The 55,221-nt window shown below is 67.1% G+C and carries 57 protein-coding genes (1 of these 57 only partly in view); 35 read left to right on the top strand and 22 right to left on the bottom strand.

All coding sequences use genetic code 11. The annotated features are described in order from the left end of the window. The 4 genes in view from E0H45_RS39330 to E0H45_RS39315 are tightly spaced (each overlapping or abutting the next) and all read left to right on the top strand, a layout consistent with a single transcriptional unit that may run on beyond the window. On the top strand, nt 1-322 hold the final stretch of the coding sequence (locus E0H45_RS39330; RefSeq protein ID WP_131347423.1) for an amino acid ABC transporter permease. 545 nt of this gene lie to the left of the window's left edge; 322 of the gene's 867 nt are visible here — the last part of the coding sequence; its start codon lies beyond the left edge, outside the window; the stop codon is at nt 320-322. Next, nucleotides 319-1,098 (top strand): amino acid ABC transporter ATP-binding protein, encoded by a 780-nt coding sequence (locus E0H45_RS39325; protein WP_131347421.1) that lies wholly within the window; start codon nt 319-321, stop codon nt 1,096-1,098. Before E0H45_RS39330 ends, E0H45_RS39325 begins: the two co-directional genes overlap by 4 nt. Further along, nucleotides 1,095-2,240, top strand: coding sequence for an N-methyl-L-tryptophan oxidase (gene solA / locus E0H45_RS39320; protein ID WP_131347419.1), 1,146 nt, complete (start codon nt 1,095-1,097; stop codon nt 2,238-2,240). Before E0H45_RS39325 ends, solA begins: the two co-directional genes overlap by 4 nt. Beyond that, entirely contained in the window at nt 2,237-3,229 is a 993-nt protein-coding gene (locus E0H45_RS39315; protein ID WP_131347416.1) for an aldo/keto reductase, read from the top strand. The genes solA and E0H45_RS39315 overlap by 4 nt, the downstream gene beginning before the upstream one ends. Here E0H45_RS39315 and E0H45_RS39310 read toward each other — a convergent pair. Together E0H45_RS39310 and E0H45_RS39305 are read right to left on the bottom strand one after the other, a co-directional pair. Then, complete coding sequence (locus E0H45_RS39310) at nt 3,217-4,332, bottom strand: aminotransferase class I/II-fold pyridoxal phosphate-dependent enzyme (RefSeq protein ID WP_131347414.1); 1,116 nt, start codon at nt 4,330-4,332, stop codon at nt 3,217-3,219. The two genes, E0H45_RS39315 and E0H45_RS39310, sit on opposite strands and share 13 nt — an antisense overlap. 10 nt (nt 4,333-4,342) lie before the next feature. Beyond that, nucleotides 4,343-5,236 (bottom strand): ornithine cyclodeaminase family protein, encoded by an 894-nt coding sequence (locus tag E0H45_RS39305; protein WP_202872741.1) that lies wholly within the window; start codon nt 5,234-5,236, stop codon nt 4,343-4,345. 33 nt (nt 5,237-5,269) lie between these two features. Between E0H45_RS39305 and E0H45_RS39300 the strand changes: the two genes are divergently transcribed. After that, nucleotides 5,270-5,836 (top strand): helix-turn-helix domain-containing protein, encoded by a 567-nt coding sequence (locus tag E0H45_RS39300; protein ID WP_131347410.1) that lies wholly within the window; start codon nt 5,270-5,272, stop codon nt 5,834-5,836. Nucleotides 5,837-5,844: 8 nt separating this feature from the next. On the opposite strand, the gene E0H45_RS39295 is transcribed toward E0H45_RS39300, so the two are convergent. From E0H45_RS39295 to E0H45_RS39285, 3 genes are read right to left on the bottom strand one after another with little or no spacing between them, the layout of a single operon-like run. Then, nucleotides 5,845-6,786, bottom strand: coding sequence for a hypothetical protein (locus tag E0H45_RS39295; RefSeq protein WP_238155656.1), 942 nt, complete (start codon nt 6,784-6,786; stop codon nt 5,845-5,847). 4 nt (nt 6,787-6,790) lie between these two features. Then, a complete protein-coding gene (locus E0H45_RS39290) occupies nt 6,791-7,732 on the bottom strand; it encodes a hypothetical protein (RefSeq protein WP_238155655.1) in 942 nt (313 codons plus the stop codon). Nucleotides 7,733-7,740: 8 nt separating this feature from the next. Continuing rightward, complete coding sequence (locus E0H45_RS39285) at nt 7,741-8,550, bottom strand: hypothetical protein (protein WP_238155654.1); 810 nt, start codon at nt 8,548-8,550, stop codon at nt 7,741-7,743. 261 nt (nt 8,551-8,811) lie between these two features. Here E0H45_RS39285 and E0H45_RS39280 point away from each other — a divergent pair, with 261 nt between their 5' ends. Beyond that, a complete protein-coding gene (locus tag E0H45_RS39280; RefSeq protein ID WP_131347408.1) occupies nt 8,812-9,951 on the top strand; it encodes a glycoside hydrolase family 99-like domain-containing protein in 1,140 nt (379 codons plus the stop codon). Here the strand turns inward: E0H45_RS39280 and E0H45_RS39275 are convergent. Next, entirely contained in the window at nt 9,948-10,718 is a 771-nt protein-coding gene (locus tag E0H45_RS39275; RefSeq protein WP_131347406.1) for a maleylpyruvate isomerase family mycothiol-dependent enzyme, read from the bottom strand. The genes E0H45_RS39280 and E0H45_RS39275 overlap by 4 nt on opposite strands. Before the next feature lie 54 nt (nt 10,719-10,772). Further along, nucleotides 10,773-11,369, bottom strand: a complete 597-nt coding sequence (locus tag E0H45_RS39270) for a TetR/AcrR family transcriptional regulator (protein ID WP_420323363.1) — start codon at nt 11,367-11,369, stop codon at nt 10,773-10,775. Nucleotides 11,370-11,531: 162 nt separating this feature from the next. On the opposite strand from E0H45_RS39270, the gene E0H45_RS39265 reads away from it, so the two are divergent. Further along, on the top strand, nt 11,532-12,338 hold the full coding sequence (locus E0H45_RS39265; RefSeq protein ID WP_131347401.1) for a class I SAM-dependent methyltransferase: 807 nt from the start codon (nt 11,532-11,534) through the stop codon (nt 12,336-12,338). A gap of 14 nt (nt 12,339-12,352) precedes the next feature. Here E0H45_RS39265 and E0H45_RS39260 read toward each other — a convergent pair whose 3' ends face one another. Genes E0H45_RS39260 through E0H45_RS39250 form a run of 3 tightly spaced genes read right to left on the bottom strand, consistent with a single transcriptional unit; the run spans nt 12,353 to nt 16,464 of the window. Beyond that, complete coding sequence (locus E0H45_RS39260; RefSeq protein ID WP_131347399.1) at nt 12,353-14,392, bottom strand: glycoside hydrolase family 36 protein; 2,040 nt, start codon at nt 14,390-14,392, stop codon at nt 12,353-12,355. A gap of 6 nt (nt 14,393-14,398) precedes the next feature. Further along, nucleotides 14,399-15,148: a FadR/GntR family transcriptional regulator gene (locus E0H45_RS39255; protein ID WP_131347397.1), complete on the bottom strand. Its 750-nt coding sequence runs from the start codon at nt 15,146-15,148 to the stop codon at nt 14,399-14,401. Continuing rightward, complete coding sequence (locus E0H45_RS39250; RefSeq protein WP_131347395.1) at nt 15,145-16,464, bottom strand: L-fuconate dehydratase; 1,320 nt, start codon at nt 16,462-16,464, stop codon at nt 15,145-15,147. The genes E0H45_RS39255 and E0H45_RS39250 overlap by 4 nt, the downstream gene beginning before the upstream one ends. Nucleotides 16,465-16,637: 173 nt before the next feature. Between E0H45_RS39250 and E0H45_RS39245 the strand changes: the two genes are divergently transcribed. The 4 genes from E0H45_RS39245 (at nt 16,638) to E0H45_RS39230 (ending at nt 21,811) form a co-directional block, all read left to right on the top strand. Continuing rightward, nucleotides 16,638-17,627 (top strand): ABC transporter permease, encoded by a 990-nt coding sequence (locus E0H45_RS39245; RefSeq protein WP_131347393.1) that lies wholly within the window; start codon nt 16,638-16,640, stop codon nt 17,625-17,627. Further along, nucleotides 17,624-18,574 carry a carbohydrate ABC transporter permease gene (locus E0H45_RS39240; RefSeq protein ID WP_131347391.1) on the top strand — a complete coding sequence of 317 codons (951 nt, stop codon included), beginning with the start codon at nt 17,624-17,626 and terminating at the stop codon, nt 18,572-18,574. Before E0H45_RS39245 ends, E0H45_RS39240 begins: the two co-directional genes overlap by 4 nt. A 44-nt stretch (nt 18,575-18,618) precedes the next feature. Beyond that, the gene (locus E0H45_RS39235; RefSeq protein ID WP_131347389.1) at nt 18,619-20,310 is read left to right on the top strand and encodes a type 2 periplasmic-binding domain-containing protein; all 1,692 of its coding nucleotides are present in this window, start codon (nt 18,619-18,621) and stop codon (nt 20,308-20,310) included. A gap of 64 nt (nt 20,311-20,374) precedes the next feature. Further along, on the top strand, nt 20,375-21,811 hold the full coding sequence (locus tag E0H45_RS39230; protein ID WP_202872740.1) for an alpha-L-fucosidase: 1,437 nt from the start codon (nt 20,375-20,377) through the stop codon (nt 21,809-21,811). Nucleotides 21,812-21,827: 16 nt separating this feature from the next. Here the strand turns inward: E0H45_RS39230 and E0H45_RS39225 are convergent, their stop codons facing one another. From E0H45_RS39225 to E0H45_RS39215, 3 genes are read right to left on the bottom strand one after another with little or no spacing between them, the layout of a single operon-like run. Further along, nucleotides 21,828-22,268, bottom strand: a complete 441-nt coding sequence (locus E0H45_RS39225; RefSeq protein WP_131347387.1) for an SRPBCC family protein — start codon at nt 22,266-22,268, stop codon at nt 21,828-21,830. Further along, the gene (locus tag E0H45_RS39220; protein ID WP_131347385.1) at nt 22,261-23,238 is read right to left on the bottom strand and encodes a TIGR03557 family F420-dependent LLM class oxidoreductase; all 978 of its coding nucleotides are present in this window, start codon (nt 23,236-23,238) and stop codon (nt 22,261-22,263) included. Before E0H45_RS39220 ends, E0H45_RS39225 begins: the two co-directional genes overlap by 8 nt. After that, complete coding sequence (locus tag E0H45_RS39215; protein ID WP_238155653.1) at nt 23,235-23,657, bottom strand: SRPBCC family protein; 423 nt, start codon at nt 23,655-23,657, stop codon at nt 23,235-23,237. Before E0H45_RS39215 ends, E0H45_RS39220 begins: the two co-directional genes overlap by 4 nt. A 514-nt stretch (nt 23,658-24,171) precedes the next feature. Here E0H45_RS39215 and E0H45_RS39205 point away from each other — a divergent pair. Together E0H45_RS39205 and E0H45_RS39200 are read left to right on the top strand one after the other, a co-directional pair. Then, on the top strand, nt 24,172-24,870 hold the full coding sequence (locus tag E0H45_RS39205; RefSeq protein ID WP_131348243.1) for a GAF and ANTAR domain-containing protein: 699 nt from the start codon (nt 24,172-24,174) through the stop codon (nt 24,868-24,870). A 192-nt stretch (nt 24,871-25,062) separates the two neighbouring features. Next, nucleotides 25,063-25,608 carry a hypothetical protein gene (locus E0H45_RS39200; protein ID WP_131347379.1) on the top strand — a complete coding sequence of 182 codons (546 nt, stop codon included), beginning with the start codon at nt 25,063-25,065 and terminating at the stop codon, nt 25,606-25,608. Between the two features lie 20 nt (nt 25,609-25,628). Here the strand turns inward: E0H45_RS39200 and E0H45_RS39195 are convergent, their stop codons facing one another. Beyond that, entirely contained in the window at nt 25,629-26,342 is a 714-nt protein-coding gene (locus tag E0H45_RS39195) for a GAF and ANTAR domain-containing protein (RefSeq protein WP_131347377.1), read from the bottom strand. A gap of 58 nt (nt 26,343-26,400) precedes the next feature. After that, nucleotides 26,401-27,396 (bottom strand): SDR family oxidoreductase, encoded by a 996-nt coding sequence (locus E0H45_RS39190; protein ID WP_131347375.1) that lies wholly within the window; start codon nt 27,394-27,396, stop codon nt 26,401-26,403. Between the two features lie 131 nt (nt 27,397-27,527). Between E0H45_RS39190 and E0H45_RS39185 the strand changes: the two genes are divergently transcribed. Beyond that, a complete protein-coding gene (locus tag E0H45_RS39185; RefSeq protein ID WP_131347373.1) occupies nt 27,528-29,315 on the top strand; it encodes a thiamine pyrophosphate-requiring protein in 1,788 nt (595 codons plus the stop codon). A gap of 8 nt (nt 29,316-29,323) precedes the next feature. Here E0H45_RS39185 and E0H45_RS39180 read toward each other — a convergent pair whose 3' ends face one another. Next, nucleotides 29,324-30,637 carry a cytochrome P450 gene (locus tag E0H45_RS39180; protein WP_131347371.1) on the bottom strand — a complete coding sequence of 438 codons (1,314 nt, stop codon included), beginning with the start codon at nt 30,635-30,637 and terminating at the stop codon, nt 29,324-29,326. 130 nt (nt 30,638-30,767) lie between these two features. Between E0H45_RS39180 and E0H45_RS42730 the strand changes: the two genes are divergently transcribed. The 3 genes from E0H45_RS42730 to E0H45_RS39170 all read left to right on the top strand — a co-directional run bounded on the left by E0H45_RS42730 (nt 30,768) and on the right by E0H45_RS39170 (nt 32,964). Next, nucleotides 30,768-30,911: a GPGG-motif small membrane protein gene (locus E0H45_RS42730; protein WP_165546769.1), complete on the top strand. Its 144-nt coding sequence runs from the start codon at nt 30,768-30,770 to the stop codon at nt 30,909-30,911. 87 nt (nt 30,912-30,998) lie between these two features. Continuing rightward, on the top strand, nt 30,999-32,591 hold the full coding sequence (locus tag E0H45_RS39175; protein WP_131347368.1) for an alpha-amylase family protein: 1,593 nt from the start codon (nt 30,999-31,001) through the stop codon (nt 32,589-32,591). Then, a complete protein-coding gene (locus E0H45_RS39170) occupies nt 32,575-32,964 on the top strand; it encodes a hypothetical protein (protein WP_238155652.1) in 390 nt (129 codons plus the stop codon). Before E0H45_RS39175 ends, E0H45_RS39170 begins: the two co-directional genes overlap by 17 nt. A 71-nt stretch (nt 32,965-33,035) precedes the next feature. Here E0H45_RS39170 and E0H45_RS42725 read toward each other — a convergent pair whose 3' ends face one another. Next, a complete protein-coding gene (locus tag E0H45_RS42725) occupies nt 33,036-33,203 on the bottom strand; it encodes a hypothetical protein (RefSeq protein ID WP_165546768.1) in 168 nt (55 codons plus the stop codon). 165 nt (nt 33,204-33,368) lie between these two features. Here E0H45_RS42725 and E0H45_RS39165 point away from each other — a divergent pair, with 165 nt between their 5' ends. After that, complete coding sequence (locus E0H45_RS39165; protein ID WP_238155707.1) at nt 33,369-34,097, top strand: endonuclease/exonuclease/phosphatase family protein; 729 nt, start codon at nt 33,369-33,371, stop codon at nt 34,095-34,097. A 32-nt stretch (nt 34,098-34,129) separates the two neighbouring features. Here E0H45_RS39165 and E0H45_RS39160 read toward each other — a convergent pair whose 3' ends face one another. Beyond that, nucleotides 34,130-34,819, bottom strand: a complete 690-nt coding sequence (locus tag E0H45_RS39160) for a GAF and ANTAR domain-containing protein (RefSeq protein ID WP_337590433.1) — start codon at nt 34,817-34,819, stop codon at nt 34,130-34,132. Nucleotides 34,820-34,982: 163 nt separating this feature from the next. Between E0H45_RS39160 and E0H45_RS39155 the strand changes: the two genes are divergently transcribed. After that, nucleotides 34,983-35,726 carry a hypothetical protein gene (locus tag E0H45_RS39155; RefSeq protein WP_131347364.1) on the top strand — a complete coding sequence of 248 codons (744 nt, stop codon included), beginning with the start codon at nt 34,983-34,985 and terminating at the stop codon, nt 35,724-35,726. On the opposite strand, the gene E0H45_RS39150 is transcribed toward E0H45_RS39155, so the two are convergent. Next, complete coding sequence (locus E0H45_RS39150; RefSeq protein WP_131347358.1) at nt 35,719-36,231, bottom strand: MarR family winged helix-turn-helix transcriptional regulator; 513 nt, start codon at nt 36,229-36,231, stop codon at nt 35,719-35,721. The two genes, E0H45_RS39155 and E0H45_RS39150, sit on opposite strands and share 8 nt — an antisense overlap. Nucleotides 36,232-36,345: 114 nt before the next feature. Between E0H45_RS39150 and E0H45_RS39145 the strand changes: the two genes are divergently transcribed. From E0H45_RS39145 to E0H45_RS39125, 5 genes are all read left to right on the top strand, one after another. Next, entirely contained in the window at nt 36,346-37,290 is a 945-nt protein-coding gene (locus tag E0H45_RS39145; protein WP_131347356.1) for an NADP-dependent oxidoreductase, read from the top strand. Between the two features lie 77 nt (nt 37,291-37,367). Next, a complete protein-coding gene (locus E0H45_RS39140; RefSeq protein ID WP_337590436.1) occupies nt 37,368-39,323 on the top strand; it encodes a beta-L-arabinofuranosidase domain-containing protein in 1,956 nt (651 codons plus the stop codon). Nucleotides 39,324-39,362: 39 nt separating this feature from the next. Then, entirely contained in the window at nt 39,363-40,004 is a 642-nt protein-coding gene (locus E0H45_RS39135; protein WP_202872738.1) for a TetR/AcrR family transcriptional regulator, read from the top strand. Between the two features lie 9 nt (nt 40,005-40,013). Further along, nucleotides 40,014-40,586 (top strand): GNAT family N-acetyltransferase, encoded by a 573-nt coding sequence (locus E0H45_RS39130; protein WP_131347352.1) that lies wholly within the window; start codon nt 40,014-40,016, stop codon nt 40,584-40,586. Nucleotides 40,587-40,628: 42 nt separating this feature from the next. Continuing rightward, nucleotides 40,629-41,360: a nucleotidyltransferase domain-containing protein gene (locus tag E0H45_RS39125; protein ID WP_131347350.1), complete on the top strand. Its 732-nt coding sequence runs from the start codon at nt 40,629-40,631 to the stop codon at nt 41,358-41,360. Between the two features lie 385 nt (nt 41,361-41,745). Here the strand turns inward: E0H45_RS39125 and E0H45_RS39120 are convergent, their stop codons facing one another. Continuing rightward, complete coding sequence (locus tag E0H45_RS39120) at nt 41,746-42,864, bottom strand: endonuclease/exonuclease/phosphatase family protein (RefSeq protein ID WP_131347348.1); 1,119 nt, start codon at nt 42,862-42,864, stop codon at nt 41,746-41,748. Nucleotides 42,865-43,037: 173 nt separating this feature from the next. Next, the gene (locus tag E0H45_RS39115; protein WP_131347346.1) at nt 43,038-43,580 is read right to left on the bottom strand and encodes a TetR/AcrR family transcriptional regulator; all 543 of its coding nucleotides are present in this window, start codon (nt 43,578-43,580) and stop codon (nt 43,038-43,040) included. A gap of 79 nt (nt 43,581-43,659) precedes the next feature. Between E0H45_RS39115 and E0H45_RS39110 the strand changes: the two genes are divergently transcribed. The 11 genes from E0H45_RS39110 (at nt 43,660) to E0H45_RS39060 (ending at nt 54,925) form a co-directional block, all read left to right on the top strand. Next, nucleotides 43,660-44,709 carry an aldo/keto reductase gene (locus E0H45_RS39110; protein WP_131347344.1) on the top strand — a complete coding sequence of 350 codons (1,050 nt, stop codon included), beginning with the start codon at nt 43,660-43,662 and terminating at the stop codon, nt 44,707-44,709. 215 nt (nt 44,710-44,924) lie between these two features. After that, the gene (gene dnaK, locus E0H45_RS39105) at nt 44,925-46,808 is read left to right on the top strand and encodes a molecular chaperone DnaK (RefSeq protein ID WP_131347342.1); all 1,884 of its coding nucleotides are present in this window, start codon (nt 44,925-44,927) and stop codon (nt 46,806-46,808) included. Continuing rightward, on the top strand, nt 46,808-47,311 hold the full coding sequence (locus E0H45_RS39100; RefSeq protein ID WP_131347340.1) for a nucleotide exchange factor GrpE: 504 nt from the start codon (nt 46,808-46,810) through the stop codon (nt 47,309-47,311). The genes dnaK and E0H45_RS39100 overlap by 1 nt, the downstream gene beginning before the upstream one ends. A gap of 4 nt (nt 47,312-47,315) precedes the next feature. Further along, nucleotides 47,316-48,293 (top strand): DnaJ C-terminal domain-containing protein, encoded by a 978-nt coding sequence (locus E0H45_RS43735; protein ID WP_131347338.1) that lies wholly within the window; start codon nt 47,316-47,318, stop codon nt 48,291-48,293. Then, a complete protein-coding gene (locus E0H45_RS39090) occupies nt 48,290-48,595 on the top strand; it encodes a chaperone modulator CbpM (RefSeq protein ID WP_131347336.1) in 306 nt (101 codons plus the stop codon). The genes E0H45_RS43735 and E0H45_RS39090 overlap by 4 nt, the downstream gene beginning before the upstream one ends. Further along, nucleotides 48,586-51,219: an ATP-dependent chaperone ClpB gene (gene clpB, locus E0H45_RS39085; RefSeq protein WP_131347334.1), complete on the top strand. Its 2,634-nt coding sequence runs from the start codon at nt 48,586-48,588 to the stop codon at nt 51,217-51,219. The genes E0H45_RS39090 and clpB overlap by 10 nt, the downstream gene beginning before the upstream one ends. Before the next feature lie 64 nt (nt 51,220-51,283). Further along, nucleotides 51,284-51,718, top strand: a complete 435-nt coding sequence (gene trxC / locus E0H45_RS39080; protein WP_131347332.1) for a thioredoxin TrxC — start codon at nt 51,284-51,286, stop codon at nt 51,716-51,718. A 56-nt stretch (nt 51,719-51,774) separates the two neighbouring features. Then, nucleotides 51,775-52,452: a manganese catalase family protein gene (locus E0H45_RS39075; RefSeq protein ID WP_131347330.1), complete on the top strand. Its 678-nt coding sequence runs from the start codon at nt 51,775-51,777 to the stop codon at nt 52,450-52,452. Between the two features lie 59 nt (nt 52,453-52,511). Beyond that, on the top strand, nt 52,512-53,147 hold the full coding sequence (locus E0H45_RS39070; RefSeq protein WP_131347328.1) for a DUF1345 domain-containing protein: 636 nt from the start codon (nt 52,512-52,514) through the stop codon (nt 53,145-53,147). 21 nt (nt 53,148-53,168) lie between these two features. Further along, nucleotides 53,169-54,284, top strand: coding sequence for an LLM class flavin-dependent oxidoreductase (locus E0H45_RS39065; protein WP_131347326.1), 1,116 nt, complete (start codon nt 53,169-53,171; stop codon nt 54,282-54,284). Beyond that, on the top strand, nt 54,281-54,925 hold the full coding sequence (locus E0H45_RS39060) for an FMN reductase (protein ID WP_131347324.1): 645 nt from the start codon (nt 54,281-54,283) through the stop codon (nt 54,923-54,925). Before E0H45_RS39065 ends, E0H45_RS39060 begins: the two co-directional genes overlap by 4 nt. A 34-nt stretch (nt 54,926-54,959) precedes the next feature. Here E0H45_RS39060 and E0H45_RS39055 read toward each other — a convergent pair. Beyond that, nucleotides 54,960-55,221 (bottom strand): elongation factor 1-alpha C-terminal domain-related protein (locus tag E0H45_RS39055; RefSeq protein WP_420323362.1); only part of this gene is annotated, 262 nt, incomplete at its 5' end.

Raw genomic sequence — 55,221 nt, 5'->3', positions numbered from 1 at the left:
GCCGGCCGGTCAGCTCCAGGCGGCCAGTGCGCTCGGCTTCACCAGGATGACGACGATGCGCAGGATCGTGCTGCCGCAGGCGATGCGGGTGATCATCCCGCCGACCGGGAACCAGACCATCTCGATGCTGAAGACCAGTTCGCTGGTCAGCGTGCTGGCGATCCCGGAGTTGCTCTACAGCGCGCAGATCGTCTACGCGCGGACGTTCCAGACCATCCCGCTGCTGATCGTGGTCAGCATCTGGTACCTGGCGCTGACCTCGGTCCTGACCGTTGCCCAGGGCAAGATCGAACGCCGGTTCTCGGCAGGAGAAGAAACATGACCCAGCACATGACCAGGCCGTTGCTGCAGGCCCAGCGGGTCTACAAGAACTATGGTGCGAACGAAGTACTGAAAGGCGTCGACCTCGATGTCATGCCGGGCACGGTGGTCTGCATCCTCGGGCCGTCCGGTTCCGGGAAGAGCACGTTCCTGCGATGCATCAACCATCTCGAGCGGATCCGGTCCGGCCGGATCTCGATCGACGGCGACCTGATCGGCTACCGGCAGGACGGCGACAAGCTGCACGAGCTGGACGAGAAGGCGATCAGCAGGCAGCGGGCCGAGGTCGGGATGGTGTTCCAGGACTTCAACCTGTTCGCGCACTACACAGCGGCCGAGAACGTGATGGCCGGTCCGGTGCTGGTCCGGGGCGAGGACCGTACGTCGGCGCGGGCCCGGGCCATCGAGCTACTGACCCGGGTCGGTCTTGCCGACAAGGTCGACGCCTATCCCCGCCAACTGTCCGGTGGCCAGCAGCAACGAGTGGCCATCGCGCGAGCGCTGGCGATGCGCCCGAAGCTGATGTTGTTCGACGAACCGACGTCGGCACTCGATCCGGAGCTCGTCGGCGAGGTGCTCGACGTGATGCGGGCGCTTGCCGCCGAAGGGCAGACGATGATCGTGGTCACCCACGAGGTCGGGTTCGCCCGCGAGGTCGCGGATGTCGTCGTGTTCATGGATCAGGGCGTGATCCTCGAGCAGGGGCCGCCGACCGCCGTACTGAACAATCCTTCCAACCCACGCACACAGTCTTTTCTCTCGAAGGTGCTGACATGACTTCGTACGACGTGGCCGTTCTCGGACTCGGAGCGATGGGGGCGGCCGCGGCGTGGCGCGCCGCCGCGCGCGGGGCCTCGGTGATCGGCCTCGAGCAGTTCACGCCGGCGCACGCGCGCGGATCGTCGCACGGTGGGTCGCGGATCTTCCGCAAGACGGTGTTCGAAGGCATCGACTACGTGCCTGTCGTCAACCGCGCGGAGCGGCTCTGGGCGCAGCTCGAGCGTGACAGCGGCGCCACGGTGTTCTACCGCTCGGGTGGCCTGTGCGTCGGCGCCGCGGAGGGTGAGTTGGTGCGTGACGCGGTGCGGTGCGCGGGGGAAGGTGACGTCGAGATCGAGTTGCTCGATGCCGATGCGCTGGCTGACCGGCATCCGCAGTTCGCGGTCGCGCCGGGCGATGTAGGTGTATTCGAGCCGGGCGCCGGCGTACTCGATCCGGAAGGGTGTATCCGCGCGGCGTTGGGCCTGGCGAAGGCCGCCGGCGCCGAGTTGCGGTTCGAGACTCTGGTCACCGGGCTGGAGTACGACGATGCCGGCGTACGGATCGCTGTCGGGGCGGAGACGATCTCCGCGCGGCGGGCGATCGTTGCTACCGGCGCCTGGTTCACCGATCTGGTGCCGGAGCTGGGGCTGCCGTTGCAGATCCAGCGGTCGCCGCTGGTGTGGTTCACCGGAGCGGATCGGGCGGCGTACGGTCCGGAGCGGTTCCCGACGTTCATCTGGGAGAGCGGAGACCTCGACGGGTGGGGGATACCGGACGTGGACGGGCGCGGGGTGAAGGTGGGTGTGGGGTCGGCGTCGGCGTTCAAGCCGTTGCTGGAGCATGCCTCGGGCAACGACTATCCGATCGGCCCGGTCGACACGGACCCCGTCGAGGCGTTCGTACGGCGTGCCTTTCCCGGGCTCGACCCGGTCGCGGCGGCGGCGACGCCGTGCATGAACTCGAAGTCACCGGACCGGGACTTCGTGATCGGGATACCCGCTGCGGCACCGTCACTGGTGCTGGCGGGCGGGTTCTCGGGGCACGGGTTCAAGCACGCGGCCGCCGTCGGTGACATCACCGTCGACCTCGCCGTAGAAGGTGCCTCGGACATCGCGCTGGGTCGCTTCTCGCCGGACCGGTTCGGAGCGACGGCATGAGGACGCTGGGGCGCTCCGGCGTACGGGTGAGCCCGATCGCACTGGGGACGATGAACTTCGGCCCGGTGACACCTGAGGACGAGGCGCACACGATTCTCGACGCCGCGACCGACGCCGGCGTCAACCTGATCGACACCGCCGACGTGTACGGCGCGGACGCGAACCGGACCATCGCCGACGACTCCGCGGAGAAGGGGCTGACCGAGCGGATCATCGGCAACTGGCTGGCGAAACACCCGGGACGACGGGATCAGATCGTCCTTGTTTCCAAGGCTTATGGGCGCATGGGGCCCGGTGTGAACGACCTGCACCTGTCGTCGGTCCACCTCCGGCGGGCCTGCGACGCGTCGTTGCGCCGGCTCCGGACCGACCATCTCGACGTCTTCATGCTGCATCACGTCGACCGCTCGACCAGCTGGGACGAGATCTGGGAGACCCTGAGCGATCTCCGGCAGGCCGGGAAGATTCGCTACGCGGGAACGAGTAACTTCGCGGCCTGGCAGTTGGTCCAGGGCCAGGAGGCCGCCGCTCGCCGCGATCTGCTCGGCATCGTCGTCGAGGAGAGCATCTACAACTTGATGGAACGCGCCGTCGAACTCGAGGTGCTTCCCGCGTGTACGTCGTACGGCATCGGAGTCATGCCGTACTCACCTCTGAACTCGGGACTGTTGGCCGGCATCCTGTCGAAGTCCGACAAGGCTGCCCGCAGCGAAAGCTCCCGCGCGACCAGCAACTTGATCACCCACCGGGAGAAGCTCGAACGCTACGAGAAACTCTGCCGCGACTTCGGCCACTCGCCCGCAGTCGTAGCCCAGGCGTGGCTCTGCCACCAGCCCGCCGTTGTCGCGCCGGTCGTTGGCGCTCGCACCGTGCAGCATCTCCAGGACGGCATCGCCGCCGCCGAGCTGACCCTGCCCCGGGACGTTCTCGCCGCCCTCGACGAGATCTTCCCGGGACCGGGCACCGCACCCGAGGCCTACGCCTGGTAGGTCCGCAGGACCTTCGTGATGCTGCTGAGCGCTGCGTCCAGGTAGCCGGGTTCCAGCCCGTGGGTGATGCGCAGGTGCGACTCGATGCCGAAGTGTTCGCCTGCTCCGACCAGAACACTGCCTTCAGTACGAAGGGCGTCGGCGACCTCGGCGCTGGTCATCGGAAGGTCGTAACGGACGAAGGCCAGCGCCGTGGACTGCGGTGCGACGACGGACAGCAGACCGTTGCTGTCGGCAACCCACTTCGACAGACGGTCGTAGCCGTCGCGGATCAGCGCGCGGTTGCGCGTGAGAAGCCGGTCGCGGGACCGCAGGGCGACCTCTGCAAGGTGCATGGACAGCATGCTGGTGGCGATCGTGGCGTACTCGTGGCGGCGCCAGGTCGCCTCGACCATCGCAGGCGGTGCGACCAGCCACCCCAGCCGCAACCCGGGCAGACCGAACGCCTTGGACAGACTTCCGACGCAGACGAGCTTGTCGTAACCGCCCCACAAGCTCGGCGTGATTTCGTCCGTGAGCCGCTCGGTGCCGCGGTAGACCTCGTCGGCCAGTACCCAGGCGCCGACTCGCTCGGCGACCGCGACGACGGCCGCGAGTTCGGACGGCGTCAGGATCGTGCCGACCGGGTTGTTCGGGTTGGTGATCGCGATCAGCTTCGTGTCCGGACGTACGACGCTTTCGAGCGCTGCGAGATCCGGGCGCCACCCGTTGTCGGGATCCAGTGGGAACGCGTCGACCTCGGCGCCCGCGTTCAGCGCGAGGCCCCGCACCTGCCGGTACCCAGGCTCCATCACCACCACGTGATCGCCGGGGGACACCAAACTGGAGACGGTGATCGCGTTGGCCTCGGCTGCGCCGACGGTGACCAGGACGTTCGCGGGGTCGGCGCCGTGCCACTCGGCGATCAACGCGCGCAGTCGATCCGTCCCGCCGACCGGCGGGTAGTGCAGGTCGATCGCGAGCAACCGCCGTACCGCCTCGGGATCGTCGCCGAGCAGTTCGCCCAGCGCGACCGGGTGGCATCCGCTGTCGGCGAGGTTGTAGGCGACCGAGTGCTCGTACCGCGACTGCCACTCTTCCAGTGCGAACGGAGTGAAGGACATCGAGGACCTCTCAGCTGGACGGAACGAGCAGACGGGCAATGGCGAGGTCCTCGATCCCGAGGCCGATCGAACGGAAGAACACCGGACGCTCGCCAGTCGGGCGCTCGCACGCGCCGGTCAGCAACTCGGGCAGATCACCACGCAGTTGCTTCGGCGCCCAGACGCCTTGCTCGGCGGCGATCACCATCTCCCCGGCGGAGGCCGTGACCGTCGGCCGATAGTCGCCGTACACCTCGAGGTCCGGCAACGCGGCCGGCGCGATCTCGTGGGCCCGCGGAACGTTGGTGCTGATCGAGGTCACGAGGGTGCCGGCCGGGAGTGCGCCGACGTCGATGACCGCCTCGCCCGCCGAGGTGCAGAGCAGTACGACGTCTGCTCCGGCAGCGGCCTCGTCCGCACTGGCGGCGATCGTCCCGTCCTGAGCCGCGCGCAGCGACCGGCTGTAGATCCGTACGTCGGCGAACGACCGGACTGCGCGGGCATAGCGCAGGTGGGCGTGCGCCTGAGCGCCGGCGCCGATGATGGCCAAGGTGGATGCGTCGCGCCTCGCCAGCAGGTCGATGGCAAGTGCGGTCGTCGCCGCGGTCCGTTCGACGGTGAGCGCTTTGGAATCGCACAGCACGACCGGGCGACCAGTGTGAGTGCTCAGGACCAGGGTCCACGCGGTGACGATCGCGGAACCGTCAGTCTGAGGGAGGTACGGCGACACCTTCGCGGCGTACGCGTCACTCGTCGCGGCCTGGTACGCGATCACGTCGCCACCGCCCGGCAGTAACGTGACGGTCTGCGGCGGCTGGACCGCGGTCCCGGCCGCCAGTTCGGTGAACGCCGCCCGCACCGCGGACAGGACGTCCTTGGGCGGCAACGAAGGCAACTGCTCCACAATGGGTATGCTGATGCTCATAGTGGGAAATATAGTGCGCATCTCGGAGGGTGGATGTCAACGGACGAGAACCGGAGTACGGCGTTCATCGAGCGGCTGGGCCGTGAGGTACGACGGCGCCGCCAGGCCGGCGGCATGACCGTGCAGACCCTCGCGGACCGGGCCGGCCTGAGCCGGCGGATGCTCACCCAGATCGAGCAGGGGACGGCGAATCCGAGTCTGGTCACCGTCGACAAGATCGCCCACGCGCTCGGTGTCGACTTCGCCGCCCTCTCGGCACCGTCGTCCACCGAGCCGCTGCAGGTGTCCGAACCGACGGAGGTCTGGCGCAACGACGCCGGGAGCCGGGCCGTCCTGCATGCGGCCGGCTCCCGCCGAGGCGGTCCGGAACTCTGGGAATGGACCCTGCAACCAGGCGATCGCTACAACGCCGAACCCGACCCGTCCGGCACCGAGGAACTCATCCTCGTGACCGCCGGCATCCTCGTGCTGACCGCTGACCAGCAGGCAGTCACCCTCACCCCCGGAATGTCTGCCCGCCTGGCCAGCGATCGCACCTACTCCTATGCCGCCCCCACCAACAGAACCACGTTCATCCGCGTGGTCCACCCCACCACCTGAGTCCAGAACTACTCCCCGAACAGCAGCGGTTCTATGCCGGGCTCGAGGATGTGGCGGAAGTAGACGGGGTCGGTGAAGGTTGCCGGGACCTTGCCGAGGCCCTGGATGACGGTCGAGGTGCCGTTGGCGTGGCCAACGGCGTACAGATAGCCGGACTGGGTGTCCTTGTCGATGCCGAGCAGCAGCGATCCGTACACGCCGCACTTCGTGAGCACCAGCGCCTCGAAGCCTTGCCAGGTCGAACTGCGGACCTGCTTGACGATCGGCTTCATCGGCGAGGTCAGCGGGAGCCGGATCGTGTAGAGAGCGCCGCCCCGCGTGGTCGCCAGGAAGGTGTCGTACGTCGACGTCTGGCTGAGCAGCGCCATCGTCTTCACTGCCGCGAACCCGCCCGCGGACTGTGGGTTGGTCCAACCGAACCCGCCTTTGGAGTCCCACCGGGTGAGCGTGCCGTTGCTGCGCAGCGAGTAGTGGTTGACCAAGGCCCAGGGGTCCGTATCGTTCGGGTAGCTCGACTCGAGGAAGGTGGCGTCCCCCCAGCCGCCGCCGACCCGGAAGTTGTGGTGCTGCTCCGGGTCGATCTCGCCGTTCTCCTTGACGATGTAGTAGCCGCTGTAGAGGCCCGAGCCGATCACCACGTGGCCGGAGTACATGCGGCCGGGACTGGGGAGGACGAGTCCGTTGGTGATCGCACTGCTCATCCGAGGCAGGCCCTCGGGGTAGATGTCGGGATAGCTCGGCTTCTCCTGCACCGTTGCCGGCGAGCCGGCGGTGATCACTCTGTCCGTGTGACCGCGAGCGGCGGTCACCGACCCGACCTCGATCTTGCACGCCGCGGTGGCGGTGGTGTCAGCGGCCAGGGCCTCGCCCGGAGCCACTGCCAGCATCCCCGTCACCAGCGCGGCAGCAGCAGCCACACGCCCCGCAGTACTGCGTCGTTTCGACATCATGACCTCACTCCCCGAACAGCATCTGATTGTCGCCCGGGCGGAGGACGTGGCGGAAGTAGACGGGGTCGGCGAACTTCGCCGGGACCTTGCCGAGTCCCTTGATGACGGTGGCGGTGCCGTTGGCGTGGCCAACGGCGTACAGGTAGCCCGCACCGGTGTCCTTGTCGATGCCGAGCAGCACCGTTCCGTAGATGCCGCACTTCTCGATCACCAGGGCCTCGAAGCCCTGCCAGGTCGAGGCGCGAACCAGCTTCACGATCGGCTTCATCGGCGAGGTCCGGGGGATCCGGATCGTGTAGAGCGCGCCGCCCCTGGTGTTCGCCAGGAACGTGTCGTACGTCGTGGTCTGGCTGATCAGCGCCATCGTCTTGACCGCGGCGAATCCGGTCGCGGTCTGCTTGTTTCCCCAGACCGACCCGGAGCGGTCGTCCCAGCGGGTGATGGTGCCGTTGCTGCGGAGCGAGTACTTCGTGGTGAACATCGGGGGATCCGGATACTTCCAGTACGTGGTCGAGTCGAAGAAGGTCGCGTCACCCCAGCCGCCGCCCACCCGGCTGAGGCCGACCGTCGGCCGGTCGACCGAGCCGTCCTCCTTGAGCAGATAGCCGCTGCCGTACATCGTCGAGCCCATCACCACGTAGCCGGAGAACCGCCCGCCGGTCCCGGTGACGTCCGGATCATTCTCGAGGGACCCGCTCAGCCGAACCTGGCCGTCAGGGTAGATGTCGGTGTAAACAGGGGTCTGCTGCACCGTCGGCGGCGACGTGGCCGTCACGATAGTGCGCGTGTGGTCGCCGCCGGCCGTCACGGATCCCGGGGCAAGGCGGCAGGCTGCGGAGGCGGCCGTACCGGCCGTCGTTCTTGCGGTTGCGACGCCAGTACCGGCCCCCGTCAAGAGGATCGCGGTGGCGGCTGCAGTGAAGGCAGTGGTCAGTCGAACGGACATGATGGTCCTCATTCTCCGAACAGCATCTGGGCGTCGCCCTGACGGATCTGGCGCCGGAAGTACACCGGATCTGCGAACGTGGCCGGCACCTTGCCGAGCCCCTGGATCACGGTGGCCGTGCCGTTCGCGTGCCCGACGGCGTACGCGTAGGCGGACTGGGTGTCCTTGTCGATGCCGACCAGCATCGTTCCGTACTGCCCGCACTTCTCGGCCACCAGCGCGTCGAACGCCTGCCAGGTCGAGGTACGGACCTTCTTCACGATCGGCTTCATCGGTGAGGTGCGGGGAACCCTGATCGTGTAGAGCGCTCCGCCGCGGGTGTTCGCCAGGAAAGTGTCGTACGTCAGCGTCTGGCTGATCATGGCCATCGTCTTCACCGCGGAGAACCCGGGCGCGGACTGCTTGTTCGCCCACTTCACCGTGGCGTTGGCGTTGTTGTACTGCATGTCCCAACGGCTCAGCGTCCCGTCGGCCCGCAGCTGGTACTGCCTGATCAGGTTCGGCAGTTTGGGGTAGTCCCAGAAGCGGGTGGTCTCGAAGTACGTCGTGTCACCCCAGCCACCACCGACCAGATAGGTGGTCGGCCTGGTCCGGTCGACGTCCCCGTCCAGGGTGAGGTAGTAGGAGGTGGCGTACATGGACGAGCCCAGCACGGTGTATCCGCCGATCCACCCGCCGTACCCGGTCACGTCCGGATCGGCTTCCATCGACCCGCTGACCCGGACCGCCCCGGCCGGGTAGACGCCGGTGTCCGGCTCGTCGGTCGACGCAGCGCCGACGGTGACCAGCTTGCCGCCGTGGTCGCCCCCGGCGGTCACGGATCCGACATGGACATAACAACCAGCTGACGCCTGCTCTGTCGCAGACCTTCCCGCACCCACCGCTTGCGCGGCCCCAGGGGTGACTCCTATTACCAGGAACGCGGCAACCGCCGCCTTGCTCAGTCGACCGGACATTGCCAGCCCCTCGGGTTCACCGTACGTAGTAACGCTTCTGCTTACTCGATACCGCGCGGGACCGGAAAGTTGCGCCCGGACACCCGCCAACCCACCCCCGCCGAACAATGAAATGATTGATTGATGGATCGACCACAGGTACTCGCGTACTACTTCCCCGATTGGCACCGCGATCCTCGGAACGCCCAGTGGTTCGGCCAGGACTGGGACGAATGGAAGCTTCTCGAAGCGGCGCGGCCACGGTTCGAAGGGCACCGGCAACCGCGCATCCCTGTCGACGGCCGCTTCGACGAGTCCACCCCGGCCGCTGCGGAACACCAGATCCGGCTTGCCAAGCAGTACGGCGTCGACGGGTTTCTCGTCGACTACTACTGGTACGACGACGGCCCGTATCTCCAGGCGGCCCTCGACAATGGCCTGCTCGCCGCCCGGAACAGCAACGACGTCAAGTTCGCGTTGATGTGGGCGAACCACGAACTCGTCGACATCTTCCCGCACGACGACCCCTCGAACGACTCACCCCAGCGGCTCAAGAACGGGGCGATCGATCGTGCCGCCTTCGAGAAGCTGGCCAGGCACGTCATCGACACGTACTTCGCGCGCCCGAACTACCTCACCGTCGACGGTCGGCCCTGGTTGTCGATCTACGAACTCGGCAACCTCATCATCGGTCTCGGCGGCGTCGAGGAGACAGCGGACGCGTTGCAGTGGTTCGACGAGCAGACCCGGCAGGCGGGCTTCGTGGGGCTCCACCTCGATGCGGTGATCTGGGGCGTCGGCGTACTGCCCACGGCGATCACGGTCGACGAGCCGGCCGACCTGGTGCGGAAGCTCGGCTTCCGGTCGGCGACGTCGTACGTCTGGGTGCACCACGCCGACCTGGGCGGGTTCGAGTTTCCGCGCGCCGAGATCGGCCCGCTGCGCGATGCCGCGTTCGCCGAGTACGAGCGGTACGCCGCGGAGCTCGACGTACCGTTCTACCCGAATGTGACCGTCGGGTGGGACGCTTCGCCGCGCACCGACCAGAGCCGCGCGTTCGAGCGCGGCCGCTATCCGTGGACGACGACGTTCGATCCATCGCCCGAGGAGTTCAAGGAAGGGTTGCTGCTGGCCAAGTCGTTCCTCGAACGCCACGGTCAACCGCATCCGATCATCACCGTCAACGCATGGAACGAGTGGACCGAGGGCTCGGCGCTACTCCCCGACATTCACAACGGCTATGGCTTCCTCGAGACGATCCGGGACGTATTCGGCCAAGGCTAGTAGCCGGGGAAGACCTTCCGGAGTTCGTCCAGCGTGACGTTGCCGGTCACGCTCACACCTGCGGCGTGCCCGGCGCCGAGCCGTCCGTTCAGCAGCCGCACTACGGCCTCTGCCGGACCCTCGAAAGTGGCCGTCGGGTCGTCGACCGCGTCGGCCACGGTGACCGCGTCGGTGATCTCGATGCCGCCGCCCGGGATCGCCAGGCGGACCTCTTGCTCGAGCTGGTCGGGCTTGCCGGAGAAACCCAGCAGGAAAGCCAGCGGCCCGCCGAAGAGCTCGATGAGCAGCTCCGCCGAGTCCGGCTCCACGGTCGCCGACGCGTCGGCACCGACGCGGACGTCCCAGGCGTGGTTGGCGACCTCGTTGAGCCGCAGGCCGAGCGCGACCGCCAGCGGCACCGGCTGGGGCAGGATGCCCGTGTCGATCTGGCGATCACGCTGCTCGGCGCTGAGCCCGGCGACCGTGTCGAGGTACGCCGCGTTGTGTTTGACGAACCCGGCCGCTTGGTCGGCCGGCGACGAGGCGTTCCAGCGGGCCCAGATCGACTGGTTGTCCTCGGCATCGACGTGCTCACCTGCGGCGACCGCGATCGGCTTGCGGGAGATCTCGGCACCGCTTCCGAGGTGCGAGAGCGCCTGCGCGACGGTCCACTCCGCCGCTCCGCTGCGGCCCTTCAGCTGTTCGTCGGACAAGGTCGGCACCAGTGCGGCGAGGGTGTCGTGGTTGGCACGTAGCGCCGCGAGGATGCGGTCGACAAGTGTGGTCATACGAGGCCCAACCTCAGAGCCCACGGCTTTCTTCCGCCGGCCGCCTGGTTCGGGCTACGTGAGGCTGTTGCTGATGAAGGTCAGGGTCAGGGCCTCGATCCGGCGGAGCTCGGCGTCCGGGGCGTCACGGAGCGGTCCTTGGCCGGTGAGTTCGGCAGTCCCGTGGACGGCGGACCAGATGGGGTACTCGATGCCGTCACGTCGTTGTGGATCGAGGACGCCGGCTTCCACGAGTTCGTCCAAGGCGGCGCGCAGGAGTCCCAGCGGGGTGCTGCGAATCGATCCGTCTGTCGCGCCGTCGCGGTCGGCGTACGAGTGCCGCCGCGGCACGGCGAAAGCGGTGGCGAACAGGCCGGGTTCTTCCTGAGCGAACCTCAGGTAGGCCGACCCGATCGCACCCAGCCGGCGTCGCGCCGCGTCCGGATTGCCGCGTTTGCCGCGGATCCGGGTGAGGTCGGCCGTCATCCGGTCGGCCAGTTCGTTCATCGCGGCGGTGCAGACCTCGGCGAGGAGTTCGTCGCGGTCGGCGAAGTGCCGGTAGGCGGCGTTGGGTACGACGCCGACGATCCGGGTGGCTTCGCGAAGCACCACCGCTTCGGGCCCACCGCTGCGGGCCAGTTCGACTCCGGCCGCGATCAGGCCGGCGCGCACGTCGCCGCGCGGTCGCCGTCGCGATCGTGGTGCCTGGTCCGGTGCCGCTTCGCCGTTGTCCACCGGGCCACGATAACAATGTGGACGCTGTCCACTATGTCGAGCTAATGTGGACAGTGTCCACTAAGGGTGAAGTGAGGGACCTCTGATGGAGGAGAAGGTATGAGCGACAGCAGGCTGTCCACCCAGTACGTGACCGGGACGTCCCGGGCCGACATCGAGCAGGCCTTGATTGCCGCGGGCAAAGATGTGCACGCGCTGCAGGCCGCCGACCTCGCGATGCTGGAGGATTACCATACCGGCGGGCGGATTGCGACGGCACAGCTCGCCGATCTGGTCGACATCACGCCCGTGAGCTCAGTGCTGGATGCCGGTACGGGCGTCGGAGGAACGGCACGTTATCTCGCATCCCGGTTCGGATGCGCCGTGGCAGCTGTTGACCTCTCCGACGAGTACTGCGAGACCGCTCGGTGGCTCAATCGCCTGGTGGGCCTCGACGATCGGATCATGGTGCGGCAGGGGGACGTGACTGCGCTGCCTTTCGACGACGCGTCGTTCGATGTCGTGTTCAGCCAGCATGTCCAGATGAACGTGGCAGCCAAGGACGAGCTCTACCAGGAGGCAAGGCGTGTCCTGAAGGCCGACGGTCGCCTCGCGCTGTGGGACATCACGGCCGGTAACGGACGCGAACTCGACTACCCACTACCGTGGGCAGAGATACCCTCCCACAGTCATCTGAGCACGCCGGCAGCCCTGCGTGCCGGCATCGAGGCAGCCGGATTCACCATCGACCACTGGGCGGATCCGACCGAGGAGGTCGCGAAGCTGATGCAAGCGGTTCGAGCATTGCCGCCCAGCCCGCTCGGCCTCCACGCGTTTGTCCCCGACTTCCGTGAGCGCCTGCAGAACCTCACCACTGCCCTGTCCGATGGCCGTCTCCAAGCCATCCGAGCGACAGCCCGGGCATGAGCCGGGGCGCCGGATCAGGTTCGCTCCCTGGTGTGGGTCAGGCGCACGACGCGGGCGGAGGGCTCGGGGGTGTGGGCGGTGACGGTGAGGACGTCGTCGTCGGCCCAGGTGTAGGTCCAGTCGGTGTCGTCGGCGGGGAAGTGTGGGGTGATCGTCGCTCGAGGGATGGGGAGACTGATGGTGGCGGGGCCGGCCGCGCGGTGCCACAGGGTCAGGTAGGTGGTTTCCGGGCCGTTGAGGCTGAGGGCGATCCAGTCGTCTGTCCATCCGGGCAGGCCCAGGGGCCAGGCGGGGACGAGCGAATCGAGATCCTCGAGGATTTCCCGATGGGCGGCGAGTGCCGAGCGGACCAGTTCTAGCTCGGCCGGTGTGATGCGGTTGAGATGACCGGAGAGGTACAGGCGACCGGGGATGCCGTTGACGAGAGCGAAGGTGAACTGTTCGCGGGTGGTCCCGGTGATCGGGTAGGCCCAGTGGCCGGCCTGTTCGGGGAGTACGGCGGCCGGCGCGGCCGCGGTGATCGGTGCGTAGAGCAACGGGTCTTCCTGGTCGGAGGTCGACTGCAGGTGGAGGCGGGACAGCATCGCGTAGTCCATCCGCATCGCGCCGGAACCGCAGTTCTCGATCAGCAGGTCCGGGTGGCGGGTATGGATACCGTCGAGCCAGTCGAGGATCGCCCGGTTGTGTTCCAGCAGTCCGTGACCCAGCGACGTACCGCCCTTGTCGGTGCCAGGACCGGTGACGGTGTTGTTGTCGAACTTGAAGAAGCCGACACCGAACTCCTCGATCAGCCGATCGACGGTGTCGTCGAGATGCTTGCGGGCGGCAGCGCTGCGGAGGTCGAGCAGGTAGCGACCGCCTTCGGCGATCCGGATGCCTCGGCGGGTGAGGAACGCGTCGTCGGGCAGTTCGCCGGCGATCGGCGACCGCACGCCGATGACTTCCGGTTCGAGCCACAGCCCAGGCACCATGTCGCGATCGTGGATACGTTTGATCGCCTCGGCGAGCCCGTTCGGGAAACGGGTGGTCGAGGGTTGCCAGGCCCCGACGGTGTTCCACCAGTCGCCTTCGGCGTACCAGCCGGCGTCGATGCAGAAGTAGTCCGCGCCGGCTTCGGCGGCCGCGTCGATCAGCGGCAGGAGCTTCTCCGTGGTCGGATCGCCCAGCAGGGTGTTCATGTAGTCGTTGAAGATCACTGGCATCCGGTCGTCGATCGGCCGCCGCTGACGGATCGCTCGGCGTTGACGGGTGAGTGCGGCGAACACGCTGTCGCGATCAGTCCCGGCGACGAGCGACACCGGCACGGACGTGAACGGCTTGTCCTCGGTGAGTTCCACGGTCCACTGGTGTTCCAGGTCGGTCGGGCCGCTCAGCAGCAGGTAGCCTCCGCGCCGGCTCTCTCCGAGCTCGTAGTGCCACGGTCCGTTGTGCTCGATCTGCCAGCCGTGCGCGTACGCCGTACTTCGATCGACCAGGACGCCGATCGGCAGCCGTTCGCCGCAGGACCACGAGTTGGTGCTGGTCACCGCATGCCGCGTGTTGGCGACGTGATGATGCCCCTCGCTGACGATGTCTGCGAGCGCCCCCGCGCGCAGTTCCTGTGCTGACCACCTGCTCTCAGCCATCCAGCTGTTGGCGGCGGAGTACAGCTCGGCGTCGACGGACTCGAGACCGACGACCAGGGAGGAAAGGAAGGTCAGCTCGAGCGTCCCGGGCTGGGTCATCGATGCTTCCGACCAGGCGCGGACGCCGGCCCGCGCCTCGAACACGCTGGTGACCAGCAGTCCGGACTCGGGGTCCTCCTGCAGGATCCGCAACGTGGTCTCGCTGTCCTCGTGACGGACATAGCGCAGTCGCTGACCGAGCACGGTGTTCGCGTGCCGGTTGCTGCTGTGCCCGTATCCGATGGCCGAGACCTCGACCAGCGGCTGGCTCGGATCCGGCAGGGGACCGTCGGGCTGAGTGGTTTCGCGTACGGCGACCAACCGCACCGGCCCGTCGGCGAGCGTGAAGGTGAGGGTCAGGTCAGGGGTGCTCCAGTGCAGCAGGCTCACGCGCTCTCATTCAGTGCTCGGGTTCACGACGCTTCGTTCGAGGAGGTAGTCCTCGACCGTGAACAGATGGGCGGACATCCGGGTGCGTGCCCGGTCGGGATCGTGGGCAGTCAGTGCGGCGAGGATCGAGAGGTGTTCCCGGTGGGCGGTCTCGTCGGCGCCGGGCTGCGCGATGGAACGGCGTAGCCGGTCCCGCATCGTGCGTCCGCCGAGGGCGTCGATCAGCGCGGTCAGCACCGGGTTGCCGGCTGCCTCCGCGATGATGCGATGGAACGCGATGTCGTTCTCGATGACCGTCTCGTGGTTCGGTTCGTCGAGCGCCAGTTCGGCCTCGTTGTGCCGGAGCAGTTCGGCGGCGGCCTCAAGTTCCTCGACGCCTACCCGCTGCGCCGCCCACGCGGCGGCCTCCGTCTCGAGGATCCGGCGTACCGAGTGCAGGTGGGTTGTTCCGGTCCCGTCGTGCAGGTCGACCACGAAGCCCATCGGCGCCAGCAGCATCGAAGGGTCCAGCTTGGTGACGTATGTGCCGTCGCCCTGGCGCGTCTCGAGAACTCCCATCATCGACAGCGCGCGAACCCCTTCGCGCAAAGGGTTCCTCGACACGCCGAGGGCCGCTGCGAGGTCCTTTTCGATGGGAAGCCGGTCGCCCGGCCGGAGCAGGCCGTCGATGATCATCTGCCGGATGCCCTGGACCACGACGTCGGTCTGTGAGACGCCGGGAGTACGAGGCTGCTCAGCCAGCTTGCCCGAGGTCATGGCTGCGGTTCCTCGGCTGCGCGTGACGTCCAGTAGGCGCCGTCCGGGAACCGGTAGGTCTCAACTGACTCCGTGTACATCTCGGCACTGTAACCGGGCGCGACCGGAAGCACGTACGAACCGTTCCGGACCACGCAAGGCTCGACGAAGTGCTCGTGCAGGTGGTCGACGTACTCCGTGACGCGACCGTCAAGACTGCCCGAGACGGCGACGTAGTCGAAGATCGCGAGGTGCTGAACGAGCTCGCACAGACCGACACCGCCCGCGTGCGGGCAGACCGGTACGTCGAAGCAGGCGGCGAGCAGGTAGACCGCGAGTACTTCGTTCACGCTGCCGAGGCGGGCCGCGTCGAGCTGGCAGTAGTCGATGGCGCCGGCCTGGAACATCTGCTTGAACAGCACCCGGTTCATGCCGTGCTCGCCGGTCGCGACGCCGATGGGCGCCACGGCCTTGCGGATCGCTGCGTGACCGAGGATGTCGTCGGGACTGGTCGGCTCCTCGATCCACAGCGGATCGAACTGGGCGAGTGCCTTGACCCATTCGATCGCCTCGGGGACGTCCCACACCTGGTTGGCGTCGATCATCAGGTGGCCGTCCGGCCCGAGGACCTCACGGGCGATGCCGCAGCGCCGGATGTCGTCGGCGAGATTCGCACCCACCTTGAGTTTCACGTGTTTGTATCCGGAGGCAACAGCCTCTTCGCAGAGCCTGCGCAGCTTGGCGTCGGAGTACCCGAGCCAGCCGGCGGAGGTCGTGTAGCACGGGTAGCCGGTCGTCTCGAGTTCCTCGATGCGTTCCTTCCGGCCTGCTTCTTGCCGGGTCAGCAGAGCGACGGCCTGGTCCGGAGTCAGGACGTCGGACAGGTAGCGCAGATCCGCGGCCGCCACCAGTTGCTCGGGTGACATCTCGGAGAGCAACCGCCACAGCGGTACGCCGGACCGGCGGGCGGCGAGGTCCCACACCGCGTTCATCACCGCGGCCAGCGCGAGGTGGACGACGCCCTTGTCCGGGCCCAGCCACCGCAACTGGCTGTCCGACTGCAGTTCTCGATAGATCCCGCCGAGATCCTCGCAGAGCTCGTCGACGCTTCGCCCCGGCAGCGCCGCGGCGCGTTGGGCCGCCGCGGCGACGCACAGGTCGTTGCCGCGCCCGATCGTGAAGGTGAAGCCGTACCCGGACAGCGCCGGATCGTCGGTGTGCAGGACGACGTACGCCGCCGAGTAGTCGCCGTCCTTGTTCATTGCGTCCGACCCGTCCTGGGTCAGTGACGTCGGGAAGCGGACGTCGACAACCTCTACCGAGGTGATGCGCGGCATGGCGGCCCTCACTGTCACAGATAGATGGGATCTTTCTTCAGTCGAGATGGCGTTCAGTATGGACCACCGCGACCAGTAGCGCTACGATCCCGGAAATTCGTGGGATTAATAGCTGATCTTCTGACTCGGGTTTATCGATCATCTTGCCGACGCAGCGTGGACGAGGAGAGCTGATGGCAACTCTGACAAGTGTCCGGCCACCGGCCGGTGAGGCACCTCGTCAGCGCCGGAAACGTCGCCGGGAGCGCCCCGGCATCGTGGGGTTCCGTCGCAGCCTTCGCCGGCACTGGACGCTCTACCTGCTGATGGTCGTGCCGCTGATCTGGTTCGCCGTCTTCAAGTACATCCCGATGTCGAACGCGGTCCTGGCGTTCAAGAGCTTCAACGTCACCAAGGGCATCTGGGGCAGCCCGTGGGTGGGTTGGCAGAACTTCGAGCTGTTCTTCCACAACCCGGTGTTCTGGAACCTGGTGAAGAACACCTTCCTACTGTCGGTCTACACCGTCGCGGCCAGCTTCCCGATCGCGATCATCCTCGCCCTGGCGCTGAACGAGATCCGCACCGGCCTGTTCAAGCGGACCGTTCAGCTCGTGACGTACGCGCCGTACTTCATCTCGACGGTGGTGGTCGTGTCGATGACGATCCTGGTGCTGTCACCGCGGCTCGGCATCGTCAACGAAGGGCTGGGGTTCTTCGGCGTACCGGGGATCGACTTCCTCGGGAACCCGGACTACTTCCGGCACATCTACGTCTGGTCCGACGTGTGGCAGACCACCGGGTACTCCGCGGTGATCTACCTGGCCGCGCTGTCCGGCATCGACCCGGCGCTGCACGAGTCGGCGCGGATCGACGGCGCCACCCGGCTGCAACGGATCCGGCACGTCGACCTGCCCGGCATCATGCCGACCGCGGTGATCATCCTCGTTCTTGCCGTCGGCAACATCATGGCGATCGGGTTCGAGAAGGCCTTCCTGCTGCAGAACCCGCTGAACCTGAGCGAGTCGGAGATCATCGCCACCTACGTCTACAAGACCGGCTTGCTGAACGCCGACTTCAGTGGGGCGACCGCGGTCGGCCTGTTCAACTCGGTGATCAACCTGGCGTTGCTGCTGGGGGTCAACGCGGTGGCCAAGCGGATCACCGGGAACGGATTGTGGTCATGAGCGTGCAGACTGAAGTGAGAACGTTGCCGGGCAAGCGGTCCGAGCGACGCGCGGCGCGGGCCCGCAGGATCCGCGAGCCGCGCAGCGACCGGATGTTCCTGATCTGCGTGTACCTGCTGCTGTCCGTTTTCTTCCTGGTCGTGCTGCTGCCTCTGCTCTACATCGTGGCCAGCTCGTTCAGCAGCCCCGCGGCGGTGTCGTCGGGCCGAGTGCTGTTCTGGCCGGTGGAGTTCTCACTACGCGGGTACAACGCCGTGTTCGACAATCCGCAGATCGTCCAGGGGTACCTGAACTCGTTGTTCTACACGGTGGTCGGCACGATCGTCAGCGTCACGATGACGGTCGCGATCGCGTACCCGCTCTCGCGTCGTTCCCTCGTCGGGCGCAACGTCGTGATGACCCTGATTCTGTTCACGATGCTGTTCACCGGCGGGCTGATCCCGACGTACCTGGTGGTGCAGTCGGCCGGACTGCTGGACACCCGGTGGGCGCTGATCCTCCCGCAGGCGATCGGGGTTTGGCAGGTGATCATCGCCCGGACCTATTTCCGTACGGCGATACCGGACGAGCTGGTCGAGGCCGCGCAGCTCGACGGTTGCGGCGACCTGCGGTTCCTGTGGTCGGTGGTGATCCCGTTGGCCAAGCCAATGATCGCGGTGGTCGCGTTGATGTACGCGATCATGCAGTGGAACTCGTACTTCGACGCCCTGATCTATCTGAAGAACCCGGATCTGTTCCCGCTGCAACTCGTGCTGCGCAACATCCTGATCCTGAACACGACCGGCGGTGGGGCGGTCGACGCCTCCGTCGTGATCCAGCGCCAGGAACTCGCCGATCTGCTCAAGTACTCGCTGATCGTGGTCGCCAGCGTGCCGGTGCTGCTCATCTACCCGTTCGTCGCCCGCTACTTCACCAAGGGAATCCTGATCGGCGCCGTCAAGGGCTGATCCCGGCACCACCTCCGTATCACCTCAACCCCTGTGAGGGACGTATGTCTGGAAAAATCAGTACGCGGAGGCGTGCCGCGGTCGTCGGCACCAGCCTCCTGGCACTTGCCCTCGTGGCCTGCTCCGGCAGCGGATCGAACGACGACCCGGCGAGCAAGCCGTTGCCGACGATCACCGGGAATCCCGCGACCACGCTCAGCGTCTTCGCCCCGCAGGCGGCCGACTGGAACCTGGCCACGAACGACTTCACCAAGCTGGTGAAGGACAAGCTCAACCTGACCATCAAGTGGCAGACCACGACGTTCGACGGCGGGCCGGCCAAGGAGAAGCGGCAGATCTCGCTCGCCAGCGGTGACTATCCCGCGCTGTACCTGCTGATCCCGTGGGTCGACCAGTTCAGCACGGTCGAGCTGCTCAAGCTCGGCAATCAGGGTGTCGTCCTGCCGCTGAACCAATTGATCGACCAGTACGCGCCGAACATCAAGAAGGCCCTGGACGCCACCCCGGAGTGGAAGGCGATGGCAACGGCGCCGGACGGCAAGATCTACGGTATGCCGCAATGGGTGGACTGCTTCCACTGCTCGTACCAGGACAAGCTCTGGATGAACTCGGCGTGGCTGAAGAAGCTCGGGCTGCAGCAGCCGAAGACGACCGAGGACATGCGCAAGGTGCTGGAGGCGTTCAAGACCCAGGACCCCAACGGGAACGGCAAGGCCGACGAGATCCCGCTCAGCTCGTCTGCCGGCAACTCCCTCATCCCGTACTTCATGAACGCCTTCATCTACGACCCGCAAGCCGGCGACTCCAACAACAACGCCTCGACGCTGGTGCTGAAGGACGGCAAGGTCGACCTCCAGGCGAACAAGGACGGCTGGCGCGAAGGGCTGCGGTACATCAACTCGCTCTACAAGGAAGGCCTGATCGACAAGGGCGCGTTCACCCAGAACGGGGATGCGCTCTTGCAGCAGGGCAACCACGCCGGCTCGGTCATCCTCGGTTCCTCGACCGTGCTGCACTCGGGTCAGTTCGTCAACATCGGATCGGCAGACGGCCGGGACCAGCAGTACGACGCCGTACCGCCACTGACCGGGCCTCAGGGCGCGAACTACACGGGCTACAACTTCCCGAGCGTGCCGGGCGGCACCTTCGTGCTGACGAACAAGGCGACGCCCGAGCAGCAGATCGCGGCGATCAAGCTGCTGGACTACATCTTCACCGACGCGGGCCAGATCAACGGCCAGTTCGGGCTGGAAGGCAAGGGCTGGACCAAGCCAGGCCCCGGCGACGTCGCGCTCGACAAGTCGCTGAAGCCGGTGTTCAAGCAGATCCCGCAGAAGCCCGGCACGCCACCCCGGAACACAGCCTGGCAGGCGCTCGCGCAGTACAACAACACCGCCTACTTCCGGAACTCCGAGGCCATCGGCACCGACACCCACACCCAGGCAGGCTACGAGCGCAAGCTGTTCGAGGCGACCAAGCTGTACGCCGGCCATGAGGACAAGGCCCAGATCTACCCGTTCTGGAAGGTGTGGATCGAGCCGGCCCAGGCCACCGAGGTCGCGACGCTGCAGACCAACATCGACAACTACCTGCAGCAGAACGCCCTGCAGTTCATCACCGGGTCCAAGAACCTCGACTCGGACTGGGACAGCTACGTCAAGGGTCTCGACGGCCTCGGCCTCAAACGGTATCTGGAGATCCAGCAAACGGCGTACGACAAGGTCCCCAACAAGTAGCCCGGCCCCTGGACCGGCCGGAGCACGCCGGCCGGTCCACCACCCTCTGACCAAGGAGCGACCTGTGCCGTTCGATGCCACCTTCGAGTCTCTTGCCACGTTCGAGTGCCCCGACTGGTTCCGCGACGCCAAGCTCGGCATCTGGTCGCACTGGGGAGCGCAGTCGGTTCCTCGGTACGGCGATTGGTACGCGCGCAACATGTACCGGGAGGGCACCGACCAGTACCGCTACCACTTGCGGACCTACGGGCACCCGTCGCAGTTCGGCTACAAGGACGTCGTCCAGTTGTGGAAGGCGGAGCGGTTCGATCCGGACGAGCTGATGGATCGTTTCGCGGCCGCGGGTGCCCGGTACTTCGTGGCCCAGGCCGTGCACCACGACAACTTCTTCAACTACGAGTCGGCCGTCAATCGCTGGAACTCGGTGAAGTTCGGGCCGGGCAAGGACATCGTGGGTCTGTGGAAGACCGCCGCGGACCGTCACGGGCTGCCGTTCGGGATCACCGAGCACCTCGGGGCCACGCTCGGATGGCTGGCGGTCAACAAGGGCGCCGACAAGCGGGGGCAGTTCGCCGGCGTACCGTACGACGGGTCCGATCCGGCGTACCGCGACCTGTATCTGGACAACAGCCGGTACCTGCCGGACGTCGACGTCGAAGTACAGGACCCCTGGTACAGCGACGATCCCGCGTGGCACCGGCACTGGCTCGAGGCGGTGACCGAGATGATCGACCGCTATCAGCCGGACCTGTTGTACTCCGACGGCCCGTTGCCGTTCGGCGAGGTCGACTACACACCAGGTCTCCAGGCGGTGTCCCACCTCTACAACACCAGCGCACGGATCCACGGGACGAATCGCGCGGTGTATCAGCAGAAGGACCGCCGGCCCGAGGTGAGCGACGTCGGCGTGATGGACATCGAGCGGAGTCAGACGCCCGGCATCCATCCCGCGCCGTGGCAGACGGACACGTCGGTGGGTGACTGGTTCTACAACGTCCGGGACGTGTACAAGACCTCCGCGCACGTCATCGAGCTGCTGGTCGACATCGTGTCGAAGAACGGGAACCTGTTGCTCAACGTGCCGCAACTGCCGGACGGCACGATCGACCTCGAGTGCTCGCAACTGCTCGACGACCTCGGCGCCTGGACGCGGGTCTGCGGTGAAGGCATCTACGGCACGAGACCGTTCCGGGTGTTCGGTGAGGGACCTTCGACTGTGGTGATCAAGGGTTTCACCGAAGACCGGGTGAACTGGACGAGTTCAGACTTCCGGTTCACCCGCCGGGACAACACCGTCTACGCATTCCAGCTGGCGTGGCCCGACGACGGACGCGCCGTGATCCGCAGCCTTGCGGGCCATGAGGCGGTGACCGGCGTCCGGCTGCTCGGGCACGGCCCGCTTCCCTTCGAACAAGCGGAGGGAATTCTGGTGGCCAGACTGCCTGAAACCGCTCCGCTCGACGTCGCGAACTGCCTCGCCCTCGACCTCCGCGCCGAGTGACCGTTCGTGGGATGCGTCAGGCCTCGGTCGGCTGGTGATGCTCGACGGTCGCCTTGATGGCAGACAGGGTCCGTTCGAGCTCGTCGTCGACTGGACTGGCCGCGATGGTGTGCACGCGGACGGTCAGCTTCGAGGTTCCGTCGGCGACGAAGTCGACGATCAGTTCGCCGTGGTATTCGTGGGGGCCGTCCATGCCCCAGCGCAGGACACGGTCCTCGTCGATGACGTCGATCCAGCCTGCGCGGTGCCCGCCGCCGACGGTCACATCGACGTCCTCGTGCACGGCCTGGTGCGGCTGGCGCGCCTCGGGCCCCTGGGCCGTTGTGGGCACCTCCGCGGTGCGATGCAGCGACGTGAGCCAAGGGACGCTGCCCGCCAGGTGGTCGAGGTCGGACAGCTGGTCCCACAGGATGTTCGGCGCGACGTCGATCGTGGTCGAGGCTTCGTGGTCACTCATGGGAATGCTCCTTCCGAAGGTGGAGTTCGGGCAGGACCTCCGTGCGGTAGAGGTTCATCATGTCGACGGTGTGCGGTCCGATGTTGGCGACGTACACCTCGTCGAAGCCGGCCTCGACGTACGGCGTGAACGCGTCGACGTGGACGTCCGCCTTCGGGCCACAGGCAACGGACTGCGCCGTGGACTCCTTGGTCACCAGCTGGCTGGCCTGCTCGAAGTGCCGGGGTGAGGGCAGCACCTGGGCGAGCTCGCTGGGCAGGCCGGAGTTGCCCCAGATCCGGTGAGCCTGCTCGACGCCTTCCGCCGCGGTGGGTGCGTAGCTGACCTTGAACCCGGCCTGTGCCGGCTTCGACCCGCCGCCGTTGTCCCGGAAACGCTGCAGCAGTTCGCGGTCCGGCGAGGTGGTGATGTAACCGTCGGCGATCCGTGCCGCGAGATCCGTTGCCTCGGGCCCGAATCCGGACAGGTAGATCGGTAACGGCTGCTGCGGACGGGTGTAGATCCTGGCCGTGTCGACGGTGTAGTGCTTGCCGTGATGGCTGACGAACCCGTCCTCGGTCCACAGCCGGCGCATGATCTCGACCGCTTCTTCCAGCATCTCCAGCCGTACGTCGACCGTCGGCCAGACCGTACCGAGAATGTGCTCGTTCAGCGCCTCACCGGTGCCGACCCCGAGCGTGAACCGGCCGTTCAGCAGTACGGCGCTGGTTGCGGCCGCCTGTGCGATCACGGCCGGATGCGTCCGCACCGTCGGGCAGGTCACCGCCGTCGTGACCGGCAGCTCGCACACCTGCGAGATCGCGCCGATCGTCGACCAGACGAACGCGCTCTGGCCCTGCTCGTCGTTCCACGGATGGAAATGGTCACTGATCCACAAGCTGTCGAACCCGGCCTCCTCGGCCATCCGAGCCTGTTCGAGGAGCTCCGCGGGCGTGTACTCCTCGCTGGACAGGAAATATCCGATCTTCACGCACACCTCCGATGCTTCGCGATTACCCGCCCGAGGCGGTCGAGGGCACGCATCCAGAGCCTGTCGTACTGGGCCAGCAAGCTGTCGCGGATGCCGCCGTGGGTCAGGATCAGGTACGTGCCGTCCTGCCCTGGGACCACGTCCACCAGGACCGTGCTGGCGGGGTGCGGCGGGTCGTCGAAGGCGGCCCGGAAGTAGTGCGGGGGATCGCAGATCGTCACGATCCCGGTCTGTTCGGCCGGCGCCCGTGTCACGACCATGAACCCGCCGTACTGCGTCTTGCTCAGAACGGTCGGCCCGAGCCAGCTACTGAGCTGCTCCGGCCTCGTGATGAGCCTCCACAAAAGGTCCGCATCACAACCGAACGTCCGCACATACCTCAGCTGCGGCGCCTGATCCGCGTGCGTCGCCCGTCGCATATCTGTTGTACGAGCCATACACATCCAGTGCCCACCGACCGCCTTCCGCACGCGCCGCACCTGGGTCTGACCTGCGTTACAGGAACCGTCGTACTCGTATCGTTCAGTTACCGGGGGTCGGGGCTGGTGCGGAGTTCGGGATAGTGGCAAGCTCTGCGTTGGCGACTGTTGGGCAGTCAGCAGCCGGATGCGTCATTTCGGGCTGCCCGGGAGGAACCATGGTCGTCGGTGGCGTCGACACGTATTACGACTACGACGAGAAGCGGTGGAAGAGCCGCAGGCTAGGCGGGGGACCGATTCGTCGCGGGCCGGTCTGCCCGGAACCGAAGGCGACAGAAGTCTCACCGCAGCAGGGGACCCGCGCCGGCCGAGCGTCGTACCCCCGGACGGTTGCGCGCGGCGCCGATGCAGAAAATTATCGTCGTGCCGACAGGAACGTTCCTAGGTGAGCGAGCTCGAGGATGACGCCTTCCAGCTGGCCGCTCACGAGCTGGCACCCGAGAGCCGGTGGCGGATGGCGGAGATTGTCGACGAGACGGCCAACGTCTTCGCGCGGCTGGCGGTCGAGTTGTACAGCGCCGGTGGCGTCGAGGAAACCATTGATGCGGTTGTCCAGTTTGCCCTGCAGGCCTTGGGCTGCAGCTATGCCGGGGTAGTGCTCGGCAACCGAGGTCGGCGGCCGGAGATCCCGGCCGTCACGGATCCGGTCGTCGCCCAGATCTACAACCTGCAGATCGACGACGATGCCGGCCCGCTGATCGAGTCGTTGCACAACCAGACGGTCGTGCTGGTCCGTGACACCGCGGTGGATATCCGTTGGCCGGTGTGGGCTGCAGAGGTGGCTCGTCTCGGCGTCCGCAGTGTGCTGGACGTTCCCTTGGCTGTCGGCGCTGCCAGTTCGCGGTCGTTCGGCGTACTCGGGTTGTACTCCCTGGAGCCGGACGCTTTCGGTCCGGACGACGAGGCGATCGCCCACATCCTCGCGAGGCACGCGTCGGTCGCGCTCGCGACTGCCCGGCACGAGCAGACGCTGACCCGGGCCGTCGACGCGCGGAAGCTGGTCGGCCAGGCGATGGGGATCCTGATGGAACGCTACGGCCTCGACGGCGACCGCGCGTTCGCGATCCTCAGGCGCTACTCCCAGGACACCAACACCAAACTGCGCGACGTCGCCCAGCAACTCATCGACACCCGGAAGCTGCCCCGCACCTGATGCCCCGCACCTGATGCCCGGACCGGTTCGCGGGCCTGCTCGTCGAGCTCGCGAGTGACCTGAATGAAGTGGAGCGCATCGGGCACATGGTCCGTTATGCCTGAGCTTCCCGCACCGCGACCTGTTCTGTGGCCACTGCGGCCGCAGGAGTCGGCCCGCGTCTCGAGGACGACCACAGACGGCCAGGTGCGCGTGACCATCGAGCACGCCCCGCTCGCGGGCGTCACGCCGGAGATGCTGGCCTGGTGGTACCGGCACGTGCCCGGGACCATGAGGTACGCCGGCACCCTGCAGCCGCGCTACCTCGTCTGGCATCCACTCGATCACATCTCCTACGAGATCGAGTCGCCAGGGATCGACGGCGGCGTCAGCGCCGGCGCCCGGCTGCACATCACCGAGGCGCTCGGGCGGAACCTCGACACCCTCATCGACATCCACGTCGGTGTCGACGAGATCGACGACCGCTCGGCCTCGATCGCCAAACGATTCCTCGGATCCAGTCTCGTCCGCCTCGAGAACGAGTACGTCCCGATCGGCGGCGCCACCCGCTACGTCACCCGCCTGACCCTCGGCGACGACACCGTCCCCGGCCGGCTCCTGCTCAACAAGGTCGCCCGGACGAAGGCCTTTCCGGAGCGCAAACTCACCCCGTGGATCCGGCACCACATCGAGGAGATCGGCAACCTGGAGAACTTCCTCCCGGACCTCGTCCGCTACCACGCCGATCACGAGCCGTAACTCGAGGTCTCCGCTCCCACTCATCCGTCCAGGGCCGCGTCGGCGCCTTGGCTGGTTTCGTTGATGATGGCTGCCGCTACCTCGCGCAGTTTCACGTTGCCGGTCTGGGAGGTTCGGACCAGGAAGTTGAACGCACCGTCCCGAGTCAGTTTGTAGCGCTCCATCAGGATTCCGATCGCCATGCCGATCTGGTCCCGGGTTTGCAGCGCGGCCTGTGCGTCTTCTTCATGCCGCGCCCATCCCATTGTGATCGCGACCTGGTTGGCGAAGAGAGCGCCGATCTGCATGGTCGGATCACCCACGGCTCCGGGTTGTTCGCAGTACAGGTTCAGCGCGCCCCGGACGTGGCCGTGGTGAGCCTGGAACTGGAACGCGACCTGTGAGCCCAACCCGGCTCGCGCCGCCCACGGTCCGTACGACGGCCACCGGGCGTCACGGGCCAGGTCCTCGGCCAGGACAACCGGTTCCTCGAGGGCGGCCTCGAGGCATGGGCCCTCGCCGAGCTGATACTGCATCGCGTCGGCCTCGGCCGCCAACGGTGCCGTCGGGGCCAGCGTGACGATCTGGCGATCGTCCCGGGTCAGCGAGATGCTCGCGTAGTCCACGTTCGCCAGCGTGTCGACGGTAGCGCTGGTGATCGCCTGCAACGTCGCCGGCATGTCGACCGGCGCATGCATCGTGGCAATCACCTTGGACATCGCCGTACCAAGGCTGTCCAGCGGATCGAGTCCCATTTCCCACCCCTAGCAGACCAACTGCATGCTTCCCCGACGGTGCCCGCCGTACGCAACATCATGCGCGCGAGCGGCCGGCGAATCCGACCGCTGCCGCCGTAGCGCCTGCGGCGAGTGCGCCGACCAGTCCGCGATGCCTGGAAGCCCACGTCTGGAAGCTGCGCGGTGACGACTGTCCGTCGAACGCCCCGTGCGCGCCGTAGTCGCGTTCTTCGTCGGCGGGTTTCCACAAGTTCGCGGCCTGCTCGCCGCCGGGCCGGTCGGTCTGTTGCGCCTTGTAGCCGGTACGTGCCAGATAGCGGTCGAGGAGTCCGGCGGCGAACTTGTTCGCGATCAGTGTGCCGACGGTCGGCGCGCCGACCCAGTACTCGCGCCGGCGCGGATGATCGGCGGCGTACAGGACGGCGCCCGCGGCGACCTCGGGCTGGAAGATCGGCGGCACAGGCTGCGGATGCTTCGGCAGCCGGGACAGCACCCAGGAGAACTGCGGCGTGTTGACGGCCGGCATCTGGACCATGGTCACGTGCACGTTGGACTTGTCGTGCAGCAGTTCGCACCGCAACGAGTCGTGGAACCCTTTGATCGCATGCTTCGCCCCGCAGTACGCCGACTGCAGCGGGATCCCGCGGTACGCGAGCGCCGACCCCACCTGCACGATCGTGCCGTGACCGCGCGGCTGCATCCGGCGCAGCGCAGCGCGGGTTCCGTAGACGTAACCGAGATAGCTCACCTCGGTCGTGCGCTTGAACTCGCTCGGCTCGATCTCCAGGAACGGCGCGAACACCGAGGCGAAGGCGACGTTCACCCAGATGTCGATCGGTCCGAGTTCCTGCTCCACCTGCTCTGCGGCGGCTTCGACCTGTTCGTAGTCGGCGACGTCGACCGAGATGGGGAGCCCGATCCCGCCGGCGGCCGTGACATCGCGCACGGCGCCTTGCAGCCCCGTCCCGCCGCGCGCCAGCAACGCGACCTTGTCACCGCGCCGACCGAACGCGACCGCGCTCGCCCGGCCGATACCACCACTGGCGCCGGTCACCACGACAACCTGTCCCACGCGATCCTCCTCGGTCGTTGGTCTGACTATCGATCCCCTCCGGTGACCACGACGGACGACCCGAAACCCGTTTGCTGCCGAATACCCCGGGTACCGGCCGGGGTCGGCCAGGTCCCTTCGGGAGGATTGTCATGGGCACGACAGTCGGCGACTACGTACTCGAGCGTCTGCGTGACTGGGGCGTCGAGCACGTCTTCGGGTACGCCGGGGACGGCATCAACGGACTGCTCTCGGCCTGGCAGAAGGCCGGCAACGAGCCGCGGTTCGTCCAGGCCCGGCACGAGGAGATGGCAGCCTTCGAAGCAGTCGGGTACGCCAAGTTCACCGGCCGCGTGGGCGTGTGTACGGCGACCAGCGGGCCGGGCGCGATCCACCTGCTGAACGGGTTGTACGACGCGAAGCTCGACCACGTTCCTGTGGTGGCGATCGTGGGCCAGACGGCCCGGAGCGCGATGGGCGGCAGCTATCAGCAGGAGGTCGACCTGCACACGCTCTACAAGGATGTTGCGTCCGACTACTGCGAGACGGTGATGGTCGCGGAGCAGTTGCCGAACGTGCTCGACCGGGCGATCCGGATCGCGGCGGCTCGGCGTACGGTGACCGCGCTGATCATTCCCTCGGACGTGCAGGAGCTGGACTACACGCCGCCGTCGCACGCGTTCAAGATGGTGCCGTCGAGTACGGACATGACCTGGTCGGCGCCGGTCCCGGCGGCGGACCAGCTCGATCGGGCAGCGGAGATCCTGAACGCGGGGGAGAAGGTCGCGATCCTGGTCGGTCAGGGGGCCCGCGGCGGGGTGGCGGAGCTGATGGAACTCGCCGACCTCACCGGGGCGGGTGTCGCGAAAGCCCTGCTGGGCAAAGACGTACTGACCGACGAGTTGCCGTGGGTGACAGGCTCGATCGGGTTGCTCGGAACGCGGCCGTCGTACGAGCTGATGACGGGTTGCGACACGCTGCTGGTTGTGGGATCGAACTTTCCCTATTCGCAGTTCCTGCCGGAGTTCGGGCAGGCACGGGGGATCCAGGTCGATCTCGATCCCACGATGATCGGGATGCGGTATCCGTTCGAGGTGAATCTCGTGGGGGACGCGGCCCGGACCCTCGGTGCGCTGATCCCGTTGGTGCGCCGCAAGGACGACCGGTCGTGGCGGTCCGGGATCGAGGACAGCGTCGTGCGCTGGTGGGAGGTCATGGAGCGCCGCGCCTTCACGTCCGCGGATCCGATCAACCCGGAGCTGGTGTTCCACGAGTTGTCGCGGCGGCTGCCGAGCGACGCGATCCTCGCGGCGGACTCCGGCTCGGCGGCGAACTGGTACGCGCGGCACATCCGGTTCCGTGGGCAGATGCGGGGATCACTGTCCGGGACGCTCGCCACGATGGGGCCTGGCGTGCCGTATGTGATCGGCGCGAAGTTCGGGCTCCCGGACCGGCCCTGCTACGCACTGGTGGGTGACGGCGCGATGCAGATGAACGGGCTCAACGAGCTGATCACGATCGCGAAGTACTGGCAGGAGTGGGCGGATCCGCGGCTGGTGGTCGCTGTACTGCACAACAACGACCTGAACCAGGTGACGTGGGAACTGCGGGCGATGGGAGGCTCGCCCCAGTTCCTGCCTTCGCAGGAGCTGCCGGACTTCCCGTACGCCGCGTACGCGAGGCTGCTCGGGCTGCACGGCGTGACGGCCGAGAAGGCGGAGCAGGTCGTGCCGGCCTGGGAGGAGGCGCTACGGGCAGATCGCCCGTGCGTGGTCGAGTTCCGCACCGATCCCGCGGTTCCGCCGATTCCACCGCACGCGACGTGGGATCAGATCGAGAAGGCTGTGGAGTCGATTGTCCGCGGTGACAGCGACCGTTCCTCGATGATCAAGCAGGGGTTCAAGTCCAAGGTCCAGGAGTTCCTGCCCGGCAAGTCCTGACGCTGCTGTCACGGGGGTCCCGGCCGGGTCCAGAAGCCGATGCGTACGCCGGCGTGGTTGAACGTGCCGGGCATCGCTCCGGCCAGCTTCGTGCGAGTGGCTGGATCGACATCGAGGTCGTAGCTACTGGCGATGTGGCTGACCGCGGTGCTGGTGGCGAGCAGTACGACGTTCCGTCCGGGGCACTCTGCGGGACCTTCGCTGAACGGGATGATCGGCCAGGGACCGTCAGCCCGGCCGTCCAGCCAGACAGCCGGCTCGAATCGGTTCGCGAACTCGAGTGCGTCGTCGTCGCGATGGAACACCGAGCTCACGATCACGAACTCGGTTCCGGCCGGCGCGGTCCTGCCACGCCATTCGGTGTCCTCGTGCGACTGACGCAGTACGACCAGCGTTGTGGGCCACAGCCGGAGGGACTCCTGCATCGCGGCCCCGGCTTCGGCCAGCAACGGCGAAGCCTCTGGGTGATGTGCCTCGGCGACGAGGGGCTCGAGTCTCGACCGGTGGGTGCCGAGTACGGCGAGGAGTCGCCAGAGCGCAATGCCGGCGGCGTCGAAGGCGAACAGCCAGTGCGGCACCTGACCGGCCGGGTCGAGCGACTCGGACTCTCGGTCGAGGGCATCGACGAGACTTCCGGTTTCGGCCCTGTCGACGTACTGGGAAAGGGCCGCGAGGAAGCGGGCGCGGACCGCGTCATGGTCCCGGCCCAGCTGCGCCCAGTTCGCGTCGGCGCGGAGCTGGTCGAGTTGCTCGGTGAGTTCCACGTCGTTGCGGGCGGCATCGCCGAGCACGATCCGGCGTACGACGCGGGACCAGACGTCGCGAAACTCGTTCCAGCCGAGGGTCCTTCCGTGCAGACCGTCGAGCTCCTGGTGGACCACGTCGACGAACCGGTGGCCGTGACGGTGTGCAGGAAGGTGACTGTCGAGCGCCTTCTCGTTCAGCTCACGACGTCCGAATCGCAGCGGCGGGTTGGTCACCAGGACCGCGTGCGGTTGGAAGTGCGTCAGCGCCCCGATCTTCAAGCCTGTTGCGGCGGCGAACGGTTCGGGTGTTTGTCTCAGCAGCCGGTGGACGTCGTCGGCGGCGAGGACGAGTGCGATCGTGCGTCCAGGGATCCGCAGCAGTACTGGGCCGTCGCCGTACCGGCGACGAAGCCGCCGGACGCGATGCAGTGCGCGGTCGTCGACGCGGAGCTTCTCGGCGAGCGCGCCCAGCCCGGGTCTGCGAAGGATCGGTCCCTGGGCGACGACCGGGCCGAGGACATCGCGCAGGATCCGGGCGCTGTCCGGCGCGGACGCGGTTGGCAGCAGAGTCGGCATGGTGATCCGGTGTCCGCCGCTGCGCGGCCGAAACGGTCAGGGTTTCGCCAGGCAATTGCGCGGGCACCGATGGGTTGCACGGGGACTCGACCCGTCGGGTCAAAGCCCGGCTTTGGAAAGGGGAAGGACCATGGGATTAATTCTGTGGATCATCGCCGTGATCCTCGTGGTGTCCGGAATCGTGTCGCTGTTCCGTGGCCAGATGATTTGGGGCGCCGCGCTGATCGTCCTCGGCCTTCTGGTCGGACCTGGTGGAGTCAGCCTCTTCACCTGATCCATGTCGTACGTCGCCCCCACGCGGTCCTCCGCGTGGGGGCGACGTACGACGCGTGCCCGGCCGGGGCCCGGGTACCGGGAGGGTATGCGACTTGACGGGCGGGTGATCTATCAGCTGGATCCGGCGGTGTTCTTCGACGCCGACGATGACGGTGTCGGCGATCTCGCGGGGATCGTCCGGAAGCTGGATCATGTCCGGGCGGTCGGGGCGGACACCATCTGGCTGCAACCGTTCTACGTGTCGCCGTACCTGGATGCCGGGTACGACATCGTGGACCATTGCGGCATCTCCGCCCGGTTCGGCACGATGACCGACTTCGAGGAGCTCGTGGACCGCTGTCACGAGCTGCAGCTGCGGGTGATCGTCGACCTCGTCGTCCAGCACACGTCGGTGCATCATCCATGGTTCCGGGCGGCGCGTGACGACCCCGGTTCGCCGTACCGCGACTACTACGTGTGGTCCGCGGAACCGCGCGATGATCCGGCCGTGCAAGGCCCGGTGTTCCCGGGCGTCGAGGACTCGATCTGGGCGTACGACGAGCACGCGGGAATGTACTACCGGCATGCGTTCTACCGGCACGAGGCCGATCTCGACGTAGGCCATCCGGCGGTCCGTGCGGAGATCGCGCGGATCGTCCGGCACTGGCTGGACAAGGGCGTCGACGGGTTCCGGGTCGACGCGGTGCCGTACATGGTGCGGCAGGCCGCCTTGACCGATGACCGCGACGACGGGTTCTGGTTCCTCTCCGAGCTTGCGGCTGCGGCCGACGGTGCGCCGTTGATGGGTGAGGTGGATGTGCCGCCGGACCAGTACGACAGGTACTTCGGCAACGGCAGCCGCCTGCACGCGGTGCTGGATTTCTGGACGAACAATCTGCTGTTCCTCGCGATGGCGCGTGGTGACGCCGAGCCGCTGGTCCGGGCGCTCCATGCGCAGCCTGAACCTCCGGACGGGTGCACCTACGTCAACTGGCTGCGCAACCACGACGAGCTGGACCTGGACCGGTTGTCGGCGCCGGAGCGCGACGAGGTGATGGCGGCGTTCGCGCCCGCCGCGGAGATGCGCGCGTTCGGCCGCGGGATCCGCCGCCGGCTGGCGCCGATGCTCGGTGACGTCCGTCGTACCGCGTTGGCGCACGCGATCGTGGAGTCGTTGCCGGGGGCACCGGTTGTCCGGTACGGCGAAGAGATCGGGATGGGCGAGGACCTGTCGCTCCCGGAGCGGATGGCGGTGCGGACGCCGATGCAATGGTCGTCCGAACCGAACGGCGGCTTCAGCAAGGCGCCCGCCGGGGTGGTCGCTCCCGCCTCCGTCCAGCGCGGTCCGTACGGATTCTCGCAGGTCAACGTCGCGGAACAGGAGCTGCGCCCCGGGTCGCTGTTCAGCAAGGTGGCGCAGCTGGTCCGCATGCGGCGAGAGCTCGGCGAGCTCCCGTCGCACCGCTGCGAGGCGCTGGATCTCCGTCAGCGCTCTGTCTTCGCCGTCCTGCACCACCGTGGCACCGACTCCGTCCTGATGCTGGCCAACCTGTCCACCGACGAGCTCGACGTCGATCTTCCGTACGACGTACAGACCGACCTTCTCGCCGACAGCAAGTACGAACCCGCGTCGAAGAACTCAGTCCACCTCACCGGCCACGGCTACCGCTGGATGCATTGTCATGCGACTGCGGCGTAGTCATCCGGAGCAGGCCGGGTTCACCCGCGTCCGGCGAGGACGCGGGTTCAGTTACCTGGATGCCGAGGGCAACGTCATCGACGACACGGACGTGGTGGAGCGAATCCGGACGCTGGCGATCCCGCCGGCCTGGGAGGAGGTGTGGATCTGTCCGTTCCCGAACGGGCACATCCAGGCGGTCGGGACCGATGAGGCCGGGCGCCGGCAGTATCTCTACCACGACGACTGGCGGTCGGCGCAGGACGCGGACAAGCACGATCGCGTACGGCAGTTGGCCCGCAAGCTGCCCGCGTTCCGGGAGGCGGTGGACGAGGATCTGTCTGCGCGCCGCCTGGAGCGGCGGCAGCCGGGGTGCGGCCACGTTGCTGCGTGACGACGTACGGGTCAGCCACGGGAAGCTGGTGTTCGACTTCCGCGCGAAGGGTAGGCAGGAGTAGTCGCGGGTCAGGTGGTGCGGGGGAGTTGCTCGTCCGGGTCCTCGTCCGGTTCGGGCTCGGGTTCCGGGTACGGCGTGAGATCGGGATCGTCCGTTGTGCCGCCACCCGGGCGGTTCGGGTCCTCCGGGTCGAGGATCGGGGGGACCGGGGCTTGCGGTGTGGGAGCCGTAGTCATGTCTGCCTCCTCAAACGAACGTGCTCACGCACCGGTGCCCGCCGCCGCGTCGTACATGCGTGCCCGGCGGAGCGATCCGCAGCAGCAGGCTCACCGGCGTGTCCTCGGGCCGTTGCGGGTACCGGTACGGCGCGATACGAGGAAGGTGAAAGCGCAGTGAGGTTCATGACGTGGAACGTGTGGGGACGGTTCGGTGACCGCTGGCCGCGGCGGCAGCGGGCGATCGCCGAAACGGTGCGGGCGCAACGACCCGATTTCCTTGCCCTGCAGGAAACCTGGCGAGGTAACGGACAGTTGCAGGCCGATCAGCTCGGGTTCGAGCTGGGGATGTCCGCGGTGTTCGCGCCGTCGCGGATGCCGCGCGACCCGGATCCCGACGTACGTCTCGGCCTGGGCATCCTGAGCCGCTTTCCACTGCGGGCGGTCGAGCAGCACACGTTGTCGACCGGCACCGTCGCGCTCCGCGCGGAGATCCGGCTGGGCGAGGCCGGCCTGCACTTCATCACCAGCTGCCTGGACTGGGAGGAGAACCATCAGCGGGAACGCTTCGAGCAGGCGAGTTCGCTGGCGTCGCTCGTGTCCGAGCTCAGAGCACGCGGTGACGACGTGGTTGTTGCCGGTGACTTGAACGCGCCACCCGACTGCCCCGAGCTCGAGCCGCTGCTCGCCGTGCTCGACGACTGCTGGCAACGCCAGGTGTACGACGGCGTCACCTACAGCTCGTGCAATCCCTATCTGGGGAACGGCGAATGGCTCGAGGACCATCGGATCGACTACATCCTGGCCAACGACGGTCTGGTCGCGACGGACTCGCGCCTCGCCGGATTCGACGAGGACCACGGCCGCCCGCCGTCGGATCACTATGCCGTCGTAACCGACGTACCGGTCGCCTGATCGCGCTGCGAATCCAGCAGTGACAGTGGCCGTCAGGTGTTGGGGAGGCGGCGGCTGTCGATCAGTTGCTGGGCGACCTCGCGGAGCTTCGTGTTGGTGTCCTGCGAGTAGCGCCTCAGCACCTGGAAGGCCTGGTCGCTGGTCAGGTTGTAGCGCTCCATCAGGATGCCCATCGCCTGGCCGACAAGCTTCCGGGCGTCGACCGCCACTCTCAGATTCGCCTCGCGCCGTGCCGTCGCGACCGCAATCGCGGCGTGCCGGGCGAGGATGTAGGCGATGGCTTCTTCGTCCGGCCCGAAGGCGTTCGGTTGCGCACTGTAGAGGCCCAGAACACCGACCGTACCGGAGTTTGTCCACAGCGGTACGTCGAGAACGCTACGGACCCCGAGCTCGAGGACCTTCTTGGTCCACTCCGGCCACCGTGTCTCTTGGACGAGATCAGGCACCGAGACAGTCGTGCGGTCGTGCATGCACTGAACCAACGGCCCGGCCGGTCCAGCCATCTGGAACTGGTAGATCTCGGCGACCGTCGGGTCGGTGACCGCCGGTACTTCCGGGCGACCGCCGGCGGTGTGCAGCGCGACGCCGGCGTAGTCGCAGTGCAGCGCTTGCAACGCGAACTCGACCACTGCCTGGACGGTCTCGTTCATGCTCTCCGCATCGTGCATCTCCAGAGCCAGCCGGGAGAAGTCCTCAGCGGCCCGTCGAAGATCTGTCTGCACCGGAGGCACTACACATGGCCTCTCGGGGCGCGTGATTCGCCGACTGGTATCCGTCACCAGCCCATCATGCAACGCACTGGCACGCGAGCCCAAGATGCTCGGGTGTCCTGGCTGAGTAGGTGTACTGATTCCAGGGGCGGTGGGGGCGGGCAGTCTGCTGGGTATGTCGAAGATCTGGGTGTTCTGCGGGGCTGTGGTCGTCACGATTGTCGCCATCGTGCTGGTCGCGATCGCCGACGTACCGCTCCAGGAGATCCTGTCGTTGTTCCTCGGCGTACTGTGCCTGCTCTGGTTGATTCTGCTGCTGACTGTGCCGTGGAACCTCTACCTTCAAGCGTATGCGCTGATTCATGAGATCCGGACGAGCCGTGACCGTGGCATCGACGTACCGGCCGAGCGGGAGCCGGAGGCGCGACGCATTGCCTCCCGCATGCGCTGGTTCGCGGTCGGCTCCCATCTGGCGTCCGCGGCACTCGTTGCCCTGATCACCTATCTGTCCGACGGCGCGATCGGCTACTACCTGGCCGGTCTCTACTTGATCAGCACGTTCTTCCGCCCGGCCGGCGCGTACTTCAGCTACCTGCGCGACCGGATGACCACGATGCTGCAAGGCGTCAAGCACCCCCGCGACGACCTGATCGAGACCCTCCGCCGCCTGGACACCCTGAAGGCCGGCCTCGAGACCTTGCACGACGAATCAAACGATCAGAACATCCGTCTCGCTCACCTGGAGCAAAGGCTGGCCACCGCCGAGGCCAACGCCACGGCCCGAGACAGAGCCCTGCACGCCAAGGTGGACGCCCACGCCCGCCAGTTCGAACACTCTCTGACCCGCCTCACCGACAACCAGGAAGTCATAGCCGGCCTCAAAGCCTTCCTCCGGCTGGCCCGCTCAGAACTTAGCTAGGATCGGCCGTCTTCTTGCGCCGCCGTGGTTCCGCCGACCGCGGCGGCGTCTGACGCATGTGGTCTCGTGCACGGGCGAGGACGTCGGCGAGTGTCTCGATGTCGGAGCGGGACAGTGGGGCGAACAGCAGATCGTCGAGGACAGCGATGTGTCCAGGGAAGACTCCCGCGAGCACGGCACGTCCCTCGTCGCTGATGGTGACGGTGATGCTGCGCTCGTCATCGGAGGACGGTGTCCGGGTCACGAGGCCCCGCTTCTCCAGCGTCTGGGCCTGGTAGGTGAGTCCGCTGCGGCTGTAGACGACGCCGTCGGCCAGATCGGTCATCCGCCGGCTGCCCGTCGGGGAGTCGCCGAGGGTGGCCAGGAGCTGGAACTGCACGTAGCTGAGATCCCCTGCGTCCCGCAGCTGCTGCTCGACCGCGTGCTTCAGCAGGCTGCTCGCCTCGATGAGAGCGAAGTACGCGCCCAGCTGCGTGGCATCCAGAGGAGGCGGCGACGAGGTCATGGGCCGAGCCTATCAGTGCTTCTAACTCGAAGCACTTGCTTTGAGTTCGAAGCATTGCTACGGTGATGCTCAGTTGCTTCGAATCCGAAGCACATCACCGAAGGGGTAGAAATCATGAAGGCAGTTCGGTTCCACGCGACGGGCGGTGCGGAGGTTCTGCGCTACGAAGATGCCGACCAGCCGGTCCCCGGCGCGGGTGAGGTGCGCATCCAGGTCGCCGGGGCGGCGTTCAACCCGGCCGACGGCGGCATCCGCGGCGGCTTCCTGCCGATCCCGGTGACGCTGCCGCACGTTCCGGGGTACGACGTCTCCGGCACGATCGACGCGCTCGGCGACGGCGTGGATGGCCTCACCGTCGGCCAGAACGTCGTCGGATTCATCCCGATGAACGCTGACGGTTCGGCAGCGCAGTACGTCGTCGCGCCGGCGAGCGCGCTGGTGAAGGCTCCGGTGCGCATCCCGCTCGCCGATGCTGCCGGGTTGCCGTCGGTCGGGCTCACCGCGTCGCAGGCGCTCTTCGAGGCCGGCGAGCTCAAGGCTGGTCAGCGGGTGCTGATCAACGGTGCCGGCGGTCCGGTCGGCGGGTACGCCGTACAGCTCGCGAAGCGCGCGGGTGCGTACGTCATCGCCACAGCGAGCCCTCGCAGCCGCGACATCGTCAAGACGGCCGGTGCGGACGAGATCATCGACCACACGGAGACCTCCGTGCTCGACGCGGTCACCGAGTCCGTCGATGTGCTGCTCAACCTGGCCCCGATCACCCCCGACGGGTTCACCGCCCTGGTTGCACGGGTCCGTGACGGCGGCGTGGTCGTCTCCACGACACCGACCGTGACGACGCCCGGCGACGAGGAGCGAAACGTACGCGCGGTCACGATCTTCGTCCACCCTGACGCGGACGTGCTCTCGCACCTCGTCGCCCTCATCGACAGCGGTGACCTCCATGTCGAGATCGCCCGGCGCGTGCCACTGAGTGAGCTGCCAGCGATCCATCAGCAGGCCGACGCGGGACAGATCCACGGCAAGGTCGTAGCCGTCCCACCCGCCGCGATCAGCTGATGTGTCACCACCCCCGTTGCGATGGGGATTTATCCCATGATTGTCCGGGATCGTAGCGCTAGGCGCGGAGGTCATCCATACTGAACGGCATCGATGATCAAGAAAGATCCCATCTATCTGCGGCGCGACCGCTGCGGACGGTCGTCGGGTCGGGCGGGCAGACGACGCTGACGGACGGACCGGCCAAGGACCGGTGGCGGCTGAACGCGCGCTACCTGCGGAGTCTCGGCGCCGACGGCCTGCTGCGGCCGTACCGTGCGGAGGCCGGCTTGTGGAGCTACTCCGGGTCGTGGGGTACGACGGTTGGCGCCGCAGTCACCGACGGACCGGAGGACTGGCACTGGGGCTGGGAGTCGATCACCTGCGAGCTGCGTGGCCACATCCTCGGACATTGGCTGGCCGCAGCGGCTCGGATCGGCCGCCAGGACCCTGAAGTGGCCGCTCGAGCCTCCATGATCGTCGCCGAGCTCGCCGCGTGCCAGCGCGCCAACGGCGGCCGATGGGCGGCGTCCATCCCACCGGCGTACTTCGAACGGCTGGTCGCGGGCAAGCCGGTGTGGGCACCGCAGTACGTCGTCCACAAGACGCTGATGGGATTGCTCGATCAGTACCGGATCGCCGGCAACGCAGAGGCCCTCAGCGTGGCTTCGGCCTTCGCTGAGTGGTTCCACGACTGGAGTGGGCAGCTGTCGCGTGAGCAGCTGGACGACGTACTGGACCAGGAGACGGGCGGGATGCTCGAGGTCTGGGCGGACCTTCTCGCGTTCACCGGTGACCAGCGCGCCGCCGATCTCGTCGACCGGTACGACCGACCGCGGTTCTTCGAGCCGCTGCTCGCCGGCGTCGATGTGCTGACCAACAAGCATGCGAACACCCAGATCGCGGAGATCTTGGGCGCCGCGCGGGCTTGGGAGGTCACTGGCGTGCAGCGCTGGCGCGACATCGTCGAAGCCTTCTGGGACGCTGCCGTGGAGGCGCGTGGAACCTACTGCACGGGCGGGAGCAGTTGCGGCGAGGTCTGGCAGCCGCCCGGTGAACAGTCCGCGCGTCTCCATGCGGTGCAGGAGCATTGCCTTGTCTACAACATGATGCGGCTCGCCGACGTCTTGTTCCGTTGGACCGGCGACCACCGGTACGCCGACTACTGGGAACGTAACCTGGTCAACGGCATCTGGGCGCAGCAGCACCCGGATACCGGCATGCCGGCGTACTTCTTGCCGTTGGCAGCCGGAAGCCGCAAGCAGTGGGGCCGGCCGACCGAGGACTTCTGGTGCTGCCACGGAACGTTGCTCCAGGCACACGCCTCGATCGACGAGGCCGCGCTGTATGTCGACGGCGCCGGGATCTCGATCAGTCAGTACCTGAACTCGGTCACGACCTGGCCCGATCTGTTCGGCGGACGTGTGCAGCTCAGCATCGGAGCCGACCCCGAGGAAGGGGTCGTCCTCGGGCAACGACAGACCTTCCACGGTGCCGCCGGAATCCAGGAATTGCTGTCCCGACCGCTACCGCCGCGGAGGCCGAACCAGCGCGTCTACGTTCTCGACGTGCACTGCGATCGACCGTCGAGGTTCGAGATCAGGCTTCGGGTTCCATCCTGGGTAGCCGGTGCACCGATGCTCGAGATCGACGGCAAGTCGGCGACGGTGACTGTGGACAACGGCTGGATCGTCGCCTCACAGGTCTGGAGCAGCCAGCACATCCGGCTGACCGTGCCGTCAGGGCTGAGCACACTGCCGTTGCCGGATCAACCTGGCACGGTCGCGGTGCTCGACGGTCCAGTGGTCCTGGCCGGTCTCACGAGTCAAGAGTCCATCCTGTACGGCGAACCGGACGAGCCGACGAGTTTCCTCACAGCCGACCAGGAACGGCACCACAGTTGGTGGCGGACGGGGACGTACCGAACCGTCGGTCAGCCCACAGGCATCCGATTCGTCCCGCTCGCCGAAGTCCGCGACGAGCCCTACACCGTCTACTTCCCCTTGCAATCGCCGGCCCAACGGTCCAGCGATCGTGGCCCGGCGGCCGGCTAGTCGCCCCTCGTATCTGGAACTCTAGCATCGTAGAGGTAGGTGCTCTACGATGACAGAGTGAACATGTTGAGTGCCGCGCCCTCGCGGCAATCCCGTCGTACCGCGATCTGTGAGGCTGCGCTGGATCTGGTCGCCGAAGGTGGGAACCATGCGCTCACCCACCAGGCGGTCGACAAACGGCTTGGTATTGCCCAGGGGTCGACGTCGTACTACTTCCGGAGCCGCCACCTGCTGGTGATGGGCGCCATCACTCACCTGGCAACCCTTACCCGGTCGGCGTTCACCGCGTCCGCTGGCTCGGCCCCTGCCGATGACACCGTTGAGCACACGGTCGAGGGCGTTGCAGACGTCATCGCTGCGCAACTCGACACCCTGCTCGGCGCGCGCAGGCGTGATGTGCTCGCACGCTATGCGCTGCTGCCCGAGGCCGGACACGATGAGGAGCTCCGGGTGGCTCTCGCCCAGTCCCTGTTCAGCCCGGAGGTGGCCGGAAATCTGATGGCGTCTTTCGGTGCCACCGACTCCCGAGCGGCGGCGAGCGATTTGCTGAGCCTGCTCGAAGGGCTGCTCTTCGACCGCCTCTACGGGACCCGTGCTGAGCTCGCTGCCGGAACACCGGAGAGCATCGAGGATCTGCGCCGACCGGTCGCATGCTGGCTGACGGCCCTTCGATCGACTTAGGGGATGCACATGCCGATCGGATACGAGTCCAGCAGCGTGATCCTGCCGGTGGAGGCGACACAGTCCGCTCCCGCTGTGCTTCTTCGCCCGTGGCGTGCGGCGGACATCGACCAGCTGATCGAGGTCTGCCGGGATCCAGGCCTGCGGCGCTATACGAGTGCCTCCGTGGACAGTGTCGCGGACGGGGTGCGTTGGGTGCGGACCCAGGAGTCGGGGTGGGCGGCTGGGCGGCGGTTCAGTTTCGCAGTGGTCGGCGACGGGCCGGGTGCCGAGCGCGTGCTCGGCAACGTCGTACTGAAGGAGTTCGCCGACGACGGGTCGACGGCCGAGGTGGGCTATTGGACCGCGGCGTGGGCCCGAGGGCAGAGCCTGGCGCCGCGCGCACTCGACGTACTCACGGAGTGGGCTTTCGGCACCTTTGCCGCGCGCGGGCTCGAGCGGCTCGTGCTGCGTCATCAGGTGGACAACGTCGCATCGTGCAGAGTCGCGCAGAAGTGCGGCTTCGCCTTCGACCAAGCCCTGGCTCCGGAGCCGCCGAGGTTCCCGCTCGAAGGGCACCTGCACGCACGGCGGGCCGGATGAGTGGAACCACCAAGTCGTCAACTGACAAGGAGAACTGCCGCAATGGACCGGCCGGACGCAGTCGAGACCGTTCGTTCGTTGATCGGGGACCGATATCCCCAGGCCGTTCAAGCGTGGCTCGGCGGCTCCGCGGCCGCGGGGCGGTTGACCGAGACATCGGACCTCGACGTCACCGTGGTGCTGCCCGAGACCTCGGTCTATCGGGAGGCGCTGACGTACGCCGGGTGGCCGATCGAGTTGTTCGTCCACACCGAGGAATCCGTACGCCGCTTCGTCCAGCTGGACGAAGCCAAACGGCAGCCGTCGATGGCGCGGCTCGTCGCGAGCAGTATCCCGGTGCTGGCAGGCGATGGTGGTGCCGGGCTGCGTGCCTACTGCTCGGCAGTACTGGAGGAGGGACCTGCTCCGCTGGGCGAGGACGAGGTGCGGTTGGCGCGCTATGTCCTGACCGATCTTCTCGATGATCTCGACGGAGGTGGGGCGGAGCCGGCGATGGATGCTGTCATCGTCGAGGTGTGGCGCCGCGCGGCCGAGTTGCTGCTGGCGTCGGAGCGGCGCTGGAGCGGGTCCGGCAAATGGCTGGTCCGCGAGATCGAGGCGCTCGACACTGCTGCCGGCAGTCGCTACGCCACGCGGTTCCACGAGTCGCTTCAGACCGCCGTCAACGGCAAGCCGGAGGACCTCACCAGTCTCGCCGACGAGGTCCTCAACCGCGTAGGTGGACGGTTACGAGACGGATTCCACCTCTCCGCGGATGGGCGGGATTGCAGCTGACCCTGGCGGCTAGCATCGGGCGAGTGACCCGCCAATTTCCGCCTGCCACGGCCGACGAACGTCACATGCTCACGGGCTGGTTGGACCGCCGGCGCGCCACCTCGGCCACCTCGACGCCATGCGTGAACTGATCGACGGCACGACCGGCTACTGAGTTCCCCGTTGATGACGCCAGGGGCGGGCCCCCGCTTGGCCCCGCCCCTGACGCGCTTTCCCCGGCGTTGTTGAAAACGACCAGCGGCAGGGAGCGTTACGAGCACGTGGCGATTCAGAAAGATGACTGTCTGGACGGACAGACCGCGTTGTTCAAGGTCACAATTGGATCGGTCATCACCTTGCTGTGGGCAACGATCGCGGTCGAGGATCTGAGCGGGATGCGTGGAGTTCAGAGGTCGAGGTCGGCGTAGATGGCGGCATGGTCCGAGGCGGCGTGGACGTCGGCGGTGAGGGTTTGGTAGATGGGCCAGGGGTTCTTGGTTCTGGGGCCGTGCCATACGCCTTGCCGGAAGACTGCGCCGCCGGTTGCCCGGGCGAACAGCGCGGGTGACAGGAGCACGTAGTCGATCTTGTCCTTCTCGCCTCCGCTGCCGAAGGTGCCCAGGCGCGGCCCGAAATCGAAGGCAGGGTGGGTACTGATGTCGCGCAGATCGGTGCCGTGGATCAGTGGCTCGAGCGCGGTGCTACCGGGATCGTCGTTGAAGTCGCCGAGGACCGCGATCAAGTCGTTGCCTGCGGCCCGCAGAGCGTCATAGATCTCGGTGACTCGGACCGCTTGCCGGCCGCGTCGCTTTCGTCCCAACTGATCGCCCGGCGTGCTGTAGCCCTTGGACTTGAAATGGTTGACCAGCACGACCAGCGACTGGCCGCCGGGTGTGGTGAAGTGGTACTCACAACAGTCCCGGCTGAAGACAACGCCTTCGGCGTCGGTGTCGAACACGTGGCTGCGGATCGCTCCCAACGGATAGTCGGCGCGGGCAAGGACGCCGACGTCGATGCCGCGATCATCGTTGCCGTCGATCAGCATGACCTGCTCGTAAGGTTTGCCCCCGACCTTGGTCAGCAGCGCCTCGGAGAACAGCTTCAGCAGCGGACGGTTGTCGGCCTCGACCACGCCCAGCAGATCGGCGTTGACGTCGCGCATGACCATCGCCGTGTGCTGCATCGCCAGCTCGTCGACCTCCTCGGTCTTCAGTTCGATCCAGCCGATCCAGGACGCGCGACCCGCCGCGACCACTTGTACCGGACCGGATCGCGGTCGACGCAGCAGCTGGCCACGGAGCTTGCGTAACCGGACGAACTCACTGTCGTCCGACCGCTGCAGACCCAGGATCTCCAGCAGGGCCAGGATCCGAGCCTTCACGGCATCGGTGTACACCGGCTCCTCAAGTAACGCATTGAGCTCTGCCTGGGCCGCCAGTACCGGCTTCCCTGCCGCCCACGATTCCTGATTGAGCACCTTGGCACGTGCGAACAGGTTCTCGACATTGAACGATGCAATGCGCACGACACATCCCCCTCGATCTCGCCGCAACTTGGCGGATCGACCGTCCCCTATGCCAGCCGACCTCACGCACCATCGAACGCGGCAGAACATCTGTCATGCTCGCGTACCCAATGTCACGTAGCAACAGCTCGTCACACAGCGATACTGACTCGTCGAACCCGCGGCGGCAGTCTTTACCGCTGCGGCTGGGTGCGGAGTCCGTCGAGGATGAGATCGAGCATGCGGGGAGCTCGGTCCGTGGGGCTGGTCGCAGCGCGCCAGAGCGCGCCGGTGAGCTGAAGGAAGACGCCGGCGTCGGCATCGTCCCGGATGCTGCCGTCCTGCTTACCTGCGTCGAAAAGGTCGGTGATTGCGGCAACGACCGGCCCGTAGGTCTGCTCGGTGATCGCCTGGTGTGCAGTGGGACCGAGCGCATCACCGAGGCCGTGCTTTCTGCGCATTGCCTCGACAAGACCGATCGTCCAGTGCCGGAGCGCTTCAAGGGGCGGCAGCTCGGCCAGCAGACCTGGCACGGTTCCGACGATCCGTTCGACCTCGTCCTGATAGACGGCGAGAACCAGCGCCTCCCGGGTGGGGAAGTTGCGATACAAGGTGCCGGCGCCGACGCCCGCGCGCTGCGCGACCTGATTCATGGACGTAGCGCCGTCCTCGGTGAAGGCCTCGCGGGCAGCCACGAGGATGCGGGCCCGGTTCTCGCGGGCGTCTGAACGAACCATGGAAAACCCTCACCTTGCTAAGTGGAGAGCTCTCCACTACGTTATCTGGAGACCTCTCCACATAATTTAGAGGAGCATCATGCACTACATCAAGCTCGGCACCACCGGCCTGGACGTGTCGCCGATCGCGATCGGCGCGATGACGTACGGCGAGCCCGACCGCGGCCATCCGGTGTGGTCGAAGAGCGAGGACGAGGCGCGACCGCTGATCCAGCACGCGCTGGAGGCGGGAATCAACTTCTTCGACACCGCGAACATGTATTCCAACGGGTCCAGCGAAGAGATCCTCGGCCGGGCGCTCAAGGACTTCGCCGACCGGGACGACGTGGTGGTCGCGACCAAGCTCCGGCACCCGATGCGTACCGGCCCCAATGGTCGCGGCCTGTCGCGGAAGGCGATCATGACCGAGGTCGAGCATTCCCTGCGCCGCCTCGGGACCGACTACATCGACCTGTACCAGATTCACCGCAACGACCACTCGACCCCGCTGGAGGAGACTCTCGAGGCGCTCAGCGAGCTCGTGAAGGCCGGCAAGGTGCGGTACGTCGGTGCGTCGTCGATGCACACCTGGGAGTTCGCGAAGGCGCTGCATCTGCAGAAGCAGAACGGCTGGGCGCGGTTCGTGTCGATGCAGGACCACTACAACCTGCTTGCTCGCGAGGAGGAGCGGGAGATGATCCCGCTGTGCCTGGACGAGGGCGTCGGCACGATCATCTGGTCCCCGCTGGCCCGAGGCCGCCTCGCCCGCGGCTGGGACGACGCCAAGTCGACGGCGCGCTCCGAGACCGACGGCGCCTTTGCGGACCTGCTCTATTCGCCGGAGCAGGAGGCGTCCAACCGCGCGATCATCGACGCGGTCGGACAGGTCGCACACGGCCACGGCGTCAGCCGCGCCCAGATCGCACTCTCCTGGCTGCGCCATCAGCCGGTCGTCACCGCACCGTTGGTCGGGGCCGGCTCGATCCAGCAGATCGACGAGGCCGTGGCCTCATTGGACGTTGAGCTCACCGACGACGACGTACACGCCCTCGAAGCCCCCTACGCGCCGCGCTACGACTGGCAGGGCATCTCCGACGAGGCCGAACTGGAAGCCATCCGCCGGCGGGTCCCAGGAATGGCGCTGTCGTAAATCCCCTCGTGGGCTCGGTGTCGGCAGTTGACCGACGCTGACGTCTGGCGTGGCGAACAACGTCGGCAGTAACGTCGAACAAATCCCACTGCGATCTACCGCCGGCTCGCCCGCCCGGCGGTAGCGTTCCAGCGTGCCTGAGGATCCCGGCACGGGCTGATGCCTGAGGCAACAAGAACCGTGCCGGCGGACGACCGAGACGGACGGAGACGGACATGGCGAAGGCAGTCGGTATCGACCTGGGCACCACCAACTCGGTGATCGCCGTCGTGGAGGGCGGCCAGCCCACGGTGATTCCGAACAGCGAAGGATCGCGCACCACGCCGTCGGTGGTGGCTTTCACCGATGACGGTGAGCGTTTGGTGGGTAACTTGGCGCGCCGGCAGGCGATTCTGAATCCGAAGGGCACGATCTATTCGGCGAAGCGGTTCATCGGCCGGCGGTACGACGAGGTCACCAGCGAGATGACCGCGGTGTCGTTCGACGTGGTCGAGGGGCCGGACGGATCGGTGCGGTTCGACGTACGGGGAAAGCTGTACGCGCCGGAGGAGATCTCCGCGCTGGTACTGCGCAAACTCGTCGAGGACGCGTCGAAGTTCCTGGGGGAGAAGGTCACCGAGGCGGTCGTCACGGTTCCGGCGTACTTCAACGACACGCAGCGGCAGGCGACCAAGGATGCCGGGAAGATCGCGGGTCTGGAGGTCCTGCGGATCATCAACGAGCCGACCGCGGCGGCGCTGGCGTACGGGCTGGACAAGAAGGAGAACGAGACCGTTCTGGTGTTCGACCTGGGTGGCGGCACGTTCGATGTCAGCGTGCTGACGGTCGGGGACGGGGTCGTCGAGGTGTTGTCGACGTCGGGTGACGGGCATCTGGGCGGTGACGACTTCGACCGGCGGCTGGTCGATTACCTGGCGGATGAGTTCAAGAAGACCGAGGGCGTGGATCTGCGGGAGGACGCGCAGGCGTTGCAGCGGTTGTTCGAGGCGGCCGAGAAGGCGAAGGTCGAGCTGTCGTCGGTGTCGCAGACGCAGGTGAACCTGCCGTTCGTGACCGCGACGTCGACGGGTCCGAAGCATCTGGTGGTGACGGTGATGCGGTCGACGTTCGAGGAGATCACCCACGATCTGGTGGAGCGGTGTCTGGGGCCGGTGCAGCAGGCGATGGCGGACGCGAAGGTGACGGCGAACGACATCGACGAGGTGATCCTGGTCGGTGGGTCGACGCGGATTCCCGCCGTACAGCAGCTGGTCCGGCGGTTGACGGGTGGCAAGGACCCGAACATGACCGTCAACCCGGACGAGGTGGTCGCGATCGGCGCCGCGACCCAGGCCGCGATCATCAAGGGCGAACTGAAGGACGTGCTGCTGCTCGATGTGACGCCGTTGTCGCTGGGTGTGGAGACGCTGGGCGGGATGATGACGAAGGTCATCGAGCGGAACACGACGATCCCGGCGCGGCGGACGGAGACGTTCAGTACGGCGGAGGACAACCAGAACGCGGTCGACATCGTGGTGTTGCAGGGTGAGCGGGAGCGGGCCGCGGACAACCGGGTGATCGGGCGGTTCCGGCTGGAGGGGATCCGGCCCGCGGGCCGTGGTGAGCCGCAGGTCGAGGTGACGTACGACATCGACGCGAACGGGATCCTGAACGTGTCGGCGAAGGACAAGGACACCGGGGTCGAGCAGCAGATCACGATCACCGAGAGTTCCGCACTCGACCCGGGCGAGGTCGACCGGATGGTCGCGGACGCCGAACAGCACCGGACCGAGGACACCCGGCTGCGCGAGGAAGTCGACGCCCGCAACGAACTGGACGCGGTCGCGTACCAGGTCGACCGCCGGCTGAGCGAGCTCGGCGACACGGTGGCGGTGCACGAGAAGGCTCGTGCGGAGACGTTGGTGGCCGATGCGCGGCAGGTGGTGAAGGAAGGTGCCGGGATCGACCGGGTACGGCCGCTGACACAGGAGTTGCAGCAGGTGTACCAGAGCCTGCTCGCCGGCCGGTCCCCAGATGGCCCGCCGCCCGGCCGGTCCGGTAAGCAGGACTCGGTTGCGGACGACGACGACGTGATCGACGCCGACTTCACGGTCGACTGATGCCGGGCGAGCAGTCGGACACGGCCGCCGCCTCAGCCGAAGAAGCAGCAGCCGTCGTCGACGAGAAGCCGGACAAGGATGAGGAGATCGCTCGTCTCGACGATCAGTTGCGTCGTACGGCGGCCGACCTGGACAACCTGCGGAAGCGGTATCAACGCGACCTGGACCGGGAACGGTCCGCCGAGCGTGCTCGGGCTGCGGTCGCCTGGCTACCGGTCGTGGACAACCTCGAGCTGGCCTTGCAACACGCCGACAGCGGCGCGGAGGCGGTCGTCGAAGGGATCAAGGCGGTCCACGAGCAGGCCGTCGCAGCGCTGGGCCGGCTCGGGTATCCGAGGTTCGACCCGACCGGTGAGCCGTTCGATCCGGCCGTGGACGAGGCCGTCAGCACGATCGCCGACCCGAACGCCGAGCCCGGCACGGTGATCGCCGTGGTCCGGCCCGGATACGGGACCGCGAACGAGCTCCTCCGGCCGGCCTCGGTCGTCGTCGCGAAGCAGTAGTGCCATGGCCGACTTCTACGAACTGCTCGGAGTGGGTCGGGATGCGACGGCGGACGAGCTGCAACGGGTGTACCGCAAGCTGGCCCGGCAGTACCACCCGGACATCAACAAGGACCCGGGGGCCGAGGAGAAGTTCAAGCAGATCTCTGAGGCGTACGACGTACTGTCGGATCCCGACCAGCGGAAACGGTACGACGCGTTCGGCGACGACTTCCGAAGGGTCCCGCCCGACGTCGACCCGGAGGCGTGGGCCAGAGCGCAACGCGCCGGAGGCGGTCGCGGTGCGCCCGGCGGGTGGTGGACCGGCCAGGACGGCTCGGCGGCGACCGGCAATCGGGGTGGCTGGAGCGGGTCCGCGGGCTGGGGCGACGGCGCCGGGGACGTGGACCTGGAGGACCTGCTCGGCGGCATGTTCGGGGGCCGCGGGCGGCGGCAGTGGGGACCGATCCCGGGCGCCGACCAGGAGGTCGAGCTCGAGCTCACCGTCCCCGAGGCTTACAACGGTGGGCAGCGGCGGCTGACGATCTCCGGACCCGACGGCGAGCGTACGGTCGAGGTCTCGATCCCGGCCGGTGTCACCGACGGGCAGCGGATCCGGCTGGCCGGGCAGGGCGGGCAAGGCAGCGGCGACGCGCCGGCGGGCGACCTGTACATGGTCGTCAAGCTGCTCCCGGACAAGCGGTACCGAGCCGAAGGCCGCGATATCTATGTCGACTTGCCGGTGTCCGCGTCCGAGGCCGCGCTTGGTGCGCGGGTCGCGCTCGAGACACCGGGCGGCGAGGTCAAGCTCCGCGTTCCTGGTGGTACGTCGAGCGGGAAACGCCTGCGTTTGAAGGGCCGCGGCCTGCCGTCGAAACGGACGCCCGGCGATCTGTACGCCGAGATTCGCATCGTCATGCCCGACAAGCTCTCCGACGAGGAGCAGCAGCTGTACGAGCAGCTCGCCGCCGTCACGACGTTCGACCCGAGGAGGCAGCGATGACTACCGCGTTGGCCCGGCCGCTGCTGCTGGATCTGGAGGCGTTCGCGCGGCTGACCGGCGTCCATCCGCAGCTGGTCGCGCGGTTCGTCGCCCTCGGACTGCTCGAACCCGCACGGGACGTGTCCGGCCGGCTCTGGTTCTCGTACGCCGATGTCGCGGCCGTGGCCCGCATCCAGCGGCTGCGGGCCGCGTTCTCGCTCAACTACGCCGCGGTCGGACTGGTGATCGACCTGCTCGACCGGCTCGCCGCCCAGGAACAAGCACTTCGTGCCAAACAGTCCGGAGGCCGATCATGGATATGAACCGCCTGACGCAGAAGTCGCAGGAAGCTTTGCACGACGCGCAGACCAAGGCACTACGTTTCGGGCACCAGCAGGTCGACGGCGAGCACCTGTTGCTGGCGCTGCTGGATCAACCCGACGGACTGATTCCCCGGCTGCTCACGCAGTCCGGGACCGACCCGGACCGGCTGCGCGCGGATCTGGAGTCCGATCTCAGTCGCCGTCCCAAGGTGACGGGGCCCGGTGCTGAACCCGGTCAGGTGTATGTCACGCAACGGCTGTCGAAGGTGTTCGACACCGCCGAGCGCGAGGCGAAGCGGCTGAAGGACGAGTACGTCTCCGTCGAGCACCTGCTGATGGCGCTGCTCGACGAAGGCGCGGAGACAGCAGCGGGACGGCGGGCGCGCGAACAGGGCCTGACCCGGGAGAAGTTCCTGCAGGCGCTGACCGCGATCCGTGGGAACCAGCGCGTCACGTCGGCGATGCCGGAGGCGGCGTACGAGGCGCTGGAGAAGTATGGCCGCGAACTCGTCGCCGACGCCAGAACAGGGCGGCTCGATCCGGTGATCGGGCGTGATCAGGAGATCCGGCGGACGATCCAGATCCTGTCCAGGAAGACCAAGAACAACCCGGTCCTGATCGGTGAGCCGGGCGTCGGCAAGACCGCGATCGTCGAGGGACTGGCGCAGCGGATCGCGAACGGCGACGTACCGGAAGGGCTGAAGGACCGGGCGGTGTTCGCGCTCGATCTCGCCGCGCTGGTGGCGGGAGCGAAGTACCGCGGTGAGTTCGAGGAGCGGCTGACGGCGGTGCTCAACGAGGTCACGGCCGCTGAGGGACGCATCCTGTTGTTCGTCGACGAGCTGCACACGGTGGTCGGCGCCGGCGCGACCGAAGGCGCGATGGACGCGGGCAACATGCTGAAGCCGATGCTCGCGCGCGGCGAACTGCACATGATCGGCGCGACCACGCTCGACGAGTACCGCAAGCACATCGAGCCGGACGCGGCGCTCGAACGCCGGTTCCAGCCAGTCGTGGTCGACGAGCCGTCGGTCGAGGACGCGATCTCGATCCTGCGCGGTCTGCGGGAACGGCTCGAGGTGTTCCACGGCGTGAAGATCCAGGACGGTGCGCTGGTCGCGTCCGTCGTACTGAGCCATCGCTACATCACCGACCGGTTCCTTCCCGACAAGGCGATCGACCTGGTCGACGAGGCGTGCGCGATGCTGCGGACCGAGATCGACTCGATGCCGGCCGAGCTCGACGAACTGACTCGCAAAGTCACTCGGCTGGAGATCGAGGACGCCGCGCTCTCCAAGGAAGAGGACGCGGCCAGCGAGTCCCGGCTGGAGGAACTGCGCAAGGAACTCGCCGACCTGCGCGCCGAGTCGGACGCGATGCGGGCGCAGTGGGAGTCCGAACGCCAGGTGGTGCACCGCACGCAGGACCTGCGCGGGCAGATCGAACAACTGCGCCACGACGCCGACCAGGCCGAACGCGAGTACGACCTCAACAAGGCTGCCGAACTTCGGCACGGCAAGTTGCCCGAGCTCGAACGACGGCTGCTCGCCGAAGAGGACCAGCTCGCCACCAAACAGGGTGGCGGCCGGCGGTTGCTGCGCGAGGTGGTCACCGACGAGGAGATCGCCTCGATCGTGTCCCGATGGACCGGAATCCCGGTCACGCGGTTGCAGGAGGGCGAACGCGCGAAACTGCTGCGGCTGGACGAGATCCTGCACGAACGCGTGATCGGCCAGGACGAGGCCGTCAACGTCGTGGCCGACGCGATCATCCGGGCTCGGTCCGGGATCAAGGACCCGCGCCGGCCGATCGGGTCGTTCATCTTCCTCGGGCCGACCGGCGTCGGGAAGACCGAGCTGGCCAAGGCCCTGGCGGCGGCGTTGTTCGACTCCGAGGACAACATCGTCCGGATCGACATGAGCGAGTACCAGGAACGGCATACGGTCAGTCGGCTGGTCGGTGCGCCGCCCGGGTACGTCGGGTACGACGAAGGCGGTCAGCTGACCGAAGCGGTACGCCGCAAGCCGTACTCCGTCGTGTTGTTCGACGAGATCGAGAAGGCGCACCCGGATGTCTTCAACACGTTGCTCCAGGTGCTCGACGACGGACGGTTGACCGACGCGCAAGGACGGACGGTCGACTTCCGGAACACCGTGATCATCATGACGTCGAACATCGGGTCGTCGTACCTGCTCGACGGCGTCACACCGGACGGCCAGATCAAGGAGGACGCACGGGACGCCGTGATGGCCGAACTACGGCACCACTTCCGGCCGGAGTTCCTGAACCGCGTCGACGACATCGTGTTGTTCACGCCGCTCACGCTGCCCGAGATCGAGAAGGTCGCCGAATTGATGCTCGGCGACCTGCGCACCCGGCTCGCCGACCAGCAGATGACCCTGGACGTCACCCACGACGCGCTGCGTTTCATTGCAGAACAAGGCTTCGACCCGGTGTACGGCGCGCGCCCGCTGCGCCGCTTCATCGCCCGCGAGGTCGAGACCCGCGTCGGCCGAGCACTGCTGACCGGCGACGTCGTCGACGGAGCAGTCGTCATGGTCTCGCTCGACGGCCAGAAGCTCGTTGTCGACGTCCAGAACCCGCCACAACCCGCGGCTGAGTGACCCACAACGACAGGGACTACACCGAACGCAACTGACCGGCGAGATCTCGTCGGAAGGAGGGGCCATGACGACGGAAGCCGAAATCGTCAGTTGTCCGCACTGCGGCCAGAAGAACCGGGTGCAGGCGACCGGCGACGGGAAGCCGGTCTGCGGCAAGTGCGGCAAGCCGCTGCCCTGGGTCGTCAACGCCGGCGATCAGGACTTCGCGAAGGTTGTCGAGCAGTCCCGGATCCCGGTTCTGGTCGACGTCTGGGCGCCATGGTGCGGTCCGTGCCGGATGGTCAGCCCGGTGCTCGAACAACTCGCCACCGAGAAGGCCGGCGACATCAAGCTGGTGAAGATCAACGCCGACGAGGCGCCGGAACTGTCGCGCCGGTTCGACATCCGTTCCATCCCGACCCTGATGGTGTTCCGGTCCGGCGAAGCGGTCGCCACCCAGATCGGTGCCGCGCCGGCCGCCGTACTGCGTCCTTGGCTCGAGGATGCCCTGAGCAACTGATTCGTCCACTGACCCACCGGCCGGCGGGCCGGTCGACCGAACCGCAGGAGCAGCACATGTTCAACCACCGAAGCGATCTGCAGTTTGCTTGCCGGCCCGACCGGCCGGATCTCCGGTACGCCGACCGGCTGGAACACGTTCTCGCCGATCAATATCACGAGATCACTGTCGCTACCCACTACCTGAGCGGGTGGACCGCGCCGGTGCCCGGCCGGTACCGCGACACGCTCGTTCACCTCGGCGTGGACCAGGTCGCGATGGTCGAGATGCTCGCCACGATGATCGCGCGACTGCTGGAAGGCGCACCCGCGGAAACCGTCAACCGGGTGCTGCGTACGAACCCGATGGTCGCGGCCGTGATGGGCGGAACCGACCTGGAGAGCGCGCTCGTGTCAATGGCCGGTCGGCAGCCTGAGGAGCCGGCGAGTGCCGGTGCCTTGCCCAACCCGTGGCGTCAGTCCGGCACGACCGACCGGCAGAACCTGCTCGCAGACTTCCTCGCGAACGCCCATGCCGAGCGTGATCACCGTCCGGCGATTCGCGACGTGCGTGACGGCAGCGACGACCCTGACATCCGGCTGCTGATGTCGTGTCTACTCGCCCGCACCGACGAACACCGCCGGGAATGTGCCACGGCGGTGGCTGCCCTCACCGAGGAGCCGGAGGAGCGTGTCTACCCAGGGAAAGCCCGACCGCGCGACACCCAACCGAAGAAGACGGGAGCCAGCAGATGAGTGACGGTCAGTTGCAACGTGATGTCAACAACTGACCCCGTGACGGCGCGGAGGCATCGATGAGGCGCGGCATGCCGACGACGGCGGCTTGGCGGCTGTTCGTAGCGCTGGCCGCCGGGTGCGTCGTGGGAGCAGTTGTCGCGCTGGTCTGGAACGTGCCGTTGGGAGTGCTGTCGGGCATCGCGGCGCTCGCTGCGGCGTTCGTCGTCACCGGCGTACTCGTGTTGTGGCCGATGCCACCGGCCGCCACTCAGCACTTCGTCGGCCGCGAAGATTTCCGGCCCGCCGTCGAGGAGTTGGCCGTGGTGGCGGCGACACTCAGCGGCCTCACCGGCATCGCTCTACTCCTGGTGCTCGGTGACTCGCACAGCCAGGATTCCGCCGCCGCCATCGGCCTGGCCGGCGTCTTCATGAACTGGGCCGTCCTGCACATGATGTACGCCGCCCGCTATGCGCACCTCTACTACCTCCAGCCCACCGGTGGCATCGACTTCAACAGCAAGGAATCGCCTGCCTACCGTGACTTCTTCTACTTCAGCTACAACCTCGGCATGACCTACCAGGTCTCCGACACCAGCGTCTCCAGCTCAGACATCCGCTCGGTCGTACTACGGCATTGCCTGCTCTCGTACGCGTTCGGAACCGTCATCCTCGCCGCGACCATCAACCTGGTCGCCGGCATCGTGACCAGGTGAACTCCTCGAAGGAGGACAGCTGTGCAATTCGGGATCTTCACCGTCGGCGACGTGACGCCTGATCCGACGACCGGCCGGACGCCGACCGAGGCCGAGCGGATCAAAGCCACCGTGGCGATCGCGAAGAAGGTCGAGGAAGTCGGCCTGGACGTGTTCGCGACCGGTGAGCACCACAACCCTCCGTTCGTTCCGTCGTCGCCGACCACGCTGCTCGGGTACGTCGCGGCGCAGACCGAGCGATTGATCCTGTCGACATCCACCACGCTGATCACGACCAACGATCCGGTGAAGATCGCTGAGGACTTCGACGTACTGCAGCATCTGTCAGACGGGCGCGTGGACGTGATGCTCGGCCGCGGCAACACCGGCCCGGTCTACCCGTGGTTCGGGCAGGACATCCGCGAGGCTGTCCCGCTGACCGTGGAGCGCTACGAGCTTCTACGCCGCCTGTGGCGCGAGCCGGTGGTCGACTGGGAAGGCCGGTTCAGGACGCCCTTGCAGGGTTTCACTGTGACCCCGCGACCGCTGGACGACGTGCCACCGTTCGTGTGGCACGCCTCGATCCGTACTCCGGAGATCGCCGAGTTGGCTGCGTACTACGGTGACGGGTTCTTCGCGAACCACATCTTCTGGCCGGCGTCCCACACGCAGCGGATGGTCGCGGTCTACCGGAGCCGGTTCGAGCACTACGGCCATGGCACGGCGGCGCAGGCGATCGTCGGTCTCGGCGGGCAGGTGTTCATTCGTCCGCGCAGTCAGGACGCGGTGGCGGAGTTCCGGCCGTACTTCGACAACGCGCCGGTGTATGGGCACGGGCCGTCGCTGGAGGAGTTCATGGCCCAGACACCGTTGACGGTCGGGTCTCCGGAGGAGGTGATCGAGAGGACGTTGGGTTTCCGTGAGTACGTCGGTGACTACCAGCGGCAGCTCTTCCTGGTCGATCATGCCGGGCTGCCGCTCAAGACGGTGCTCGAGCAGCTCGAGCTGCTTGGTGGAGAGGTGGTTCCGGTGTTGCGCAAGGAGTTCGAAGCCGGCCGTCCGGCCGACGTACCCGAGGCGCCGACGCACGAATCCCTGGTGGCAGCTGTACGTCGGGAGCAGGCGGCCGGCTCGGACGATGCGGGGCAAGACTCATGACGCAGATTGTGGTCGTCACCGGTGGTCTGCGGCAGCCGTCCTCCACCCGGCTGCTCGCTGACCGGATCGACGCCGCCGTCCGTGCGGAGCTGGGTCGGTCGGGGCTCCCGGTCACGTCGTCGTTCGTCGAGCTGCGACCACTCGGTCGGGCGATCATGGATGCGATGCTGACCGGCTTCGCGGTGCCGGAGTTGGAGTTCGCGTTCGAAACCGTCGCGGCCGCGGACGGCGTCATTGCCGTGACGCCGGCGTTCAACGCGTCGTACAGCGGGTTGTTCAAGTCGTTCTTCGACGTACTGCCCGCGGAGACACTGGCCGATATGCCGATCCTGATCGCCGCGTCGGGCGGGACGGACCGGCACTCGCTGGTGCTCGAACATGCGTTGCGGCCGATGTTCTCCTACCTGCACGCGATCGTGTCACCGACCGGCGTCTACGCCGCGACCGACGATTTCGGTGGCCAGGCGCGTGCGTCCGGTCTCGCTGTCCGGATCCAGAAGGCAGCCGCTGACTTCGTCCGTCTGATGACGGCCTGCGGTACGCGGACCCCGCGAGACACCTTCAACGAGGAACTGGACGAGATGACCCGGCTGCTCGCCGACCGGCAACCGGGACCCTCGTCAGGACACGTTGAGGACTGACATTCAGCAGGCCCTCTGAATCCAGCCCTGGCCGCTAGCCCTTGGCACCGCACAGTTCTCGGTTTCTGCCGGCGCTCTCAAGCTGATCGTCCAGCTCCTCGTCGATCATTCCGGCTGCGAGTGTCCACCCGTCGTGGGCGTCGATGAGCAGGAAGGATCCGGTGATGGCGTTGCTGGAGTACGGGTCGGCGGCCAGGGGTGCGGCGATTTTGAGTTGTACTTTGCCGATGTCGTTCAGTGCGAGCTCGGTGGCGTCGATGACTCCGAGCGTGTCGAGGTCCAGTGCGCCGGTGATT

This window comes from Kribbella soli (genome assembly GCF_004331345.1).
Classification (GTDB): domain Bacteria; phylum Actinomycetota; class Actinomycetes; order Propionibacteriales; family Kribbellaceae; genus Kribbella; species Kribbella soli.
The sequence above is the reverse complement of the archived record's forward strand: the minus strand, read 5'-3'. Positions and strand labels throughout refer to the sequence as shown.

Coding starts and splice junctions, on each gene's coding strand:
- E0H45_RS39325 (WP_131347421.1), top strand. CDS start 319: ATGACCCAGCACATGACCAGGCCGTTGCTGCAGGCCCAGCGGGTCTAC.
- solA (WP_131347419.1), top strand. CDS start 1,095: ATGACTTCGTACGACGTGGCCGTTCTCGGACTCGGAGCGATGGGGGCG.
- E0H45_RS39315 (WP_131347416.1), top strand. CDS start 2,237: ATGAGGACGCTGGGGCGCTCCGGCGTACGGGTGAGCCCGATCGCACTG.
- E0H45_RS39310 (WP_131347414.1), bottom strand. CDS start 4,332: ATGTCCTTCACTCCGTTCGCACTGGAAGAGTGGCAGTCGCGGTACGAG.
- E0H45_RS39305 (WP_202872741.1), bottom strand. CDS start 5,236: ATGAGCATCAGCATACCCATTGTGGAGCAGTTGCCTTCGTTGCCGCCC.
- E0H45_RS39300 (WP_131347410.1), top strand. CDS start 5,270: ATGTCAACGGACGAGAACCGGAGTACGGCGTTCATCGAGCGGCTGGGC.
- E0H45_RS39295 (WP_238155656.1), bottom strand. CDS start 6,786: ATGATGTCGAAACGACGCAGTACTGCGGGGCGTGTGGCTGCTGCTGCC.
- E0H45_RS39290 (WP_238155655.1), bottom strand. CDS start 7,732: ATGTCCGTTCGACTGACCACTGCCTTCACTGCAGCCGCCACCGCGATC.
- E0H45_RS39280 (WP_131347408.1), top strand. CDS start 8,812: ATGGATCGACCACAGGTACTCGCGTACTACTTCCCCGATTGGCACCGC.
- E0H45_RS39275 (WP_131347406.1), bottom strand. CDS start 10,718: ATGACCACACTTGTCGACCGCATCCTCGCGGCGCTACGTGCCAACCAC.
- E0H45_RS39265 (WP_131347401.1), top strand. CDS start 11,532: ATGAGCGACAGCAGGCTGTCCACCCAGTACGTGACCGGGACGTCCCGG.
- E0H45_RS39255 (WP_131347397.1), bottom strand. CDS start 15,148: ATGACCTCGGGCAAGCTGGCTGAGCAGCCTCGTACTCCCGGCGTCTCA.
- E0H45_RS39250 (WP_131347395.1), bottom strand. CDS start 16,464: ATGCCGCGCATCACCTCGGTAGAGGTTGTCGACGTCCGCTTCCCGACG.
- E0H45_RS39245 (WP_131347393.1), top strand. CDS start 16,638: ATGGCAACTCTGACAAGTGTCCGGCCACCGGCCGGTGAGGCACCTCGT.
- E0H45_RS39240 (WP_131347391.1), top strand. CDS start 17,624: ATGAGCGTGCAGACTGAAGTGAGAACGTTGCCGGGCAAGCGGTCCGAG.
- E0H45_RS39235 (WP_131347389.1), top strand. CDS start 18,619: ATGTCTGGAAAAATCAGTACGCGGAGGCGTGCCGCGGTCGTCGGCACC.
- E0H45_RS39225 (WP_131347387.1), bottom strand. CDS start 22,268: ATGAGTGACCACGAAGCCTCGACCACGATCGACGTCGCGCCGAACATC.
- E0H45_RS39215 (WP_238155653.1), bottom strand. CDS start 23,657: ATGCGACGGGCGACGCACGCGGATCAGGCGCCGCAGCTGAGGTATGTG.
- E0H45_RS39205 (WP_131348243.1), top strand. CDS start 24,172: ATGGCGGAGATTGTCGACGAGACGGCCAACGTCTTCGCGCGGCTGGCG.
- E0H45_RS39195 (WP_131347377.1), bottom strand. CDS start 26,342: ATGGGACTCGATCCGCTGGACAGCCTTGGTACGGCGATGTCCAAGGTG.
- E0H45_RS39185 (WP_131347373.1), top strand. CDS start 27,528: ATGGGCACGACAGTCGGCGACTACGTACTCGAGCGTCTGCGTGACTGG.
- E0H45_RS39180 (WP_131347371.1), bottom strand. CDS start 30,637: ATGCCGACTCTGCTGCCAACCGCGTCCGCGCCGGACAGCGCCCGGATC.
- E0H45_RS42730 (WP_165546769.1), top strand. CDS start 30,768: ATGGGATTAATTCTGTGGATCATCGCCGTGATCCTCGTGGTGTCCGGA.
- E0H45_RS39175 (WP_131347368.1), top strand. CDS start 30,999: ATGCGACTTGACGGGCGGGTGATCTATCAGCTGGATCCGGCGGTGTTC.
- E0H45_RS39170 (WP_238155652.1), top strand. CDS start 32,575: ATGCGACTGCGGCGTAGTCATCCGGAGCAGGCCGGGTTCACCCGCGTC.
- E0H45_RS42725 (WP_165546768.1), bottom strand. CDS start 33,203: ATGACTACGGCTCCCACACCGCAAGCCCCGGTCCCCCCGATCCTCGAC.
- E0H45_RS39165 (WP_238155707.1), top strand. CDS start 33,369: ATGACGTGGAACGTGTGGGGACGGTTCGGTGACCGCTGGCCGCGGCGG.
- E0H45_RS39155 (WP_131347364.1), top strand. CDS start 34,983: ATGTCGAAGATCTGGGTGTTCTGCGGGGCTGTGGTCGTCACGATTGTC.
- E0H45_RS39150 (WP_131347358.1), bottom strand. CDS start 36,231: ATGACCTCGTCGCCGCCTCCTCTGGATGCCACGCAGCTGGGCGCGTAC.
- E0H45_RS39145 (WP_131347356.1), top strand. CDS start 36,346: ATGAAGGCAGTTCGGTTCCACGCGACGGGCGGTGCGGAGGTTCTGCGC.
- E0H45_RS39130 (WP_131347352.1), top strand. CDS start 40,014: ATGCCGATCGGATACGAGTCCAGCAGCGTGATCCTGCCGGTGGAGGCG.
- E0H45_RS39125 (WP_131347350.1), top strand. CDS start 40,629: ATGGACCGGCCGGACGCAGTCGAGACCGTTCGTTCGTTGATCGGGGAC.
- E0H45_RS39115 (WP_131347346.1), bottom strand. CDS start 43,580: ATGGTTCGTTCAGACGCCCGCGAGAACCGGGCCCGCATCCTCGTGGCT.
- E0H45_RS39110 (WP_131347344.1), top strand. CDS start 43,660: ATGCACTACATCAAGCTCGGCACCACCGGCCTGGACGTGTCGCCGATC.
- dnaK (WP_131347342.1), top strand. CDS start 44,925: ATGGCGAAGGCAGTCGGTATCGACCTGGGCACCACCAACTCGGTGATC.
- E0H45_RS39100 (WP_131347340.1), top strand. CDS start 46,808: ATGCCGGGCGAGCAGTCGGACACGGCCGCCGCCTCAGCCGAAGAAGCA.
- E0H45_RS43735 (WP_131347338.1), top strand. CDS start 47,316: ATGGCCGACTTCTACGAACTGCTCGGAGTGGGTCGGGATGCGACGGCG.
- E0H45_RS39090 (WP_131347336.1), top strand. CDS start 48,290: ATGACTACCGCGTTGGCCCGGCCGCTGCTGCTGGATCTGGAGGCGTTC.
- clpB (WP_131347334.1), top strand. CDS start 48,586: ATGGATATGAACCGCCTGACGCAGAAGTCGCAGGAAGCTTTGCACGAC.
- trxC (WP_131347332.1), top strand. CDS start 51,284: ATGACGACGGAAGCCGAAATCGTCAGTTGTCCGCACTGCGGCCAGAAG.
- E0H45_RS39075 (WP_131347330.1), top strand. CDS start 51,775: ATGTTCAACCACCGAAGCGATCTGCAGTTTGCTTGCCGGCCCGACCGG.
- E0H45_RS39070 (WP_131347328.1), top strand. CDS start 52,512: ATGAGGCGCGGCATGCCGACGACGGCGGCTTGGCGGCTGTTCGTAGCG.
- E0H45_RS39060 (WP_131347324.1), top strand. CDS start 54,281: ATGACGCAGATTGTGGTCGTCACCGGTGGTCTGCGGCAGCCGTCCTCC.